This window comes from Burkholderia sp. Z1 (assembly GCF_014893795.1).
GTDB lineage: Bacteria > Pseudomonadota > Gammaproteobacteria > Burkholderiales > Burkholderiaceae > Burkholderia > Burkholderia theae.
The window spans coordinates 342132-399802 of sequence record NZ_JACFYL010000001.1 but is presented as its reverse complement, the minus strand read 5'-3'; the positions used below and the strand labels follow the sequence as shown (position 1 = coordinate 399802).

Genomic DNA, 57671 nt, shown 5'->3' with positions numbered 1-57671 from the left:
CACGTCGGCGGCCGGTTCGGCCTTCTTGAGCGCCTGCGCGACCGAGCGCAGGTTGCCCATCCCATAATCCACAATCGCAATCGAAGTTTTCATCTCAGTGCAGGCAGTAGCGCCCTCAGTCCATTGACGATGAATTCCACCGCCAGCGCCGACAGCATCAGACCCATCAGCCGCGTGGCGATGTTGATGCCCGTGCGGCCGATCCAGTTCGCGATCGGCTCGGCGAGCCGCATCGCGACGAAACACAGCAAAGCCAGGACCGCGCCGATCGCGACCAGCCCGGCCCGCTCATACCAGTGACGCGAATTCGCCGCATAGATGATCACCGTGCTGATCGAGCCGGGGCCCGTGAGCAGCGGAATCGCCAGCGGCACGACCGCGATGTTGTCCTTCAGCTCGGCCTCGTGGCGCTCCTCGGGCGTCGATCGCGTGTTGCCGATCTGCGCGTTCAGCATGTTGATCGCCATCAGCAGCATGATGATCCCGCCGCCCACTTCGAGCGACCCGACCGAAATGCCGAAGAAGTCGATGATCTGCTGCCCGAGCAGCGTCGTCACCGTCATCACGCAGAACACCGACACCGACGCGATCCGGATCGTGCGACGCCGCTCGACGTCCGTCTGCTGCGCCGTCAGGCTCAGGAAAAACGGCACCGCGCCGATCGGATTGATCAGCGCAAGCAGCGAAATGAACGATTTGAGCAGATCCATCGCAAGCCGGCGCCGTGCGCCGAAGCCGTGAGGTTGTCCTTAGCGTCCGTCCGTTCGGAAGTTCAGAGGCTGCCTTTCGTCGACGGAATCTGCCCCGCCGCACGCTCGTCCAGCTCCACCGCCGCGCGCAGCGCACGGCCGAAGGCCTTGAACACCGTCTCGAGCTGATGGTGCGCGTTGATCCCGCGCAGGTTGTCGATGTGCAGCGTGACGCCCGCGTGATTCACGAAACCGCGGAAGAATTCGATCGACAGGTCGACGTCGAAGGTGCCGATCCGCGCACGCGTGAACGGCACGTGGAATTCGAGGCCCGGCCGGCCCGAGAAATCGATCACGACGCGCGACAGCGCCTCGTCGAGCGGCACGTACGAATGGCCGTAGCGGCGGATGCCCTTGCGGTCGCCGATCGCCTTCGCGACGGCCTGCCCGAGCGTGATGCCGACATCCTCGACCGTGTGGTGGTCGTCGATATGCGTGTCGCCATGCGCTTCGACCTCGAGATCGACCAGACCGTGTCGCGCGATCTGGTCGAGCATATGGTCGAGAAACGGCACACCGGTGGCCAGCTTCTGCCGGCCGGTGCCGTCGAGATCGAGCTTCACACGGATCTGCGTTTCGCTGGTATTGCGAACGACTTCCGCCACACGCATGGCAATTCCTTGATTGAGTCTGATGTAAATGGGGATTGATCGTCGCGCGCCGCCGCGCCCTGGGCTCAACCGGGCAGCGCGAGTTTCAAAGCAGCCAGCAGGCGAGCGTTTTCGTCGGGAGAACCGACGGTCAGCCGCACGCATTCAGCCAGCAACGAATGCATTTTACTCACGTTTTTGACCAGCACCCGCTCGGTGAGCAGCGCATCGAACACGGCAGCCGCGTCCGGCACGCGCACCAGCAGGAAATTGCCGGCGCTCGGGAACACCGTCGCACCCGGCAGCGCGGCCACGGCCTGCGCGAGGCGCGTGCGTTCCGCACGCAATTCGGCCGCCTGCGCGTCGAGCACGCCGAGGTGATCGAGCAGGAAATCGGCGGTCGCCTGGGTCAGCACGTTGATGTTGTACGGCGGGCGCACCTTGTCGAATTCGGTCAGCCACGCGGGCGAACCGACGAGATAACCGAGGCGGATGCCCGCGAGGCCGAGCTTCGACACCGTGCGCATCACGACGACGTTGTCGAACTCGGCGGCGCGCGGCAGCCACGAACGCTCGGCGAACGGCTGGTATGCCTCGTCGATCACGACCAGGCTGTGCCGCGCGGCCGCGACGATTCGTTCGACGTCGGCATCGTCGTACAGCGTGCCGGTCGGGTTGTTCGGGTACGCGAGATAGACGATCGCCGGCCGGTGCTCGTCGATCGCCGCGAGCATCGCATCGACGTCGAGCGTCAGGTCGGCCTTCAGCGGCACGCCGACGAATTCGAGCTGCGCGAGCTTCGCGGACAGTTCGTACATCACGAAGCCCGGCACCGGCGCGAGCACCTTCGCGCCCGGCCGCGCGCACGCGACCGACATCATGCTGATGATTTCGTCCGACCCGTTGCCGAGCAGCACGTCGCATGCGGCCGGCACGCCCATCGCGTGGCGCAGCTTGTCGAGCAGCGCGGCCGGGCGCGGCGCCGGGTAGCGGTTCAGCGCGACCTGCGCGAGACGCTCGCCGAGCGCCGCGGCGAGCGGTTCGGGTAGCGGATACGGGTTCTCCATCGCGTCGAGCTTCACGAACCCGCTCGCGTCCGGCACCGGGTAGCTCGTCATCGCGAGCACGTCGCGGCGAATGATGTCTTGTGGCGTCGTCATGGTCTCAAGCCGGCGTGCGTCGCGCCGGCGTCAAATGGTCGGCAAGGCGGCGGCCGCCGCCCTGCACTCGTCTCCAACCCCGGGTTTCGGGGTCCGCCGGCACCGGCGCGTCGGCGCCTGCCCCGGCCCCGCGCCGCGCGCGGTCAGCCCCTCATCCGGAACTCGGCGCTCTTCGCGTGCGCCTGCAGCCCTTCGCCGTACGCGAGCTCGGACGCGATCTCGCCAAGCGTCTGCGCACCTTCGGCGCTGACCTCGATCAGGCTCGAGCGCTTGATGAAGTCGTACACGCCGAGCGGCGACGAGAAGCGCGCGGTGCGCGACGTCGGCAGCACGTGGTTCGGGCCCGCGCAGTAGTCGCCGAGGCTCTCGCTCGTGTAGCGGCCGAGGAAGATCGCGCCCGCGTGGCGGATCTGCTGGCCCCATTGCTGCGGTTCCAGCGCCGAAATTTCCAGGTGCTCGGGTGCGATGTCGTTCGCGATCCGGCACGCCTCGGCCATGTCGCGCACCTTGATCAGCGCGCCGCGGCCTTCGAGCGACGCACGAATCACGTCCCGGCGCGGCATCGACGGCAGCATCTCGTCGATCGCCTTTTCGACGCGATCGAGGAACGCGCCGTCCGGACACAGCAGAATCGATTGCGCGAGCTCGTCGTGCTCGGCTTGCGAGAACAGGTCCATCGCGACCCAGTTCGGATCGGTCGTGCCGTCGCAGATCACAAGGATTTCCGACGGACCGGCGATCATGTCGATGCCGACCGTGCCGAACACGCGGCGCTTCGCCGACGCGACGTACGCATTGCCGGGGCCGCAGATCTTGTCGACGGCCGGCACCGTCGCCGTGCCGTACGCGAGCGCAGCGACCGCCTGCGCACCGCCGATCGTGAACACGCGATCGACGCCGCCGAGCAGCGCCGCGGCGAGCACGAGGTCGTTCTTCACGCCGTCCGGCGTCGGCACGACCATCACGATCTCGCCGACGCCCGCGACGCGCGCGGGAATCGCGTTCATCAGCACCGACGACGGATACGCGGCCTTGCCGCCCGGCACGTACAGGCCGACGCGGTCGAGCGGCATGACCTTCTGGCCGAGCACCGTGCCGTCGCTTTCCGTGTACTGCCAGCTATGCGTGCCGCACTCGATCTTCTGCTTCTCGTGGTACGCGCGCACCCGCGCCGCGGCCGCTTCGAGCGCCGCGCGCGCCTTCGGCGCGAGGCCGTCGAGCGCCGTCTGCAGCGCGTCCTGCGGCAGTTCGAGCGCGGCGACGCTGCTCGCGCTCAGCCGGTCGAAGCGGTTCGTGTACTCGAGCACCGCGGCGTCGCCGCGCGACTTCACGTCGGCGAGGATCTGCGCGACCGATTGCTCGATCGCCGCGTCTTCGCTCGCCTCGAATGCGAGCAACGCGCGCAGTGCGGCGCCGAAGCCTTCGTTCGTCGAATCGAGCCTGCGAATGGTGATGGACATGGGAGTTCCGTTACGGTGATGCGCTCAACCGCCATTCTGCGACGCGCGTTCGAACGCGTCGAGAATCGGCTTGAGCGCCGCGCGCTTCAACTTCAGCGCAGCCTGGTTCACGACGAGGCGCGACGAGATCGCCATGATCTCCTCGACCTCGACCAGATTGTTCGCCTTCAGCGTGCCGCCCGAGCTGACGAGGTCGACGATCGCGTCGGCCAGCCCGACCAGCGGCGCCAGCTCCATCGAGCCGTACAGCTTGATCAGGTCGACGTGCACGCCCTTCGCGGCGAAGTGCTCGCGCGCCGTTTCGACGTACTTCGTCGCGACGCGCAGGCGCGCGCCCTGGCGCACCGCGTTCGCGTAGTCGAAGCCGGCCGACACGGCCACCGACATCCGGCAGCGCGCAATGTTCAGATCGATCGGCTGGTACAGGCCCGAGCCGCCATGCTCGACCAGCACGTCCTTGCCGGCCACGCCGAAATCGGCCGCGCCGTATTCGACATAGGTCGGCACGTCGCTCGCGCGCACGATGATCACACGCAGGTTCGGGTCGGTCGTCGGCAGGATCAGCTTGCGCGACGTTTCCGGATCCTCGGCCACCTGGATTCCCGCGGCAGCGAGCAGCGGCAGGGTTTCCTCGAAAATCCGGCCCTTCGACAGGGCGAGGGTCAGCGGCGCGGTCATGCTTGGCTCCCGGAGAGGCGGCGCACGTTCGCGCCGACGGCGGTCAGTTTGGCTTCCATGCGGTCGTAACCGCGGTCCAGGTGATAGATGCGGTCGACGAGCGTTTCGCCGTCCGCACGCAGCCCGGCGATCACGAGGCTCGCCGACGCACGCAGGTCGGTCGCCATCACGTTCGCGCCCGACAGCTTCTCGACACCCGTCACGAGCGCCGTGTTGCCGTCGATCGTGATGTTCGCGCCGAGCCGGTTCAGCTCCTGCACGTGCATGAAGCGGTTCTCGAAAATGGTTTCGACGACCTGCGCGGTGCCCGTCGAGACCGTATTGAGCGCCATGAACTGCGCCTGCATGTCGGTCGGGAACGCCGGGTATTCCGACGTGCGGATCGTCACGGCCGACGGCCGGCGGTCCATCTTCACGCGCAGCCAGCTGTCGCCTTCCTCGATCGACACGCCGGCTTCGCGCAGCTTGTCGATCACCGCGTCGAGGATGTGCGGGCGCACGCCCGTCAGCATCACGTCGCCGCCCGCCGCCGCGACCGCGCACAGGAACGTGCCGGCCTCGATGCGGTCGGGGATCACCGAATGGCGCGCGCCGTGCAGCCGCTCGACGCCCTGGATCACGAGGCGATCGGTACCGATGCCGTCGATTTTCGCGCCCATCGCGACCAGCAAGTGTGCGAGATCGCTCACTTCCGGTTCGCGCGCCGCGTTCTCGATCACGGTCTCGCCGTCCGCGAGCGTCGCGGCCATCAGCAGGTTTTCCGTCCCCGTCACCGTGATCATGTCGGTCACGATGCGCGCGCCCTTCAGGCGCTTCGCACGCGCTTCGATGAAGCCGTGCTCGATGCTGATCTCGGCGCCCATCGCCTGCAGCCCCTTGATGTGCTGGTCGACCGGACGCGCGCCGATCGCGCAGCCGCCCGGCAGCGACACCTTCGCCTCGCCGAAGCGCGCGAGCAGCGGCCCGAGCACGAGGATCGACGCGCGCATCGTCTTCACGAGTTCGTACGGCGCAACGAGGTTGTCGACACGCGACGCGTCGAGCTGCACGCGGCAACCGTCGGTCTCGCTCTTCACGCCCATCTGGTTCAGCACCTTCAGCGTGGTGCGCACGTCCTTGAGGTTCGGCACGTTGTCGAGATCGACCGGATCGGCGGTGAGCAGCCCCGCGCACAGGATCGGCAGTGCGGCGTTCTTCGCGCCCGACACGACGATCTCGCCGGACAGGCGGCGGCCGCCCTCGATCACGAGCTTGTCCATCCCATGTCCGTGCGATTCCCCGTTGGCGGCCGGGTGTGCCGTGGCGACGCTCTTGACGGCGTCGCGCTCGTTGACGGTGACTTGCACTCAGTTTTTCCGGTTATGCGTTCTGCCATTCGGCGGGCGTCAGCGTCTTCATGCTGAGCGCGTGAATTTCCTGCTTCATGCGATCGCCGAGCGCCGCGTAGACGAGCTGGTGCCGCTGGATCGGCCGCTTGCCTTCGAAGGCCGCCGACACGATCGTCGCGAAGAAATGCTGGCCGTCGCCTTCGACTTCCAGATGAGTGCAGGCGAGACCGCCGGCGATGTATTGCTTGACCTGTTCGGGAGTCGGCAACATGGTGTAAGGCTCCTGTCGGCGCGCGCCGCCCGAGGCGGCCGCAGCCAGTGATATCAATGACGCAGTTTGTAGCCGGTCGCGAGCAGCCGCATCGCGATCATCGCGAGCAGCACGAAGAAACCGGCGACGATCGCCAGGCTCGCGAACGGGTTGATGTCGGACGCGCCGAAGAACCCGAAACGGAAGCCGTCGATCATGTAGAAAAACGGATTGAGACGCGAGATCTCGCGCCACACGGGCGGCAGCGAGTGCGTCGAATAGAACACGCCGGACAGGAACGTCAGCGGCATGATCAGGAAGTTCTGGAACGCGGCGAGCTGGTCGAACTTCTCGGCCCAGATCCCCGCGATCAAGCCGAGCGTGCCGAGGATCGCCGAGCCGAGCAGCGCGAACGCGATGATGAACAGCGGCACCGCGAAGTGCATCGGGATGAACCAGATCGTCACGACGAACACGCCCGCGCCAACCGCGAGCCCACGCACGACGGACGCGAGCACGTACGCGCCGAAGATGTCGCGGTACGAAAGCGGCGGCAGCAGCATGAACACGAGGTTGCCGGTGATCTTCGACTGGATCAGCGACGACGAGCTGTTCGCGAACGCGTTCTGCAGCACGCTCATCATCACGAGGCCCGGTACGAGAAAGCTCACGTACTCGACGCCCGGATACACCTCGACGCGGCCCGACAGTGCGTGGCCGAAGATCGTCAGATACAGCAGCGCCGTCACGATCGGTGCGCATACCGTCTGGAACGACACCTTCCAGAAACGCAGCAGTTCCTTGTAGAACAGCGTTTGAAAACCGCTCATGCCAATCCCTCGATCACCTCGGCCCCGTTCATCACCTGGACGAACACATCCTCGAGGTCGGCCTTGCGGACCTCGATCTCGTCGAACGTGCAGCCCGCCGCGCGGCACTGCGCGAGGATGCGCTCGACATCGTCGTAGCTCGTGAGGCGCAGCAGGTGCTCGCCCGGCGCGCGTGCGGCCGGGTCGGTCTCCAGCCCGCGCAGTTCGGCGGGCAGCGCGCCCGTCGCCAGGCGCAGATAGAGCTGCAGCCCCGCGAAGCGGCGCAGCAGCGCGTCGGTGCGGTCGAGCGCGACCACTTCCCCGCGGCGCAGCATCGCGATGCGATCGCACAGCGACTCGGCTTCCTCGAGGTAATGGGTGGTCAGCACGATCGTGTGGCCCTCGCGGTTCAGGCGCGAGATGAATTTCCACAGCGTCTGGCGCAGTTCGACGTCGACGCCGGCGGTCGGCTCGTCGAGCACGATCACGGGCGGCCGGTGCACGAGCGCCTGCGCGACGAGCACGCGGCGCTTCATCCCGCCCGACAGCGCGCGCATGTTCGCGTCGGCCTTCTCGGTGAGGTCGAGATTGGCCATCACTTCATCGATCCAGTCGTCGTTGCGACGCAGCCCGAAATAGCCGGACTGGATCCGCAGCGTCTCGCGGACGGTGAAGAACGGGTCGAAAACGAGTTCCTGCGGCACGACGCCGAGTGCGCGGCGCGCCCCACGGAAGTCCTTGACGACGTCGTGGCCACGCACCGAGATACTGCCTTCGTCGGCCCGGGCAAGCCCGGCGAGGATGCTGATGAGCGTGGTCTTGCCTGCGCCGTTGGGGCCGAGCAGACCGAAAAACTCGCCTTCCTCGACCGACAGGCTGACGCCCTTGAGCGCCTGAAGCGATTTGTAGCGCTTCTTGACGTGACGGATTTCTATGGCTGACATGACTGTGCGCGACGCAATGGCCGCGACGCCTATTCTGTGCTTGCTGCGAAAGAAAATGGGGGCCGGACGCCGATTGGCTGCCCCGCAAAACGCTTGATTATAGGGCAAACCGGCTGGTGGAGCCGGCGCCGGAGACGCGCGGCGTGAAGCGTGCGCGCGCCGGCTGGCGCGGCAGGCTCCGGTCGGACAGGGTCAATGTCGCCCGGTGCCTTCGATGAGCGCGTCGACGCCGTAGGCGCGCGCGAGGCTGGCGAGCTTCGGGGGGAGATTGAGGATGTCGAGGGTCGCGCCGCGCGCTTTGGCGGCACGTTGCCATGCGAGCAGCACGGCAAGCGCGGACGAGTCGAACTGCGTCAGCGCCGCGCAATCGACGGCGGTCGCACCCGCGCCGATGCGCGCAAGACCGTCCGCGAGCGCGGACTTCGCGCTCGCGACGGTCAGCGAGGAGCCGGCTTCGAAACCGCTCACGACGCCTGCTTGCCGGCGGCAAGTTGCTGGTTGCGCTGCGTCAGGAACTGGATCAGGCCGTCCACGCCGCTTTGCTGGATCTTCTCGTTGAACTGCTGCTGGTACGTCTGGATCAGCCATGCGCCGAGCACGTTCAGGTCATACACCTTCCAGCCGTTCGCCGACTTGTACAGGCGGTAATCGATCTGGACCGGCTGGCCATTGTTCAACGCAACCGTCTTGACCACGACGTCGGTATCGGCCGGATCCGCACGGAACGGCGGGTACTGGATCTGCTGGTCCGGCTTCAGCTGCGCGAGCGCACCCGAATACGTGCGGATCAGCAGCAGCTTGAACTGCTCCTGAACCTGCTGCTGCTGCTCGGCCGTCGCCGTGCGCCAGTTGCGGCCCATCGCGAGCTGCGTGGTGCGGCGGAAATCGGTGTACGGCAGGATGTCCTTGTTGACGATCGTAATGATGCGATTGGTGTCGCCCTGCTTGATCGTCTGCGCCTTGACTTCGTCGAGCACCTGCTGCGTCGCCGTCTTGATCAGCGCCTGCGGGTTCGACTGGTCGACTTGCGCGTGAGCTGCGCTGCCGAACGAGAACAGCGCCGCGAATACGGGGATCAGGAACAGTTTTTTCATCATAGTGACCTGCATGAATGAGTCGATGCGAAGGTTGGAGCAGGTAGCTTACGCGCAAGTTCGCGCACGCTACCGACTGAATCGTTTCCGGCTGTAACGAATGTAAATCCGTCAGTGCAGCCGGATGCTCGGGAAGCGGAACCCGCCCGGCGACGGCGGCGCCACCTGCATCGGCGGCACGCTCGTTTCGCTGGCCGGGTTCGGCGATTCGGCCGTGCCCGAAGCCGGCGCGGCCACCGCCGTACCCGATGCGCCTGCCGGCGCCGTCGCACCGGCTGCCGCCGGTGCCGCGCCGTCATCCGGCAGATCGTACTTCGGCAGCGCGTCGTTGCTCGCCGTCGAGCCGGCTTCGCCGCGCGCATTGTCGATCAGCATCTGGCGGCGCTGCAGGTACGCGTTACGCACGAACGAATACTTGTCGAGCGCCGCGGCGTTCAGCACGTCGCCCGCGCCGAGCAGGTTCGCACGCGTGTTGATGAGGTTCACGCCGAACAGGCCATAACCCACGCCGTCCGGCTTCACATAGGTCAGCGGATTGCCGACGTAGTCGACGCCGAGGCCGGCCGTGTCGCGCAGCGTGCTCGGTCCGAGCAGCGGCAGCACGAGATACGGGCCCGACGGCATGCCGTAGCGGCCCATCGTGATCCCGAAGTCGGCCGTGTGCTTCGGCAGCTTCGCGATCGTCGCGACGTCGAACAGACCACCGACGCCGAACACCGTGTTGATCACGACGCGCATCAGGTCGCCGACGCCGTCCGCGATCCGCAACTGCACGATGTTGTTCGCCGCGATGTAGACGTCGCCGATGTTCGAGAAGAAGTTCGTCACGCTGTCCCGCACCGGCTGCGGCACCACGTACTGGTAGCCCTGCGCGACCGGCTTCAGCGCGTACGTGTCGACCGTATCGTTGAACTTGTACATCGTCCGGTTGAAGCCTTCGAGCGGATCGCCCTTGGTCGGCGTCTGCACGGTCGCGCAGCCGCTCAACGCGGCGACTGCCGCCACCGCGAGCGCGGCGTGCCTGATGCGGATCGTCTGCATGGTCATTACCCTCTTGTATTCTCTCGTGTGGTTATTGGGCTGCCGAACCGGACACAGCCGACGCAGGTACCGCCACCGGTGCCGGCGCGGCCGGCGCACCGGCTGCCGGCTTCGCACCGCCCGCATCGGCGGCCTTGCTGTACAGGAACTGACCGATCAGGTTTTCGAGCACGATCGCCGATTGCGTCATCGTGATCGTATCGCCCGCCTTCAGCATTTCGGTGTCGCCGCCCGGCTCGAGGCCGATATATTGTTCGCCGAGCAGGCCCGACGTCAGGATCTTCGCCGACGAATCCTTCGGGAACGGGTACTGGCCGTCGATATCGATCGTCACCAGCGCCTGGTACGTGTTCGTGTCGAAGCCGATCGTCTTCACGCGGCCGACCACGACACCCGCGCTCTTCACGGCCGCGCGCGGCTTCAGCCCGCCGATATTGTCGAATTTCATCTTCACCGCGTAGGTCGGCTGAAACGACAGCGAGCTCATGTTGCCGACCTTCAGCGCCAGGAACAGCACCGCAAGGAAGCCCACCACCACGAACAGGCCGACCCAGAAGTCGAGAGCAGTCTTTTTCATCGTCATCCCAAAATATGGCTTGGCTGAGGCTTAGCTGAACATCAGCGCAGTCAGCAGGAAATCGAGGCCGAGTACGGCGAGCGACGCGAACACGACCGTCTTGGTGGTCGCACGCGATACGCCTTCCGGCGTGGGCTTCGCTTCATACCCTTGAAACAGCGCAATGAAGGTCACGGCGAACCCGAACACGATGCTCTTCAGCACGCCGTTGCCGACGTCGGCCCAGACCTGGACCCCGCCCTGCATCTGCGACCAGAACGCGCCCGGATCGACGCCGATCAGTATGACGCCGACGATATAGCCGCCGAGCACGCCGACCGCGCTGAAGATCGCGGCGAGCAGCGGCATCGTGATGATCCCTGCCCACATGCGCGGCGCGATCACCGTCTTGATCGGGTCCACGGCCATCATCTCGAGCGCGGTGAGCTGCTCGCCGGCCTTCATCAGGCCGATCTCGGCCGTGAGCGACGTGCCCGCGCGGCCCGCGAACAGCAGCGCGGTGACGACCGGCCCGAGCTCGCGCACGAGCGACAGCGCGACCAGCAAGCCGAGCGCCTGCTCGGAGCCGTAGCGGTTCAGCGTGTAATACCCCTGCAGGCCGAGCACGAAGCCGACGAACAGCCCCGACACGGCAATGATCACGAACGAATAGTTGCCGAGAAAGTGGATCTGCTTCGTGACAAGCCGCGGCCGGCGCAACAGCGGGAAGAATTCCAGCACGAGGCGCACGAACAGGCGCGTGCCGTAGCCCGCGCGCCCGAGGCCGCCGATGACGTAACGTCCGATCGCGCTGATCATGCGCGCCCTCCGCCGAGCCCGAAATCCGCTGCGAGCGGCGGGCTCGTGTAATGAAATTTGAAGGGGCCGTCCGGCGCGCCGTCGATGAACTGACGCACGCTCGGATCGGTCGACGCACGCAGTTCGTCGGGCGTACCCTGCGCGAGCACGCCGCCGTTGGCCAGAAAATACACGTAGTCGGCAATCGCGAACGATTCGGGCACGTCGTGCGTGACGAGGATCGACGTCGCGCCGAGCGCCTGGTTCAGCGTGCGGATCAGGTTCGCGGTAATGCCGAGCGAAATCGGATCGAGGCCCGCGAACGGCTCGTCGTACATGATGAGCTGCGGATCGAGCGCGATCGCGCGCGCGAGCGCGATACGGCGCGCCATCCCGCCCGATACCTCGGACGGCATCAGGTCCCGCGCGCCGCGCAACCCGACCGCGTTGAGCTTCATCAGCACGAGGTCGCGGATCAGGTCTTCGGGCAGATCGGTGTGCTCGCGCAGCGCGAACGCGACGTTCTCGAACACCGACATGTCGGTGAACAACGCGCCGAACTGGAACAGCATGCCCATCTTGCGGCGCAGCGCGTACAGGCCGTCGCGCGTTTGCGCGCCGACATCGGCGCCGTCGAACAGCACCTGGCCGCGGCGCGCGCGCACGAGGCCGCCGATCAGGCGCAGCACGGTCGTCTTGCCGCAACCCGACCCGCCCATGACCGCGACCACCTGCCCGCGCCCGAAGCGCAGGTTCAGGTTGGACAGGACGAGGCGGTCGCCGTAGCCGAAGTCGACGTCGCGAAGTTCCAGCAATGTCTCGGGAGGAGTGGGGCTCACGGAGCGGACAGTCCTTTTACGCAGAACGCCGAATTATAGGGCCTGCCTTGGAATGATGTCGTGACGCCGTTCCGGGCCCTGCGGTCAATGATTGTCAAATTGTCCGGCAAAACATTGCTGCAGCGCAATAAGCGCGGCCCGATAGTCGGCCGCGCCCGTGACCGCGCTGACCACCGCGACGCTGCCGACGCCCGTCGCCAGCACGGCCGGCAGCGCGTCGAGCCCCACCCCGCCGATCGCGACGAGCGGCGCCCGCGCCCCCGCGAAGCGCGCGTAGCGGGCAATCCGCGCGAGGCCCTGCGGCGGCGCGGCGACGGCCTTGGTCGCGGTCGCGTACACGGGGCCGAGCGCGAGGTAGCTCGGGCGCTCGTGCAGCGCGCGCAACATCTCGTAATAACCATGGCTCGAAAGTCCGAGCCGCAGGCCCGCGCGGGCGATCGCGGCCAGATCGGCCGTTTCGAGATCTTCCTGGCCCAGATGAACGCCGTACGCACCTTCATCTGCAGCGATCTGCCAGTGATCGTTGATGAACACGCGCGCATCGGGATAACGACGCCCGGCCGCGACCGCGCGCGCGATTTCCCGGCGCAATGCGTCCGGCGTCGCGCCTTTCACGCGCAGTTGCACGGTCCGCACGCCGCAATCGAGCACGCGTTCGACCCATTCGGCATCCGGCACGACCGGATAGAGGCCGAGCTGCGCGGGGCACGGCGCGAACGCGGGCTCGGGCGCGGCCGGCAGCCCGGCGACGCGCGGGAACCGCGCGGCATCGACCGGCCAGGCGTCGGCGGCGCGGGTCTCGTCGCCGTCGCGCCACGCCAGCGCGAGCACCAACGCATCGACCGGCGCGAAGCCGCAATCGAGGAATGCGGCGAGCGCCGCGATCCAGTCGTCCGCCAGCGGATGCGCGGCTTCGAGCGCGTAGCGCACGCCCGCCGCGTGCAGCACCGCACCCTGCTCGTCGAATTCGATCGCGACCGCGTCCGGCGACGCGGGCCGCGAGACGGCCGAAGCACGCATCTGCGCGATGCGGTCGCCGGCCGACACGATCAGCACGTCGCCGTCGGCCGGCGCGTCGGGCACTGCCACGCAGAGCCGCCACGGCGCCGCGTCGCGCGGCCAGTCGCCGAGCCGTGCGCGAATCCGTTCGGCCGCTTCGGCCAGCTCGTCGGCCGGCGGCCAGAAGGCATCGGCAAACCGCGCGCTCATGCGCCGCCCCCGTCCTGATGCCAGAACGGCATCCCGACGACCGGCGTACTCGCATGCGCGGTCTCGCGCGCGTCCATCGGCCCGGCGAGATACGCGGCACGGCCGGCCTCGACGCCCTGTGCGAAGGCGCGCGCCATGATCTCGGGGTGCGTGGCCTGCGACACGGCGGTGTTCAACAACACGCCATCGAAGCCCCACTCCATCACCTGGCACGCGTGCGACGGCACGCCGAGCCCCGCGTCGACGATCAACGGCACGTCGGGCAGCCGCTCGCGCAGCACGCGCAAGCCGTACGGGTTCACGACACCCTTGCCCGTGCCGATCGGCGCGCCCCACGGCATCAGCGCCTCGCAGCCGACGTCGAGCAGGCGCCGGCCGATCACGAGATCCTCGGTGCAGTACGGCAGCACCTTGAAACCGTCCTTGACCAGCTGCGCGGCGGCCTCGATCAGCCCGACCGGGTCGGGCTGCAGCGTGTAGTCGTCGCCGATCAGCTCGAGCTTGATCCAGTCGGTGCCGAACACCTCGCGCGCCATGTGCGCGGTCGTCACGGCCTCGGCGACGGTCTGGCAGCCGGCCGTGTTCGGCAGCAGCGGCACCGCGTGGCGCTTGAGCAGGTCGAAGAAGCCGGCTTCGGCGGTGCCGCCCGTCATCTGGCGGCGCAGCGCGACCGTCACCATCCCCGGCCGCGACGCGGCGATCGAATCGGACAGCGACTGCAACGACGGATAGCGCGACGTGCCGAGCAGCACGCGGCTTGCGAAGGTTTCGCCGTACAGCGTCAGCGCGTCGGCGGATGTGAGGGACGTCATGTCGTTTTCCTGGAAGAGCGGGGACGAACCGGCGGCGCTCAGCCGCCCGCGACGGGGTGCACGACGTCGAGCTTGTCGCCCGCCGCGAGTGCGCGCGCCGCATGCTGCGTGCGCGCGACGAAGTTGCCGTTCAGCGCGACCGCGTACGGCGGGCGCGCGCCGTACGCGGCGAGCGCGTCGGCCACCGTCGCGCCGTCGGGCAGCGTCAGGGTCTGTTGGTTGATCTGGATATCCATGAGGCTTCGTCGGATTCGGTCGGCAGCGCGCGTCAGGCCGGCTGGCGCGCGTCGTTGCGGTGATGAAGGAGCGTCGGCCAGCGCGCGGCGTCGCGCCAGGCGGCGAACGCGTCGGCATCGCCGAACGCGCCGCCGAGCGCGGCTTCGGCGCACGCGACCGCCGCGTGCGCGACTTCCGGTGCGATCATGAAGCCGTGCCGGTACAGGCCGTTGACGGCGAGCGTCGACGCGCCGTCCCAGATCACCGCGGGGCGATGGTCGGGCAGCGTCGGCCGGCAGTGCGCATTGAGTTCGAGGATGCGCGCCTCGCCGAACGCCGGATGCACGGAGAATGCCGCGCTCAGCAGTTCGAGCGCGGAGCGCACGCTGACGGGCGACATGTCCTCGCCCTCCACCTCGGTCGCGCCGATCACATAGAGATCGTCCTGCTTCGGCGCGATGTACAGCGGATAGCGCGGATGCAGCAGCCGCACGGGCCGCGTGAGCCCGATACCGGGCGCATGCACGCGCGCGACTTCGCCCCGGATGCCGCGCAGCGCGGGCAGCGCGGGTTTCGCGCCGAGCCCGCGGCAATCGATCGTGAAATGCGCGTCGGGCAGGTGCGCGTCGTCGATCGTGACGTGCCAGTGCAGGTCGACGCCGCGCTCGACGAGACCCGCGGCGAGCGCGCGCAACGCCTGGCGATTGTCGAGCTGGCCTTCGCGCGGCAGCAGCAGCCCGCGCGCGAAACGGCCCGCGAGCGCGGGCTCGGCCGCATCGACCTGCGCGCCGGCGAGCGTCACGAAGCCGCCGTCGAACAGGTCGGCCGGCGCGTTCGCGCGCACGCGCCGCTCGAACAGCGGCGCCTCCGCGCGGTCCGCCTGATGCCAGACGACGAGTGTGCCGTGATGCTGGAAGAAGACGGGCTCGGGCAACTCCGCGAGCCACTGCGGCCAGCGCGCGAGCGACGCGGCGCCGAGCTCGGTGATCAGCAGCTCCGCGCTCGCCGCTTCCGCGAGCGGTGCGAGCATCGCGGCCGCGATCCACGCGGCCGACTGCTCGCCATCCGGGCCGCCACGCTCGTAGAGCGCGACGCGACACCCGTCGCCCGCGAGCCGCCATGCGATCAGGCGGCCGACGAGGCCACCGCCGAGCACCGCGACATCCGGCCGTGAATCGGGAACGTTCATCGCGCCCCCTCCGCGCGAGCGCGCACGACGAACGTCGACGCGCACGCGCCGTCCCGTGCGAACGCACGCGACATCGGGCCGGGAGCCATGCAAAAGACTGAAGATTGTGCGGTCATCATTCCTTCCGTAACGCGCAATGCGCGTACCCAAAAGGACGAAACCGGCAGCAAAGGCCGGCCGGGCGGGACTCGGGCGCTGACCATGTGGGATGGCGGCCAGCGCGGCCCGGCGGGATCAGAAACTTCCCTCGCCGGTATTACCCGGATCGGGTGCGAAGGGTCTTTCTCAGCCTCGCTGCATCGCCTGGAACATCCGCCGGCCGCGCACGAAGCACCCCTGTTTCGTCGTCGGCCATTAGACCATAAAAGCGGAAAGCGCCGCAAACTGTCCCCATGCGGCAAATTCGCCGTCGCGTCGCGCCGCTCTGGCACAATGCCCGCAGGCCGGCCGCGCGAGCGGCCGGTTGCCGCGTCACCGCCGGCCCTTAAGTGCCGTTTAAGACGCGCGGGCGACCATCCGTGCGCCCGCCGTCAGTCGGCGCCGCGCCCCGGCATGCCGTATCGCGGCGCGCGCCCGGCTTCGCCCGGCCCGCGCGCCGGCTACTCATCAGGAAGCACATGACCCAATCGATCGATCCCGTCCGCTCCGCCTCCGACGCGCCACAGGACGAGCGCCCGGTATCCGCGTGGAGCCTCATCAAGCCCTACTGGGTATCGTCCGAATGGAAAATCGCGTGGACGCTGCTCGTCACGATCATCGTGATCAATCTCTGCAACGTCTGGATCACCGTGCAGTTGAACAAGTGGAACGCGCAGTTCTATAACGCACTGCAGACGAAGGACGTCCACGATTTCCCGCACCTGATGATGCAGTTCTCAATGCTCGCGTTCGGCTTCATCATCCTCGCCGTGTACGGACTGTACTTGCGCCAGATGCTCGGCTTTCGCTGGCGGCAATGGCTGACCGAGCGCTTCCTCGGCGAATGGCTCGGCGACCGCGCGTTCTACCGGATTGAGCGCGACCGCCTCGCCGACAACCCCGACCAGCGCGTCGCCGACGACTTGCAGTCGTTCGCGACCACGACGCTCGCGCTGTCGCTCGATCTGCTGTCGACGGTCGTCACGCTCGCGTCGTTCATCACGATCCTCTGGACGCTCGGCGGTGCGTTGACGCTCTCGCTCGGCGCCACGCCGATCTCGATTCCCGGCTACATGGTGTGGGCGGCCGCGCTGTACGCGGTGGTCGGCTCGGTCGTGATCCAGAAGGTCGGTCATCCGCTCGTGTCGATCAACTACCAGCAGCAGCGCGTCGAGGCGGACTTTCGCTTCGGGCTGATCCGCGTGCGCGAAAATGCCGAGCAGATCGCCTTCTACGACGGCGAGGTCACCGAGAACCGCAATGCGCAGGGCATCTTCCTGCGCATCCGCGACAACTGGTGGCGCGTGATGAAATACACAAAGCGTCTGACGTTCGTGAACGCCTTCTATGGACAGATCGCGATCATCTTCCCGTTCGTCGTCGCCGCGCCGCGCTACTTCGCGGGTGCGTTCACGCTCGGCGTGCTGATGCAGATCTCGTCGGCATTCGGCACGGTCAGCGACTCCTTCTCCTGGTTCCTCAACAGCTATCGCACGCTCGTCGAATGGCGCGCCACCGTCAACCGTCTGCGCGAATTCAAGCGCGTGATGGGCACGTCGCACCTGAAGGAAAGCCTGTCGCCCGCGACCGAGCACGGCGGCATCAACCTGCACTACATCGACGGCGCGAAGCTGTCGACGTCGTCGCTCAAGCTCGCGCTGCCGAACGGCAACGCGCTCGCGAACATCGGCAGCGTCACGATCGAGCCCGGCTCGCGCTGGCTCGTGATCGGCAAGTCGGGTTCCGGCAAGAGCACGTTCATGCGTGCGCTCGCAGGCCTGTGGCCGTTCGGCGACGGCGCGATCGACGCGCCGGTCGGCGCGCGGATGATGTTCGTGCCGCAAACGAGCTATTTGCCGATCGGCACGCTGAAGGCCGCGCTCACCTATCCGGCGACGCCCGACACGTTCAGCGACGACGCCTGCCGCGACGCGCTGCGCGCATGCCGACTCGAGGATTACGTCGAGCGCCTCGACGAGACCGCGCACTGGACCCGCGTGCTGTCGCCGGGCGAACAGCAGCGCCTGGCCGGTGCGCGCGTGCTGCTGCACAAGCCCGACTTCCTGTTCCTCGACGAAGCCACCAGCGCGCTCGACGCCGACAACGAGGCACGCCTCTACCACCTGTTCGCCGAACGGCTGCCGAAGGCCGCGATCGTCAGCATCGCGCACCGCGAATCGCTGGCCGCGTTCCACGGCGGCACGATCCACGTCGAGCGCGTGAACAACAGCGACAAGGTCGCGGCGTGAGTGCACGCGCCGCGCGCATCGCACTGATCACCGGCGCAGGTTCGGGGATCGGCGCGGCGCTCGCGCGGCGGCTCGCGGCGCCCGGCATCGCGCTGGCGCTGCACGCGCGCGGCGCCGACGACGCGGCGCGAGCCCGGCTCGCCGAAGTCGCGCGCGCCTGCACGGCGGCCGGCGCGGCGTGCATCACGCTCACCGGCGATCTCGCCGCACCGGGCGTCGCGGCCACGCTCGTCGATGCAACCGCCACGCACTTCGGCGGGCTCGACCAGCTCGTCGCGAACGCCGGCTTCGCCGCGCGGCAGGCCTTTTCCGATCTTTCCGCAGACACGCTCGCGTCCGCCTTCGCGGCGATGCCCGGCGCGTTTTCCGCGCTCGCGGGCCACGCACGGCCGCTGCTCGAAGCGTCGGCCGCGCCGCGGATCGTCGCGGTCAGTTCGTTCGTCGCGCACCGCTACCGCGCCGATGCGCCGTTCGCGGCGACCGCCGCCGCAAAGGCCGCGCTCGAATCGCTCGTGCGCACCGCGGCGGTCGAATTCGCCGCGCATGGCATCACCGTCAATGCGGTCGCGCCGGGCTTCACACGCAAGGATCACGGTCCGAGCGCCGGCAACGCCGACGCGTGGGCGCAAGCCGAACAGGCGACCCCGCTCGGCCGGATCGCCGAACCCGACGACGTCGCCGCATTGATCGCGTTCCTGCTGTCGGACGCGGCGCGGCAGATTACCGGCCAGGTCGTCCACATCGACGGCGGCCTGACGCTCTGACGCGGCGTCGCCCTTCCTTCCCGCCTCCCCGTTTTCCTGCACGAACCCGCATCAGCCTTTTTTTGGCCGGCCCCATCGCGACCGTAAAATAACCGCCACGCGGCAGCGCGAGACGAGACAACAGGGGACGGCAAGCATGCAGGCATTCCAGTGGTTCAACGAATTGTCGTCGCGCGAGCGCAAGACGCTGTACGCCGGATTCGGCGGCTACGCGGTCGATGCGTTCGATTTCATGATCTATTCGTTCCTGATTCCGACGCTGATCGCGACCTGGGGCATGTCGAAGAGCGAGGCCGGGATGATCGCGACGAGTTCGCTGATCTCGTCGGCGATCGGCGGCTGGGTCGCCGGCATCCTCGCCGACCGCTACGGCCGCGTGCGCGTGCTGCAGTGGACGATCGCGACGTTCGCACTGTTCACGTGCCTGTCCGGTTTCACGCACTCGTTCTGGCAGCTGCTTGCGACGCGCACGCTGCAGGGCTTCGGCTTCGGCGGTGAATGGTCGGTCGTGACGATCATGATGGCCGAGACGATCCGCTCGCCCGAGCATCGCGCGAAGGCCGTCGGCACCGTGCAGAGCAGCTGGTCGTTCGGCTGGGCCGCGGCCGCGATCCTCTACTGGGCGTTCTTCGCGCTGCTGCCCGAGCAGGTCGCGTGGCGCGCATGCTTCTGGATCGGCATCGTGCCCGCGCTGTGGATCCTCTATATCCGCCGCAATGTCAGCGATCCGGACATCTACACGGCCACGCGCCGCGCGCGCGACGAAGGCCGCGTGTCGGGCCACTTCCTCGAGATCTTCTCGCCGCCGCACCTGCGCGCGACGCTGTTCGGCAGCGCACTGTGCACCGGGATGCTCGGCGGCTACTACGCGATCACGACCTGGCTGCCCACCTACCTCAAAACCGTCCGCCACCTGTCGGTGTTCAACACGAGCGGTTATCTCGTCGTGTTGATCGTCGGCTCGTTCGTCGGTTACGTGGTCGGCGCGATCCTGTCCGACCGGCTCGGTCGCCGCGCGTCGTTCATCCTGTTCGCGATCGGCTCGTTCTCGCTCGGCATGGCGTACACGATGCTGCCGATCACCGATACCGCGATGCTGCTGCTCGGTTTTCCGCTCGGCATCGTCGTGCAGGGCATTTTCGCGGGCGTCGGCGCATACCTGTCGGAGCTGTATCCGGGCGCGATCCGCGGCTCGGGCCAGGGCTTCTGCTACAACCTCGGCCGCGGGCTCGGCTCGTTCTTCCCGATCCTCGTCGGCTCGCTGTCGCAGTCGATGTCGCTCGTGAAAGCGATCGGCCTCGTCGCCGGTGGCGGCTACCTGCTCGTGATCGTCGCCGCACTCGTGCTGCCGGAAACGCGCGGCAAGTCGCTCGTCGACGAGCCGGCCGTCGCATCGTGAGCGCCCGCATCGTTTTGGAAACCGCATGCACGTGATCGTTCTCGGCGCCGGCGTGATCGGCGTCACCACCGCCTGGCACCTGCGCGAAGCAGGCTGCGACGTCACCGTGATCGAACGCGAGGCCGATGTCGCACAGGCGACGAGCCTCGGCAACGCGGGCGTGATCGCGCCCGGCTACGTGACGCCGTGGGCCGCCCCCGGCATGCCAGGCAAGATCCTCAAGTACCTGTTCAAGCCCGCATCGCCGCTGATCTTCCGGCCGACGCTCGATGCCGCGCAGTGGCGCTGGATCGCGCGCTGGCTGCGCGAATGCGAATTCGAGCGGTTCCGCGTGAACAAGCAGCGGATGCAGCGCATCGCGTATTACAGCCGCGCGTGCCTGCATGAGTTTCGCGAGCGTTATCCGTTCGACTATGGCGCGAGCCGCGGCTACCTGCAGCTGCTGCGCGGCGCGTTCGACGTCGAGATGGTGCAGCCCGCGCTGAAGGTGCTGCGCGACGCCGGCATCGCGTTTCGCGAACTCGACGCGGCCGGCTGCACGGCGATCGAGCCGGGCCTGCGCTGGGCGCGGCAGACGCCCGTCGGCGGCATCTACCTGCCCGACGACGAAGCCGGCGACTGCGCGCGCTTCACGCGCGAACTGCGCTCATTGTGCGAGGCGAACGGCGTGACGTTCCGCTTTCGCACCGAGATCCGCGCGCTCGACGTCGCGGGCGGCAAGGTGCGCGGCGTGCGGGTCGCATCGGTCGACGAAGGCGCCACCGCACGTGGTGACGTCCCGCTCGCGGCCGACGCGATCGTCGTCGCACTCGGCGTCGACAGCGCCGGCCTGCTGCGCCCGCACGGCATCGACGTGCCGCTGTATCCGGTGAAGGGTTACTCGGCGACGCTCGCGGTCGTCGACGACGAAAAGGCACCGCGCGCCGCGCTGATGGACGAATCGCTGAAGACGGCGATCACGCGCTTCGGCCCGACGCTGCGTGTCGCGGGCACCGCGGAACTCGGCAACCGGCACGCGGCGCTGCGGCAGCAGGCGCTCGATACGCTGATGAAGGTGCTCGACGACTGGTTTCCGCACGCGGCCGATCGCGCGTCGGCGCGCTTCTGGGTCGGCCGCCGGCCGATGACGCCCGACGGGCCGCCGCTGCTCGGCGCGAGCGGGATCGACGGGCTCTGGCTCAACGTCGGCCACGGCTCGACGGGCTGGGCGATGTCGATGGGTTCGGGGAAGGTGCTGGCGGACCTCGTCACGGGGCGCGAACCGGAGATCGACCTGTCGGGCCTGACGCTCGCGCGTTACGACCGGTAGGCTCGGCACCGGGCAACGCCGTCGACGCAATGCGCGGGCGCGATACGCGCAGCGTGCGGCCATCGCGGTGTGTCGCGAGAACCGCTCAACCCGCTGCCCAGCCTTCCGCCCAGGCGATCGGCGCCGATACGATCGGCCGATGCGATACGCCCTCGTGCGACAGCCGGCTTTCGAACAGCGTCAGCGCCTCGATGCGCAGCACGACCGGCCGCCCCGGCGCGCCGCCGTGCGCGGGCTGGCCGACCGCGTCGCGCGGCAGCCGCGCGAGCGTCACGTGCGGCCGGAACGGCCGCCGGTCGGCCGGCACGCCGAGTCCGCGCAGCAGCGTTGCCAGCCCCGCATTCAGCGCGACGCACGCGGGTTCGGCCTCGAGTTCCGCGACGATCAGCCGCGCGCGGGGCAGGCTCGGCCACCACGCGATCCGCTCGACCGGCAGCAGCGGCAGCGCATGCGCGGCCGCGAGCGCGGGCAGGTGTGCGGCCAGCGCGTCGCAACGTTCCCGTTCGATCGCGCCGATGAACGCGAGCGTCATGTGCAGTTGCGCGGGCAACGTGCGCCGCGCACCACGGGTGACCGGCAACGCGTGCAGCGCGTCGCGCGATGCCGCATCGGGCATCAGCGCGACGAACGCACGGAGCCGGTCGCCGTTCATGACTCGCTCACCGCGGCACGCGGCGCGCGCGCCGGATCGGCCGAAACGGGACGCTGCGGCAGCGGGCCGTGCTCGCCCCACACGTCGGCCGGCAGCACGCGTGCAAGTTCGGGGATCGTGTTGCGCGTGAACACCGGATCGGCGATGCCTGCCGCGCGCTGGCGGCGATAGTCGGCCCACGCAGCGTGCGCATACTTGCCGAGCGCGAGGATCGCGATCAGGTTGATGATCGCCATCAGCCCCATGCTCGTATCGGCCATCGCCCACACGAGCGGCAGTTGCCCGACGCTGCCGAACATCACCATCCCGAGCACCGCGACGCGGAACAGCGGCAGCACGCCGCGCCGCTTCGTGATGAATTCGACGTTGCCTTCCGCATACGCGTAGTTGCCGATCACCGACGAGAACGCGAGGAAGAAGATTGCAACGGCCATGTAGATGCCGCCCCAGTCGCCGACGTGGCTCGAGATCGCACGCTGCGTGAGCGCCGCGCCTTCCATGCCGGTGCCGAGTTCGTACTGGCCCGACAGCAGGATCACGAACGCGGTCGCGCTGCAGATCACGATCGTGTCGACGAACACGCCGAGCATCTGGATCAGCCCCTGCGTGACCGGGTGCCGGGTGCTCGCGGTCGCGGCCGCGTTCGGCGCGCTGCCCATCCCCGCCTCGTTCGAGAACAGCCCGCGCTTCACGCCGATCGCGATCGCCTGGCTGACCGCATAACCCGTCAGGCCACCCGCCGCCTGCTCGAGGCCGAACGCGCTCTTCACGATCAATACGATCACGCCCGGCACCAACGTGATGTGCGTCGCGACCGCGTACACCGCCAGCGCGAGATAGCCGATCGCCATCAGCGGCACGATCACCTGCGCGACCGTCGCGATCCGGCGGATGCCGCCGAAGATGATCGGTGCGCTCAGCAGCACGAGACCGAGGCCGACCGTCTCGCGGCTCAATCCGAACGACGTATGGAACGCATCGGCGATCGCGTTGGCCTGCACCGCGTTGAACACGAAGCCGAACGCGAGGATCAGCGACAGCGAGAACAGCACGCCGAAGGCGCGCGAACGCAGGCCCGTCTGGATGTAGTACGCGGGGCCGCCGCGATAGCTGCCGTCCGGGTGCGAGACCTTGAAGATCTGCGCGAGCGTCGCCTCGACGAACGCCGACGACATCCCGACCAGCGCCGTCATCCACATCCAGAAGATCGCGCCCGGCCCGCCGACCGTCAGCGCAACCGCGACGCCCGCGATGTTGCCGGTGCCGACGCGGCTCGCGAGCCCGGTCGCGAATGCCTGGAACGACGAAATGCTGCCCGGCTCGCCCTTGCTGCCGACCAGTTTCATGCTGAGGAACAACGCCTTCAGCTGGATCATCCGGAACCGCAACGTGAACCACGCACCGGCGCCGAGCAGCAGCGCGATCAGCACGTAATTCCACAACACGCCGTTGACGGCGTCGATCAGCCCATGCACGAATGCTTCCATCCGGTTTCCTTGTAAATAGGGTCAGTTACATGCAGCCACCGCGAACGCGGCCCGAGGGGCGACATGATATGACAGTTTTCAAGGATTATTACAAAACGAAAGGAATAGAGATGCCGAGAAATTGAGGACGGATGTCATCAGGTTAGACGACGCTTCGCGAAAATGCGGAGGGCCGAACAAAGGCGGACGGTGAGACACGGAGCAGCGCTGCCGACGTTACGGCATGGTGTCGAAGCAATTCACCGGCTGTCCGGCGGCGCCTCGCCAACCTTCGCTTGCGCCACCGCCCCTCCAGTCAGCGAAGCCGCCATTCGACAGGGATGTCGAAGACCAGCCCGGACAATCCGCTGGCGAGCACGACTCGCGCGAAATGTGCCCAGGACGGATCGATGGCCGCGAATTGCTCGTATTGCAGGATCTGCTTGGCGATCAATTCGAGCCGAAGGCCGGCGGCGGGCAACATGTCGGGCTTCAGCAGCGGCGGATTCAACGGGCCCAGTGCCTCGACCTGCGCGCCGATCGACATGCTGATGCGCGATGTCTCCGCGAGCGTGCTGCCGCGGCTACCCCAATGCAGCAGGGACTGGCTCCACATCATCAGATCGCCGGCGGCGCCGGGGAGCGCACGGATATCCCGCACGTCGAATCCGGCTTGCGACACGCGATCCGTTCCGTGGTCGGGATCGCGATGCTTCGGCAGCAGCATCACGCAACCGGTGGACGAGTCGACGGGCGTCAACGGCATCCACAGCGACAGCGCGCCGGCGCGCCCGTCCGGCAGCAGCGATCTCGCCCCCGCATCGCGGTGCATGCTCCAGCCGGCCTGCCCCGCCTTCGCGCTGACGTGCCATACCCAGAAATCCGGCATCAGCATGAAGGCCGTGGTACCCAGCGCCGCCGCGACGACCTTCTGCAACCGCCAGTAGGTGAGCCAGAATTCGTCGCACACGAAAGCGAACACCGGCGGAATGCCGGTCTGCGCGAGGCTCGTCACCATGTCGCGCATCGCGGCAAGCGGGAAGGTGCTGCGCACGTCGTCGGCCGGCGTGAACTGCGCGAAGCCTTCAAGGGTCATCCGCTCCCCGATCGTGTCGACGACGCGCATGTCGACGTCGATCTGCCGCTGCTGCGCGACGAATGCGTGGTCTTCGACGTGTAGGCCTGGCCCGTGCGAAAGCAGCAGCGCAACGACTTCCTCCAGCCGAACGCGGTTGCCGTCGGCCGTGAAGCACGGGCGGGTGATTTCCGGGGCGTTGTCTCGAAACATGGTGTGCAGGACGCGATCGTGGTTGACGCAGGAATCGACCGTCGATCGGGCCGGTGCCCTGCACGGTGTCCCGTTCATGTTAAGCGGCAACCTGCCGGCTTTGCACGTAAAAAAACCGGGCGTCCTGTCGGACGCCCGGTTTTCATCGAAACCCGTCGCGCTATTCAGCTCAGCGCGGCAGTTCCGTATGCCCCATCAGGTACGCATCGACCGAACGCGCGCACTGGCGGCCTTCGCGGATCGCCCACACCACAAGCGACTGGCCGCGGCGCATGTCGCCCGCCGCGAACACCTTGTCGACCGACGTGTAGTACGAGCGATCGCCTTCGGTCGCCGCACGCGCGTTGCCGCGCGCGTCCTTCGCGACGCCGAACGCGTCGAGCACCGGCGCGGCCGGCTGCGTGAAGCCCATCGCGAGCAGCACGAGATCGGCCTTCAGCTCGAACTCGGAGCCCGGCACTTCCTGCATCTTGCCGTCCTTCCACTCGACGCGCGCCGCGATCAGCTTCTCGACCTTGCCGTTCTTGCCTTCGAGACGCTTCGTCGCGACCGCCCAGTCGCGCTCGCAGCCTTCCTCGTGCGACGACGACGTGCGCAGCTTGATCGGCCAGTACGGCCACACGAGCGGCTTGTTTTCCTCTTCCGGCGGCTGCGGCAGCAGCTCGAACTGCGTGACCTGCTTCGCGCCGTGGCGGTTCGACGTGCCGACGCAGTCCGAACCCGTATCGCCGCCGCCGATCACGATCACGTGCTTGCCCTTCGCAACCAGCTGGTCGACGAGCTTGTCGCCCGCGTTCACGCGGTTCTGCTGCGGCAGGAAGTCCATCGCGAAATGGACGCCGGCGAGCTCGCGGCCCGGCACCGGCAGATCGCGCGGCGTTTCCGAACCGCCCGCGATCACGACCGCGTCGAATTCTTCCTTCAGCGTGTCCGGCGAGATGGTTTCCTTCGCGAGGCTGCCGATCGACTCGGGCAGCGGATCCTTGCCGATGAACACGCTGGTGCGGAACGTCACGCCTTCCGCTTCCATCTGGCGCATGCGGCGGTCGATCAGCCACTTCTCGAGCTTGAAGTCGGGAATCCCGTAACGCAGCAGGCCGCCAACCCGGTCGCTCTTCTCGAACACCGTCACGTCGTGGCCCGCGCGCGCGAGCTGCTGCGCGGCGGCGAGGCCCGCGGGGCCCGAACCGACGACGGCGACCTTCTTGCCCGTCTTGTGCTCGGCCGGCAGCGGCTTCACCCAGCCTTCCGCCCAGGCCTTGTCGATGATCGCGTGCTCGATCGACTTGATGCCGACCGGGTCGTCGTTGATCCCGAGCGTGCACGCGGACTCGCACGGCGCCGGGCAGATCCGGCCCGTGAATTCCGGGAAGTTGTTGGTCGAATGCAGGACTTCGATCGCCTGCTGCCAGTCCTGGCGGTAAACGAGATCGTTGAAGTCCGGGATGATGTTGTTGACCGGGCAGCCGTTGTTGCAGAACGGGATGCCGCAATCCATGCAGCGCGCGCCCTGGACCTTCGCGTCCGCGTCGGTCAGTGCCGCGACGAATTCCTTGTAGTGCTTCACGCGCGTGAGCGGTGCTTCGTACGCCTCGTGGCGGCGTTCGAACTCCAGAAAACCGGTTGCCTTGCCCATAAGGTGCTCTTCTGTTCGGTGTATCGGGTGGGGGAGCCGCGCGCGGCAGTCATGCGCGCGCGGCATTCGCTATGTCGTTCGTCGCTCAGGCGGCCAGCACTTCCTTCGCCGCCTTCTTCGCACCGATCTCGCCGAGCGCGCGCTTGTATTCGTGCGGGAACACCTTCACGAACTGGCGGCGCGCCGCGTCCCAGTTTTCCAGCAGCGACTTCGCGCGCGGCGAACCCGTGAACTGGAAATGACGCTCGACGAGCCCCTTGAGCAGCGCTTCGTCCGTCGTGTCCGCATGCCAGAGCGCGCGGTCGACCGTGCGCTCCTGCTCGGCCGCCTGCAGCACCGGCTCGAGCGCGACCATCGACTTGTTGCACTTCGCCGCGAACGTGCCTTCCGGATCGTAGATGTACGCGAGGCCGCCCGACATGCCGGCCGCGAAGTTGCGCCCCGTCTCGCCGAGCACGACGACCGTGCCGCCCGTCATGTATTCGCAGCCGTGGTCGCCCGTCCCTTCGACGACCGCCGTCGCGCCCGAGTTGCGCACGCAGAAGCGCTCGCCCGCGACGCCGCGGAAGAACGATTCGCCTTCGATCGCGCCGTACATCACCGTGTTGCCGCAGATGATGTTTTCCTCGGACTTGCCGCGGAAGTCGTTGGTCGGGCGGATGATGATCCGGCCGCCCGACAGGCCCTTGCCGACGTAGTCGTTGCCGTCGCCGACGAGGTCGAGCGTCACGCCCTTCGCGAGAAACGCGCCGAAGCTCTGGCCGGCCGTGCCCTTCAGCTGGATGTGCACCGCGTCGTCGGCCAGGCCGTCGTGGCCGTGCTTCTTCGCGATCACGCCCGACAGCATCGCGCCGACCGTCCGGTTCACGTTGCGCACCGGCTGGATGAACGACACATGCTCGCCGTTCTCGATCGCGGCCTTCGCCTTCTCGATCAGCACGTGGTCGAGCGCGCGCTCGAGGCCGTGATCCTGCACGTCGACGTGACGCGGCGCGACGTCCTCGCACTCTTCCGGCTGGTAGAACACGCGCGAGAAGTCGAGGCCCTTCGCCTTCCAGTGCTCGACGCCCTTGCGCGTGTCGAGCAGGTCGGCGCGGCCGATCAGGTCGTCGAACTTCGCGATGCCGAGCTGCGCCATGATCTCGCGCACTTCCTCGGCGACGAAGAAGAAGTAGTTCACGACGTGCTCGGGCTGGCCCTGGAACTTCGCACGCAGCACCGGATCCTGCGTCGCGACACCGACCGGGCACGTGTTCAGGTGGCACTTGCGCATCATGATGCAGCCTTCGACGACGAGCGGCGCCGTCGCGAAGCCGAATTCGTCCGCGCCGAGCAGCGCGCCGATCACGACGTCGCGGCCCGTCTTCATCTGGCCGTCGGCCTGCACGCGGATACGGCCGCGCAGGCGGTTCAGCACGAGCGTCTGCTGCGTTTCGGCCAGGCCGAGTTCCCACGGCGTGCCCGCATGCTTGACCGACGACAGCGGCGATGCGCCCGTGCCGCCGTCATGGCCGGCGATCACGACGTGATCGGCCTTCGCCTTCGCGACACCGGCCGCGACCGTGCCGACGCCCACTTCCGACACCAGCTTCACCGAGATACTCGAGCTCGGGTTCACGTTCTTCAGGTCGTGGATCAGTTGCGCCAGATCCTCGATCGAGTAGATGTCGTGGTGCGGCGGCGGCGAAATCAGGCCGACACCCGGCACCGAGTAACGCAGCTTGCCGATGTACTCGGACACCTTGTGGCCCGGCAGCTGGCCGCCTTCGCCCGGCTTCGCACCCTGCGCCATCTTGATCTGGATCTGGTCGGCCGACGCGAGGTACTCGGCGGTGACGCCGAAACGGCCCGACGCGACCTGCTTGATCTTCGAGCGCAGCGAATCGCCGTCCTTCAGCGCGATGTCGCTGACGATTTCATCGCCGATCACCGACTTCAGCGTCTCGCCGGCCTTGATCGGAATGCCGCGCAGCTCGTTGCGGTAGCGCTTCTGGTCCTCGCCGCCTTCGCCGGTGTTCGACTTGCCGCCGATCCGGTTCATCGCGATCGCGAGCGTCGCGTGCGCCTCGGTGCTGATCGAGCCGAGCGACATCGCGCCCGTCGCGAAGCGCTTGACGATGTCCTTCGCCGATTCGACGTCGTCGATCGGGATCGCCTTGGTCGGCTCGACCTTGAACTCGAACAGGCCGCGGAACGTCATGTGACGCTTGGTCTGGTCGTTGATCAGGTGCGCGTATTCCTTGTACGTCTGGTACGAGTTGCTGCGCGTCGCGTGCTGGAGCTTCGCGATCGAATCCGGCGTCCACATGTGGTCTTCGCCGCGCACGCGGTATGCGTATTCGCCGCCCGCGTCGAGCATGTCGCGCAGCACCGGGTTGTCGCCGAACGCGTCGCGGTGCAGGCGGATTGCCTCTTCCGCGACTTCGAACAGGCCGATGCCGCCGACCTTCGACGCCGTGCCCTTGAAGTACTTCTCGACGAGGTCGCTCGACAGGCCGAGCGCTTCGAAGATTTGCGCACCCGTGTACGACATGTACGTCGAGATGCCCATCTTCGACATCACCTTCTGCAGGCCCTTGCCGACCGCCTTCGTGAAGTTGTAGACGGCCTTCTCCGGCGACAGGTCGCCCGGCAGGCCTTCGGCCATCTTCGCGAGCGTTTCCATCGCGAGGTACGGGTGCACGGCTTCCGCGCCGTAGCCCGCGAGCAGCGCGAAGTGATGCGTTTCACGCGCGGAGCCCGTCTCGACGACGAGGCCCGTGCTCGTGCGCAGCCCTTGCTGGACGAGGTGCGTGTGGATCGCCGACGTGGCGAGCAGCGCCGGAATCGCGACGTGCTCGGCATCCGTCTTGCGGTCCGACACGATCAGCATGTTGTAGCCCGACTTCACCGCGTCGACGGCTTCCGCGCACAGCGACGCGAGGCGCGCCTCGATGCCTTCCTTGCCCCATGCAACCGGGTAGCAGATGTTCAGTTCGTATGCGCTGAACTTGCCGCCCGTGTACTGGTCGATCGCGCGGATCTTCGCGATGTCCTTGAAGTCGAGCACCGGCTGCGACACTTCGAGACGCATCGGCGGGTTGATGTTGTTCGTGTCGAGCAGGTTCGGCTTCGGGCCGATGAACGACACGAGCGACATGACCATGTTCTCGCGGATCGGGTCGATCGGCGGGTTCGTGACCTGCGCGAACAGCTGCTTGAAGTAGTGATAGAGCGTCTTGTTCTTGTTCGACATCACCGCGAGCGGCGAGTCGTTGCCCATCGAACCGACGGCCTCTTCGCCCTGCTGCGCCATCGGCGCCATCAGGAACTTCAGGTCTTCCTGCGTGTAGCCGAACGCCTGCTGGCGGTCGAGCAGCGCGGCGCCCTGCGTGCGGCCGGCCGCGACTTCCTCGGCCTTCGGCTCGATCTCGTCGAGCTTGATGCGCACGGCGTCGATCCAGCTCTTGTACGGCTTCGCGTTCGCGAGGTTGTCCTTCAGTTCCTTGTCGTCGATGATGCGGCCGTGTTCCATGTCGATCAGGAACATCTTGCCCGGCTGCAGGCGCCACTTCTTGACGATCTTCGATTCGGGGATCGGCAGCGTGCCGGCTTCCGACGCCATGATGACGAGGTCGTCGTCCGTGACGATGTAGCGCGCCGGACGCAGGCCGTTACGGTCGAGCGTCGCGCCGATCTGGCGACCGTCGGTGAACGCGATCGCGGCCGGGCCGTCCCACGGCTCCATCATCGCGGCGTGGTATTCGTAGAACGCGCGGCGGTTCTCGTCCATCAGCGTGTGCTGTTCCCACGCTTCCGGGATCATCATCATCACCGCGTGCACGAGCGGGTAGCCGGCCATCACCAGCAGTTCGAGACAGTTGTCGAACGATGCGGTGTCCGACTGGCCCGGGTAGATCAGCGGCCAGAGCTTCGGCAGGTCGTCGGCGAGCACGTGCGACGCGATCGCGCCGGTGCGTGCGTTCAGCCAGTTCACGTTGCCCTTCACGGTGTTGATCTCGCCGTTGTGCGCGATCATCCGGTACGGGTGGGCCAGTTCCCACGCCGGGAACGTGTTGGTCGAGAAGCGCTGGTGCACGAGCGCGAGCGCCGACACGACACGCGCGTCCTGCAGGTCGCGGTAATACACGCCGACCTGGCCCGCCAGCAGCAGCCCCTTGTAGACGACCGTGCGCGCCGACATCGACGGCACGAAGTATTCCTTGCCGTGCTTGAGCTTCAGCGCCTGGATGCGGTGGCTCGCCGTCTTGCGGATCACGTACAGCTTCCGCTCGAGCGCGTCCGTCACCATGATGTCCTTGCCGCGGCCGATGAAGATCTGGCGGATCAGCGGCTCGCTCGCCTTCACGGTCGGCGAAATCGGCATCGCATGGTCGACCGGCACGTCGCGCCAGCCGAGCACGACCTGGCCTTCGGCCTTCACCGTGCGCTCGAGCTCCTGCTCGCACGCGAGACGCGATGCGTTTTCCTTCGGCAGGAAGATCATCCCGACCCCATATTCGCCGGCCGGCGGCAGCATCACGCCCTGCTTCGCCATTTCCTCGCGATAGAACGCGTCCGGAATCTGGATCAGGATGCCCGCGCCGTCGCCCATCAGCGGATCGGCACCGACCGCGCCGCGGTGGTCGAGGTTCTCGAGGATCTTCAGACCCTGCTGGATGATCTCGTGGCTCTTCTTGCCCTTGATGTGAGCGACAAAGCCGACGCCGCAGGCGTCGTGTTCGTTTTGCGGGTCGTACAGACCTTGTGCGGCGGGCACCGCGGCGAGCGGCTGCTGGTGGTCGTTCATGGGGACACCGTCGTAAAGGGGGCCTGGAGGGCCGTTGAACCATTTTTTGTTGCCGTCATCCCGCTCCCGACGGGAGACGGCGCGGCCGTCAGTGGCTGGGCATGCTTCTCCCGGGCCACCGGAATTCGGAATATACGCGACGAATCAAAGGAATAGCAACAAAAACCGCTTGATCGAACCCCAATTAAATAGATGCTTCGATCTGGTGCCATTTTATTGGGGCCGTATCGTTTTGGTGCAAAAAGAAGCGGCGCACGCAGCGCCGCCTCCTCGACCGCCGTTCCCGCGTTACTGCTGGATCGGCGGCGTGCTCTCACGCACCTTTCTGGGGCGTCCGCGCGGCAGCGGCGACACGCGCCGGTTCGCGGTACGCGCCGCCCACTCGCGGTAATTCTCGCCGCCGAGCACCCAGCCCTTGAGCGTCGCCTGCTGCAGCTGGTCGGCCTGCCGCTCGTCGAGCGGCTGCTCGCACAGCTCCTTGTACGCACGCTGACGGTCGAACGGCGTGTTGCCGAGCGCCCAGTAGAGCGGATGGTCGGTGATCAGGCTGTCGACGGTGAGCCCGACGTGATGCCGGTAGCTCGACCACCGATACGCTTCGGGCGTCGCGACGAGCTGCGCGCGCACCGGGCTCATCTCGACCACGCGGCTCGCGAGCAGGAAATAGCGCTCGCCTTCGATCACCGTCGCGCGATAGCGGCCTTCCCACAGGGTGCCGCGCCGCGAATAGCGCCGGTTGAAATGCGCGACGTAACGACGGCCCACGGCCTGCATTGCCTTCGGCAGGCTTGCCTCGTCGCTCGGTGTCACGAGGAGTTGCACCTGGCGCGGCAGCAGCACGTAGGCATGCACCGACAGGTGATGATCGCGTGCGGCGGCCTTCAGGCAATCGATGAAGAGTTCGTAGTCCTGGTCGTCGACGAACGCGGGTTGCTGATCCAGGCCGCGCAGAATCACGTGCTGCGGCTGGTCGGGAACGTAGAGTCGTGCTAACCGTGCCATGCTGAATGTCCGTTTGAACGCGTTAGGAAATACCCGTAGGTCCGAAATTGCGCACCTGCGTAGAATGCCTGTCCCTGCGGCGCGCGAAAGCGTACGGTCGTACGAATCCTAGGGAGAAAACTCTAACTTACGAGCTTGTTTGGTTTTAAACGCAGTCGTCATAATGAGCACGCCTTTGATCGGAGGAGACACAATGAAACGAAAACTGGCCATTACGGGGGCCGCAGCGCTCGCATTCACGTTCGCGGGCGGTACGGCACATGCACAATCCGCAGGTGATTTCTACGTCAGCACCGGCTGGCTGCACCTCGCACCGCAAGACAGCAGCGACCCGCTGTTCCTGTACGGCGTAGGCGGCACGCCCATCAACCAGTCGGTTCCCAACACCGGTGCCGGCATCAGCGATGCCGACACGCTCGCGCTGGCGACCGGCTACTTCGTGACCGACCACATCGCCACCGAGTTCATCGCCGGCATCCCGCCGAAGTTCGACATCACAGGCAAGGGCCAGTTCTCAAGTTTCGGTACGCTCGGCCGCGCGTACCAGTGGAGCCCCGCGCTCCTCCTGAAGTACTACTTCAACGACGCCAACGCGAAGTTCCGTCCGTATGTCGGCGTCGGCGCGACGTATATCTGGTTCACCGGCGCAAAGATCACGAACAGCTCGTTCGAGAACGGCGTGCTCGGCGGCCCGACCAGCGCGCAGACCAGCAACCAGTGGGCGCCCGTGTTCAACGCCGGCTTCACGTACAACTTCACGAAGCACTGGTTTGCCGGCTTCTCGATGTCGTACATCCCGGTCAGCGTGACGGCGACCTTCACGACGGCCAAGCGGACCCAGGTCGGTACGCTGACGGAAACGTCGAAGGCTCACATCTCGCTGAACCCGATCGTGACGTACCTGAACGTCGGTTACCGCTTCTAAGCGTAGTCGAATATTTGGGGAATGGTTAATCCTGCTGCAATTTGTAGCGGATTTTTCGTGACGTAACGTCTCCACGATGCAAAACGCCCCGGCAGATTCCCGTCGGGGCGTCGTTTTTTTGTCTCAGGGTCTTCCCGCACCAGCCATCGCGCGGGACCCGGCGCTACGCGATGTCGTCGAGCGCGCCGGGGCCGATCAGGTCGATCCGGTCGGTGCAGACCGCGTCGACACCCCAGCGGGCGAGTTCGCGCGCCCGTTCGAGGTCGTTGACCGTGTACACCAGGATGCGCAGCCCGGCCGCCTTGATCGCCCGCACGAGCGGTTCGTCGAGCCGTTTGTGGTCTGCGTGCAACGAAACGCAGCCGAGCGCACCGACGACCTGTGCATGCCAGTCGTCCGGCACGGCCTCGTAAAGCATCCCGCGCGGCAGCGTCGGCACGGTCGAACGCGCCTGTTGCAGCGCATCGAACGAGAACGACGACAGCAGCGGCGGGACGTCGGCATCGCGCCAGTACGCGGCCGCATCGGCCGCCACGCGCTGCCCGGTCTCGCGCTCGCGCCCCGGGCACGGCTTGATCTCGACATTCGCGGCCAGCCCGTGTGCGATGCAGCGCGCCGCCGCCGCCTCGAGCGTCGGCATCCGCTCGCCCGCGAAGCGTGCGTCGAGCCACGCGCCCGCGTCGAGCGCACCCAGCGCCGCATAGCGCATGTCCGCCGCCGCCCCGTGGCCGTTCGACGTCCGGTCGACCGTGTCGTCGTGCAGCAGGAACGTCACGTCGTCGGCCGACAGCTTCGCGTCGAACTCGACCATCCGGTGACCGCGTCGCGCGCCCTCGTCGAGCGCGGCGAGCGTGTTCTCCGGCGCGAGCGTGCCGCCGCCGCGATGGGCGACGACGCGTGGGTAGGGCCAGTCGGTACGGGAAGTCATCGTCGGTCTCTCGCCAGGTGCAGCAGGTTCAGTCGGCACGCTTGCCGGTCTCGGGATCGAAGAAATGCAGCCGGTGCGCGGGCAGTGCGGCCGCCAGCGCCGTGCCGCGCGCCGGACGGTCGGCGTGCGGCAGGCGCACCGCGACGTCATGATTGCCCCAGCGGCCGTGCACGAGATTGTCCGCGCCCAGCAGCTCGCACGAATCGACGGGCAGTGTCGCCTGCGCGACGCCCGGCTGCGGCGTCATGTGTTCCGGACGCACGCCGAGCACCCAGTCGCGCCCGGTGGCGATCGCCGCGCCGATGCCGGGCGCGCCGGCGACCGGCAGCGCCGGGCCGCCGCCCGCGACCGTGAAGGTCGCGCCGTCGTCCGACAGCCGGCCGTGCATCAGGTTCATCGCCGGCGAGCCGATGAAGCCCGCGACGAACACCGTCGCCGGCTTCTCGTACACGTCGACCGGCGCGCCGATCTGCTCCGCGTAACCGCGGTTCATCACGATCACGCGCTGCGCGAGCGTCATCGCCTCGATCTGGTCGTGCGTCACGTAGACGCTCGTCGTCGCGAGCCGCGCATGCAGCCGCTGAATCTCGAGCCGCATCTGCACGCGCAGCTTCGCGTCCAGATTCGACAGCGGCTCGTCGAACAGGAACACCGACGGCTCGCGCACGATCGCACGCCCCATCGCGACGCGCTGCCGCTGGCCGCCCGACAGCTCGCGCGGCCGCCGCGCGAGCAGCGGCTCGAGTTCGAGGATCTTCGCCGCCGCGGCCACCCGCGAATCGATCGTCGCGCGCTCGATGCCACGGATCTTCAGCCCGTAGCCCATGTTCTGCGCGACCGTCATGTGCGGATACAGCGCATAGTTCTGGAACACCATCGCGATGTCGCGATCCTTCGGCTCCAGCGTGTTGACGACGCGCTCGCCGATCGCGATCTCGCCGTCCGTCACCGTCTCGAGGCCCGCGATCATCCGCAGCAGCGTCGACTTGCCGCAGCCCGACGGGCCGACCAGCACGATGAATTCGCCGTCGGCGATCTCCACGTCGATGCCATGCAGCACGTGCTGCTTGCCGTCGTAGGATTTCCTGACGCCCTTCAAGCTCAGCGCAGCCATACTTGGTCTTTCTCCCGGTTGCCGTCCGTCATTTATTTCTCGGAATCGACGAGGCCGCGCACGAACCAGCGCTGCATCGCCAGCACGACGACGAGCGGCGGAACCATCGCCAGCAGCGTCGCCGCCATCACGTACTGCCATTCGGTCGCGGCGTCGCCGCTCGCGATCATCGTCTTGATGCCCACCACCGCCGTCGACAGCGACGCCTCCGTCGTGATCAGGATCGGCCACAGATACTGGTTCCAGCCGTAGATGAACGTGATCACGAACAGCGCCGCGATGCTCGTCTTCGACAGCGGCAGCACGACGTCCCAGAAGAAGCGCAGCGGCCCCGCACCGTCGATGCGTGCGGCATCCATCAGCTCGTCCGGCAGCGTCATGAAGAACTGGCGGAACAGGAACGTCGCGGTCGCCGATGCGATCAGCGGCAGCGTGAGCCCCGCGTACGTGTTCGTCAGGTGCAGCGTCGACACGACCTGCACGGTCGGGAAGATCCGCACCTCGACCGGCAGCATCAGCGTGATGAAGATCAGCCAGAACGCCGTGTTGCGGAACGGGAAGCGGAAATAGACGATCGCGTACGCGGACAGGATCGACATCGCGATCTTCCCGACCGCGATGCCGAGCGCCATTGCGAAGCTGTTGACGAGCAGGCGGCCGAACGGCGCCGTCGTGCCGCCGCTGCCGTGCCCCCAGATGTATGCGATGTTCTCGAACAGGTGCGTACTCGGCACCAGCGACAGCGGCACCGTGAACACTTCCTGCGCGTTCATCGTCGCCGCGCAGAACGCGACGTAGACGGGGAACACGATCAGCACGACGCCCGCGATCAGCACCGCGTGGCAGAACAGGTCGAAACCCTTGCGATTTTCGATCATGCGTATTGCACCCTGCGTTCGACGAAGCGGAACTGGATCACCGTGAGCCCGACGACGATGATCATCAGCACGACCGACTGCGCGCCCGAACTGCCGATGTCGAGCCCCTGGAAGCCCTCCGCGAAGATCTTGTAGATCAGCGTCTTCGTGCTCTGCGCCGGGCCGCCCCCGGTGGCCGCGTCGATCACCGGGAACGTGTCGAAGAACGCGTAGACGAGGTTCACGACCAGCAGGAAGAAACTCGTCGGCGACAGCAACGGCAGCACGATGTTGAAGAAGCGCCGCACCGGCCCGGCACCGTCGATCGCCGCCGCCTCGATCAGCGAGCGCGGGATCGCCTGCAGGCCCGCGTAGAAGAACAGGAAGTTGTAGCTCACCTGCTTCCACACCGATGCGAGCACGATGAGGAACATCGCCTGTCCGCCGTTCAGCGCGTGGTTCCACACGATGCCGCCCTTCGCGAGCGCATACGTGATGAGCCCGATGCTCGGGTTGAACAGGAACGCCCACAACACCGCCGCGATCGTCGGTGCGACGGCGTACGGCCAGATCAGCAGCGTGCGATACACGCGCGCGCCGCGGATCACGCGGTCGGCACACGCGGCGAGCACCAGCGACACGACGAGCCCGCTCACCGTGACGAGCGAGCTGAACACCAGGGTCGTGCGAAACGAATCGAGATACAGCGGATCGGCGAACAGGTGCGTGAAGTTCGCGAGGCCGACGAATTCGCTCGACGTGCCGAACGCGTCCTGCATCTGCGTCGACTGCCACAGCGCGACGCCGGCCGGCCACAGGAAGAACACGGCGGTGATCGCGAGCTGCGGCGCGATCAGCAGGTACGGCACCAGGCTCGTACCGAAGCGGGAACGGGATTGCATCGCGGATATCCGGTCAGGCGAAACGGAAAGGAAACCGCGCCGCCGGGCGGCACGCGCGCAAGCGCGGCACGACCGGCGGCACGAAGCGATGCGTGCTCAGCCGCCCGACTTCTCGAAGCGGCGCAGCAGCTCGTCGCCGCGGGAGGCCGCCGAATCGAGCGCGTCCTTCGGCGATTTCTTCTCCGCCCAGACCTGCTCGAACTCCTCGTCGACGACCGTGCGAATCTGCGGCATGTTGCCCAGGCGCAGCCCCTTCGTGTACGGCAGCGGCGGCTTGTTCAGCATCTGCTTGATCGCGGTTTCGGCGCTCGGGTTCTTCGCGTAGAAGCCCTGCTGGCGCGTGAGGTCGTACGCGGCCGTCGTGACGGGCAGGTAGCCCGTGTCCTGATGCCACTTCGCGGCAACGGCCGGCGAGGCCAGGTAGGCGAGGAATTTCGCGACGCCCTTGTAGGTCGCCGGATCCTTGCCGGCCAGCACCCACAGGCTCGCGCCGCCGATGATCGCGTTCTGCGGCGCACCCTTCACGTTCGCGTCGTACGGCATCATCCCCGTGCCGTAGCTGAACTTCGCGAATTTCTGCACGTTCGCGAGTGCGCCCGACGACGTCGTCATGATCCCGCAGTCGCCGCTGTAGAACTTCGCCGACGCTTCATCCTTGCGGCCCGCATACGTAAACGTGCCGTCCTTGGCCATCTGCTGCAGGAACGCGACGTGCGCGATCTGCTGCGGCTTGTTGAATTCGAGCACGGCGTCGGTGCCGTCGAAGCCGTTGTTGCGGCTCGCGAACGGCAGCCCGTGCCATGCGCTGTAGTTCTCGAGCTGGATCCAGCCCTGCCAGCCGGTCGTGAAGCCGCACGCCATCCCCGACTTGCGCAGCTTCTCGGCATCGGCCTTCACGTCGGCCCACGTCTTCGGCGGCTGGTTCGGATCGAGGCCGGCCTTCTTGAACGCATCCTTGTTGTAGTACAGCACCGGCGTCGAGCTGTTGAACGGCATCGACACGAGATGGCCCGTCTTCGCGTCGCTGTAGTAGCTCGAGATGGTCGGCACGAACGCCTTTTCGTCGAGCGGCACGCCGGCCTGCTTGAACACGTCGTAGACAGGCACGACGGCCTTCTTCGCCTGCATCATCGTGGCGGTGCCGACTTCATACACCTGGAGGATCGCCGGCGCGTTGCCGCTGCGATAGGCGGCGATGCCGGCCGCGAGCGCCTGGTCGTAGGTGCCCTTGAAGACCGGCACGATCTTGTAGTCGCTCTGCGACGCGTTGAACTGCTCGGCGATCGCGTTGACCCGCTCGCCGAGCGCGGCCTCCATCGCATGCCAGAACTGGATCTCCGTCGCGGCGAGCGCCATATGCTGCACACCGAACATCAGCGCGCCGCCAAGCGCGATCGAACGAACCACGGTCCCCGCAGGCTTCTTCTTCATCGACCTCTCTCCTATGAAAACGTTACCAACAGCGTGTGCAACATTCCCGTCGCCATTGAACCGGCGAAGTCTAGTGATCGTTTGTGACAGTCAGTTGTCGTTGATGACGAACAGGCGCTGATATTCCTTCAGCGCGAAGCGGTCGGTCATGCCGGCGATGTAGTGTGCAACAAGGCGCGGCTGCTGCGCCTGGTCTTCCGACTGGTACGGCGGCGGCAGCAGGCGCGGATCTTCGATGAACGCGTCGAACAGCCCCGTGACGACGCGCTGCGCCTTGCTCGCCATGCGCATCACCTTGTAGTGGCGATACAGGTTCTTGAAGAGAAAGCGCTTGAGGGCGGCCGCCTGTGCGGCAACCGTCTCGCTATGCGACACGAGCGGCGGCGCGGCGCGCACGTCGTCGAGCGACGCGGGCGCGACGCGCGCGAGATTGCGCGTCGTCTCGTCGATCAGGTCGACGATCAGCGTGTTGATGATGCGGCGCACCGTCTCGTGCACGAGCCGGCGGCCTTCGAGGTGCGGGAATTCGGCGAGCGCCGCTTCGTAGTGGCGCTGCCACAGCTCGACTTCCGCGAGCTGCTCGATCGTGATCAGGCCGGAGCGCAGGCCGTCGTCGACGTCGTGGTTGTTGTAGGCGATCTCGTCCGCGATGTTCGCGAGCTGCGCTTCGAGCGACGGCTGGCGGCCCTGCAGGAAGCGCTCGCCGAGCGCGCCGAGCTTGCGCGCATTCTCGCGCGAGCAGTGCTTCAGGATGCCTTCACGCGTCTCGAAGCACAGGTTCAGCCCGTTGAACGCGCCGTAGTGCTCCTCGAGCTCGTCGACGACCGCAAGGCTCTGCAGGTTGTGCTCGAAGCCGCCATGCTCGCGCATGCATGCGTTCAGCGCGTCCTGCCCGGCATGGCCGAACGGCGTATGGCCGAGATCGTGCGCGAGCGAGATCGCCTCGACGAGATCCTCGTTCAGGCGCAGGTTGCGCGCGACCGAGCGCGCGATCTGCGCGACTTCGAGGCTGTGCGTGAGGCGTGTGCGGAACAGGTCGCCTTCGTGATTGACGAAAACCTGCGTCTTGTATTCGAGCCGGCGAAACGCGGTCGAATGGACGATGCGGTCACGGTCGCGCTGGAACTCGGTGCGCGCCGCCGGCGGCGTTTCGGGATGGCGGCGGCCGCGCGACTGCGACGCGTGGGCGGCATACGGAGCGAGATGGGCTTCCAGCGCCGCCAGCGTCGGCGGCTCGGCCACCGGCGCAGCGGGTGCGCGGTTGGCTTCGGGCAGTGTGCTGCTGGATGTCTCGCTCACGTCTCCTCCATGTCAGGGGCGCCGGGCATCCGGGCCGCCGTTAGCGCGTCGTCTGCGCCAGTGTTGCGAACACAGCCTCGTCCGGCGCCTGCGTGATCAGCGTATCGCCGAATCGCTTCAGCAGGATGAATTTGATCGCGCCGGCCTCGGCCTTCTTGTCGACACGCATCAGGTCCATGTAGCGCGTGTCGCCGAGCGCAGGCGCCTGGGTCGGCAGATGCGCGGCCGCGATCACCGCGTCGAGGCGCTGCCGCGACGCTTCGTCGAGCAGGCCGAGCCGCACCGACAGGTCGCCCGCCATCACCATCCCGCAGCCGACCGCCTCGCCGTGCAGCCACTCGCCGTAGCCGAGCCCGGCCTCGATCGCATGGCCAAACGTGTGGCCGAAGTTCAGGATCGCGCGCAGGCCGCCTTCGCGCTCGTCGGCCGCGACCACGCTCGCCTTGATCTCGCACGAACGCTTCACGGCATGCGCGAGTGCAGCCGGCTCGCGACGGTTCAGCGCGCCGACGTTCGCCTCGATCCAGTCGAAGAATTCCGCATCGGCGATCGCGCCGGTCTTGATGACTTCGGCGACGCCGGCCGCCAGTTCGCGATCGGGCAGCGTCGTCAGCGCGCCGATGTCCGCGATCACGGCCTGCGGCTGGTAGAACGCGCCGATCATGTTCTTGCCGAGCGGGTGGTTGATGCCCGTCTTGCCGCCGACCGACGAATCGACCTGCGACAGCAGCGTCGTCGGCACCTGGATGAACGGCACGCCGCGCATGTAGCATGCGGCGGCAAAGCCCGTCATGTCGCCGACCACGCCGCCGCCGAGCGCGACGAGCGTCGTCTTGCGGTCCGCGTGCTCGGTCAGCAGGCCGTCGAAGATCAGGTTCAGCGTTTCCCAGTTCTTGTAGGCCTCGCCGTCCGGCAGCACGACCGTCGACACGCGCTTGCCGAGCGGCGCGAGCGCCGCGCGCAGCGCATCGCCGTAGAGCGGATCGACCGTCGTGTTCGTGACGATCGTGACGGACGAACCCTTGATGTGAGGTGCGAACAGCTCGGCGCGGCCGATCAGGCCGGCGCCAATGTGAATCGGATAGGCGCGGTCGCCCAGATCGACGTTGACAGTAATCATGCTTGTAGCGGCTTGGCGATGACGCCCGCCAGTTCGAGTTGCATCAGCACCATGTTGACGAGACCGTTGACCGACGGACGGCCGGTCTCGATGACGAAATCCGCGCATTCGCGGTACAGCGGGTCGCGCACTTCGTACAGCGCTTCGAGACGCCCCTTCGGATCTTCGGTCTGCAGCAGCGGGCGGTTCTTGTCCTTGCGCGTGCGCAGCCACAGATCGTGCGGATTGGCACGCAGGTAGACGACGATGCCGTTGTTTTTCAGGCAGTCGCGATTTTCCTGGCGCAGCACCGCGCCGCCGCCCGTCGCGAGCACGATGTTCTCGCGCTGCGTGAGATCGGTGATCACCTGCGTTTCGCGATCGCGAAACCCGGCCTCGCCTTCCAGTTCGAAGATCACCGGAATGCGCGCGCCCGTGCGGGCCTCGATTTCGTGGTCGGAGTCGAAAAACGTCCTGTCGAGACGACGCGCGACCGCGCGGCCCACGGTGGTCTTACCCGCTCCCATAAGGCCGACGAAAAATACGTTTGCATGTGGGTCCCGCGCTTGCAACGGCTTCCTCTGCTTCAATCTTGCTGGTGTGTGGCGCAGCTTACTGGCAAAGCGGCTGCCTTGTCGAGCCTGCGCCGGCGGCTTCCGGCCCCGTTTTCTCTGCATCTGCGCCGCCCGCGCCGCGCGCTTCGCAGCGCGCATCGACGACGGTCGGCGTGATGAAGACGACCAGTTCATTGCGCTGGTCGCGCTGCGCGCGGTGCCGGAAAAGCGCGCCCAGAAACGGTATTTTGCCCAAGAGCGGCACGCGCGTCACATCGTTCCGGTTCAGTTGTTCATAGATCCCGCCGATCGCGACCGTTCCGCCGTCCTCGACCTCGACGCGGGTCTGCACATGCTTCGTATGGATCGCCGGGCCGGCCGCCGTCGGCTCGCCGACGCTGTCCTTCGTCACGTCCAGGTCGAGCACCACACGCCCGTCCGGCGTGATCTGCGGCTCGACCTCGAGCTTGAGCGTCGCGCGGCGGAACTGCACGCCGCTCATGCCGTTGCCGACCTTGGCCTGATACGGCAGCTCCGCCCCCTGTTCGACGATCGCCTTGACGCGATCGGCGGTCACCACGCGCGGACGCGAAACGATCTGGCCCCGCCCCTGCGCCTCGAGCGCGCTCAGTTCGACGTCGAGTACGCGGCTGAGCGGCGCGGCAAACAGCGTGAAGCCGGCGGTCGCCGCGTCGAAGCCACCGAGCGGCCGCGCGGCAAGGTCGAGCGCATTGCGCGCGTCCGTCGTGAACGTGGCGCCGTCGCCCGACGACGGCCGCACCTGCGCACGCAGCGCGACGCGTGCGCCGAGATTGCGCGAGAAACCCTGCTCCCCCTCGACGATGCGGGCCTCGATCCGGACCTGCCGCGACGGCCGGTCGATCGCATCGATCAGGCCCTCGATCTGCGCGATACGCGGGGCAAGGTCGGTGACGAACAGCAGGTTCGTGCGCGGATCGGCTGCCGCGGCGCCGCGTTTCGACAGCAGGCGCTGGCCGGTTGCGCCGGCCAGCAGCCGTTGCACGTCCTGCGCGCGCGAGTAGCGCAGCGCGAATGTACGGCTCGCGAGCGGCTCCAGATCGGCGGCCCGCGCGTGCATCTCGAAGCGCTCGCGTTCGCGCGCGGCCAGTTCCGCCGCCGGCGTGACCCATATCACGTTGCCGCGCCGCGACATCGCGAGCCCGTGCGTGTCGAGCAGCGTGTCGAACGCATCGCGCCAGCGGACATTGTTCAGACGTAACGTCACGGTGCCGCGCACCTGCTCGCCGACGACGATATTGAGCCCCGTGAACCGCGCGAACGCGTCGAACGCGGCGGCGAGCCCGGCGCCCTGCAGATTCAGCGAGATCCGCCGCGCGTCGTCCGCATCGCCCGGTTGCCGTGCCGCGGCGTCGCTCATCCGGGCCGGCGGCGCCAACGGGATCGGCGGCCCTTCAAGCCCGGGGGCCGTTGCGACGGCTTCGGCTTCCGCCTGAACCGCCGCGCGAGCCGCCTGATCGAACGGCGGCGAGCCGACCTCCGCCGATAAGTCATTGCCCACGCTGCCGGCCACGCCTGACGGCGGCGGCAGGCCCGGCACCCGTGTATCCATCGACACGGCGGGCCAGGCGGCCGGCAACGGCGGCAACGACGCGCCTGCACCGGCCGCCGTCAACCCCGCCCAGACGACGAGTGTCCAATATCCATATCTCGTCATGGCCGACCTCCATCGCCCATGACGAGCCGATGCGCCCCGTCGGCCGTCGCGAGCGTTACGGCCGCGGGGTCGACACGCACCACGCGCGCGGCTCCGAGTGCTTCCCCGGGCGCCACGGCCGTGAACGCACCGTCGCCATCGTCGAACAACGCGAGACCGGCACGCGCGTCGCGAATCGTGCCGGCCAGGCGGGCCGCCCGACTCTCCGCGTCAGACGGACCAGCCCCGCCAAAGGGATCGGTGTCGAGCGCGGCGGCCTGAACCAGCACCGTGCCACCTGCGGCCGTTACCGCCGGCAGCGCCAGAAACACGTCGATCGACATTTCCACTCGCGCCGACTGCATGCCACGTTCAACGCGCAGCGCCGACGGCACCGCCAGTACCGGGAAGCGCGCCAGCCCGCCGATCGTGTGCAACAACGCGCCAAAGCCGCCATCCGCGACGACACGCACCGTGCGCCGGCCGTCCGGCGCCGCACCATCGACACGCTGCGGCTCGATCGATACGCCATTCAACCCGCTCGATGCGGCGAGATCGGCCAGTTCAAGCATCAGCGCGGCCCATTCCGGCGCACGCGACAAGCGATCGTCGCGCGCTGGCGCCGGATGTGCGTCGCGCCGTTGCGCAGCGGCGGCGAGGACGCGCTGCGCGTCGACCGCGCGCACCTGCGCCGCCGCCAGCAACGCGCGACTGTGCGCGAGTCCGCCCCAGTCGCCGGCATTCGCCAGATGAATACCGCCTGCCAGTACGGCGACAAACGCGAGCGCACAGCCTGCGACGTGCGCAGCCGCCGGCGACACGCGCCCCATGCCGCTCAGCCACGCGTCGCTGCGCAACGCGCCCCGATGCGTGAGCGCCGTCATGCGCTACCTCCTGGCGGTTGCCGCGGCGGCATCGCGTCGTGCCAGCGCAGTTGGACCGAGAACCGGAACGGCATCCCGGCCGCTGCGACCGGAGCCTCCGAAGCCGGCTTCAGCGCCTCTATGTCGATCCGCCAGTCACGCTGCTCGCGTGCCATCGCCGAGAGCCACCGCGCGGCCGCCCGGTAACTCGTGGCGCGCGCATCGAGCACGGCACCGGTCGCTGTGGTGCGCAGCGCGTCGAGCCGGACGGTGCCGTCACGCACTTGCGCCAGCGTAACCAGCAGCCCTGCGACGCGCCGGTAAGGCTCGGCCAGCGCGGCTGCCTGCACTTCGCGCTGCGCGATGACAACGGCTGCATTGGCGGCGCGCGTCGCGGCGCCCACCTGCGGCTGCAACTGCCGCAGCCGCGCCTCCACGCTCGCGCGCTCGGCGTCCGCCCGCCACCGCGACACGGTGGCGACGCCTGTCCACAAGCCGACGCCGAATACGCCGAGCAGGATCGCCATACCGCACTGCACGGCCCGGCGACGCCTCAACGCCCGTGCCAGCCGCTCGCGGTACGGCAGCAGGTTGAAGCCGCCGAGCCCCGCGCGGCCGTCCGGACCCGCCCCAAACACGTTTATCGGAATACGCCCGGCCATCATTCCCACACTCCGCGCAACGCCAGCCCGAACGCGACGGCGAACGCCGGGCCACCCGGCATGCCGGCGGACGGGCACGGCAGCCCGTCCCAACCCGTGCAGTCGAACGGCACCGCCACCACACCGAGCACGTCGCCGATCTCGGCGACGGACGTACCGAAGCGGGCGATGCACCGCTCGTCCCCGGCCACGAGGACGCAGCGCGCGGCCCCGAGCGCACGCTGGCGCAATGCATCGGCGAACGCCCCCGGCACGGCGCCGGACAGCGTGAGCACCGGTGCGGCCACCGGGCCGTCGATGCGCCAGCCGTGCACGCCCGAGTCGCAGAACCAGAGCGCGGCGTAGCCGCCATGTACGTCGAGCTCGAACTGCGCGGCATAGCGCAACGCGCGCAGCACGGCGGCCGACTCGCCGTCGACCGCCGTCAGATCGACACCGGCCTGGGCCGCCACGTCGATCCGCCGTTCGAGCAGCGCGAGCGGAGCCACCGCAACCGCGATCTCGCCGGATCGCGCCCCGCCGTCCTGTCGCCAGTCGAACGCGAGGCTGTCCGGCGCCAGCCCGGAGATTCGCTCGGCCGCCTGCCGTGCGGCGTCCGCGATGTCGTCACGCCCGGCCAGGTCCAGCGTCGCGGTACGCATCTCGTCGTCGTGCAGCGCCATCACGCCGCGCGCGTCGCAACGCACGCCCGCCGCCGACAGCCGCGACACGGCCGCCGCCAGCGCACGCGCGACCGCGGCCCAGCGCGCGTCGTCCGGCCCGCCCGCCAGCCCGACCGGCTCCCGCTCGAGCCCCTCGATGCACACCTCCGCGACACGGGCGCGCCGGCTCAGCACGACCACCCTCACCTCGTCCGCGCCGACGTCGATTCCCGTCGACCAGTGCCTGCCCTGCGCAAAGCGCGCCCCCCATCGTCCCGCCATCCCGGCCTCCCGCGATCGACGCGGCCCACGCCGCATTTCCGAGGCCTGATTCTGCAAAACGCTGCGTGCTGCCGACAGTCGGCCGAACGGCCAGCAATGGCTCGCGGCGGCCGCGCGAGGGCTATGCTGGTGGTATGCCAACCCGCGATGTTCCGGCGGGCGGCCCCCGCGTCAGGACCGGTCTTACCGGGCAGCTATAATCGCGGGACTGTTTTCCGGTATGCCTATGCAATCCACGACTCCTACGTCCCCGCCTCCTGCCCCGGAGCCGAAAAAGCGGCCCTGGTGGCAAAAAGTCATGCTCGGCTTCGCCGCGATGTGCGTGGCCCTCGTCGTGGCCGGCGGCCTCGTGCTCGGCTACGCGCTCGTCGTTGCCTGGCCGAACATGCCGTCGCTCGATGCGCTGACCGACTATCGCCCGAAGGTGCCGTTGCGCATCTATACGTCCGATCACGTGCTGATCGGCGAATTCGGCGAGGAGCGCCGCGACGTCGTCCATTTCAAGGACGTGCCCGATTCGCTCAAGAAGGCGATCCTCGCGATCGAGGACGCGCGCTTCTACGATCACGGCGGCGTCGACCTCACCGGCATCATCCGCGCCGGCTTCGTCGCGCTGACGAACGGTCACGCGTCGCAGGGCGCGAGCACGATCACGATGCAGGTCGCGCGCAACTTCTTCCTGTCGAGCGAGAAGACCTACACGCGCAAGATCTACGAGATGCTGCTCGCGTACCGGATCGAGCGCGCGCTGACGAAGGATCAGATTCTCGAGGTCTACATGAATCAGATCTATCTCGGCCAGCGCGCATACGGCTTCGCGAGCGCCGCGCGGGTCTATTTCGGCAAGGACCTGAAGGACATCACGCTCGCGGAAGCGGCGATGCTCGCGGGGCTGCCGAAGGCGCCGTCCGCGTACAACCCGGTCGTCAATCCGAAGCGCGCGAAGGTGCGCCAGGAATACATCCTGCAGCGGATGCTCGAGCTGAACTTCATCACGCGCGAGCAGTACGACGAAGCCGTCGCGCAACCGCTCGTCGTCAAGGGCCCGGGGCGCGATTTCAGCGTGCACGCCGAATACGTCGCGGAAATGGTCCGGCAGATGATGTACGCGCAGTACCGCGAGGAAACCTACACGCGCGGCTTCAACGTCGTGACGACGATCGATTCCGCGGACCAGCAGGTCGCGTACACCGCGCTGCGCAAGGGCATCATGGATTACGAGCGCCGGCACGGTTATCGCGGGCCGGAAGGCTTCATCGAGCTGCCGGCCGGTGCCGACGACCGCGAACAGGCGATCGACGACGCGCTGCTCGAGCACCCCGACAACGGCGAACTGATTGCCGCGGTCGTCACGGCCGCGAACCCGCGCCAGATCACGGTCGCGTTCATCGACGGCAGCAATGCGACGATCGAAGGCGACAACCTGCGCTTCGCGTCGGGCGCGCTGTCGACCAGCGCGCAGCCGAACCGCCGCATCCGCCCCGGTGCGATCGTCCGCGTCGTGAAGAACGATGCCGGCAAATGGTCGATCACGCAGTTGCCGCAGGTCGAAGGCGCGTTCCTGTCGATCATTCCGCAGGACGGCGCGATCCGCTCGCTCGTCGGCGGCTTCGACTACAACAAGAACAAGTTCAACCACGTCACGCAGGCCTGGCGGCAGCCGGGTTCGTCGTTCAAGCCGTTCATCTACTCGGCGTCTCTCGACAAGGGCCTCGGGCCGGCAACCGTGATCAACGACGGCCCGCTGTATTTCAGCGCCGCCGAAACGGGCGGCCAGCCGTGGGAACCGAAGAACTACGGCGGCGGCTTCGAAGGCCCGATGTCGATGCGCACTGCGCTGCAGCGCTCGCGCAACCTCGTGTCGATCCGGATCCTGAACCACATCGGCACCAAGTACGCGCAGCAGTACATCACGCGCTTCGGCTTCGACGCCGATCGCCATCCGGCCTACCTGCCGATGGCGCTCGGCGCGGGCCAGGTCACGCCGCTGCAGATGGCCGGCGCGTACTCGGTATTCGCGAACGGCGGCTACCGCGTCAATCCGTACCTGATCGCCGAAGTCACCGATCCGAACGGCGCGATCGTCGCGCGCGCACAGCCGCTCGTCGCCGAGCAGAACGCGCCGCGCGCGATCGACGCACGCAACGCCTACGTGATGAACAGCCTGCTGCAGAGCGTCGCGCAGCGCGGCACGGGCGCACGGACCAACGTGCTGAAACGCACCGACCTCGCGGGCAAGACCGGTACGACGAACGACTCGCACGACGCATGGTTCGCCGGCTACCAGCACACGCTCGCCGCGATCGCATGGATCGGCTACGACAATCCGCGCAGCCTCGGCGATCGCGAAACCGGCGGCGGCCTGTCGCTCCCGGTCTGGATCGACTACATGGGCGCCGCGCTGAAGGGTGTGCCCGAGTTCAAGCCCACGGTGCCGGACGGCGTCGAATCGCTCGGCAGCGAGCTGTACTTCACCGACTTCACGCCGGGCCACGGCTTCGTGTCGACGGTCGGTGTGCCGCAGGCGCCGGTCGCGCAGAACGTCGACGAAGCCGTGCCGCACGTCGACGAACAGGAAAAGCAGGACATCATGAACCTGTTCCGCGGCCACTGACACGCGGCCCGGACATCAAAAAAGCGCCCCGCGGGGCGCTTTTTCTTTGGGTACGACGTTTCGGGGCCCGGCGCCCCGGCCGTCACGCGCTGAACGTGATCGGCAGGCCGGCCTGCTGGGTCGCGTATTCGGTGAGCGCCGAGTAGAACTCGGTGCCCGTACGCGTATCGCGCCATTCGCCGTCGACGAAACGGTAGTGGAATCCGCCCGCCTTCGCGGCGATCCACACTTCCTTCATCGGCGGCTGCAGGTTGACGATGATCTTCGAGCCATTCTCGAACGTCAGCGTCAGGACGCTGCCGTTGCGCTCCAGATCGATGTCGTGGTCACCGTCGTTCGCGGTGTCGACGGTACGCTCGACGGCCGTCAGCACGGCCTCGGCACGGGTCAGGTATTCAGTATCGGACATGCTAAACTCTATCGGTTCAATTGTTCAGGGACGATCATGCGAGTCGTTTTCCGGATGAGCGCGATTGTAGCGGCTTTGGCGATTCTTGCCGGCTGCGGTCAAAGCGGCGCGCTCTATCTGCCCACCGTGCCTCCGCTGCCGAAGCCGATCCAGCAGCAGGACACGCCGCCGTCGGACGTGACGCCTACCGATGACAACGCGTCGTCCGACAGTGTGCCCGATTCGTCCGGTACGCCGCTCATGCTGTCGCCCGAGCTGTCGAGCGGTACGTCGAAAATGCCCGCACCGGCGTCGAGCCCGGCCGTCACGCAGTAACCGCGCGACGCCGCCCGTGCGGCTCGCGAAACAAGGCGATGGCCTCCCGGTCATCGCCTTTCGTTTTTTCAGGCCGCGCCGTTACGCACGCACGCGCCGCCATCCCCATGCGATCAGCCGCCAGCCCAGCAGCGCAGCGACGATCGCGGCGTAAAGCCTAGGCTGCGCGAGATTGTGCTTGCCGGCCCTCATCCACCAGAAGTGCAGCACGCCGAACAGCGCGATCGCGTAGATCGCGCGGTGCAGCGTCGCCCAGTGGCGGCCGAGCCGGCGCACCATCGCGCGCGGCGACGTCGCGGCAAGCGGAATCAGCAGCACGAACGCCGCGAAGCCGACCGTGATGAACGGGCGCTTGCCGACGTCCTTCAGGATCGCGACGACATCGAACCACTTGTCGAACCACAGATAGGTCGTGAAGTGCAGCGTCGCGTAAAAGAACGCGAACAGCCCGATCATCCGGCGAAAGCGCAGCAGCGTGGCGGCCCCCGTCATGCGCCGCAGCGGCGTGACGGCCAGCGTGATGCACAGCATCACGAGCGTCCACAGGCCGGTCGAACGCGTGATGAATTCGATCGGGTTCGCACCGAGCCGGTCGGTCAGCCCGAACAGCACGAGACGCACGAGCGGATAGAGGCCGGCCGCGAAAACCAGCACCTTGGCCGGCACGAGCCAGCGCGGCGCGGCGGCACGGATCGCACCGGCCCGCGCCGCCCGTTCGGCCGGTCGGGCGCCGGCCGCACGGGCGGGCGTCAGCGTCGAAGGAGGCATGTCGTTTCTCACCATCGCGCTCAGAAATTCTTTTTCAGGTCCATGCCCTGATACATCGACGCGACCAGATCGCCGTAGCCGTTGAACATCAGCGTCTTGCGCTTCGGCGTGAAGAAGCCGTCCTCGCCGATGCGCCGCTCGGTCGCCTGGCTCCAGCGCGGATGATCGACGTTCGGATTCACATTCGAATAAAAGCCGTACTCGTTCGACGCGTACGTGTTCCAGCTTGTCTTCGGCTGCTTGTCGACGAACCGGATCTTCACGAGCGATTTCGCGCTCTTGAAACCGTACTTCCACGGCACGACGATCCGCACCGGCGCGCCGTTCTGGTTCGGCAGCACCTGCCCGTAGACGCCCATCGTCAGCAGCGTCAGCGGATTCATCGCCTCGTCCATCCGCAGCCCTTCCGAGTACGGCCAGTCGAGCACGGGGGTCGAAAGGCCCGGCATCTGCGACGAATCGGCCAGCGTGATGAACTGCACGTATTTCGCGTTGCCGGTCGGCTGCACGCGCTTGATCAGCTCGGATAGCGGCACACCGATCCACGGAATCACCATCGACCATCCCTCGACGCAGCGCAGCCGGTACACGCGCTCCTCGAGCGGTGCGAGCTTCAGCAGTTCGTCGAGATCGAACACCTTCGGGTGCTGCACCTCGCCCTCGACGCTCACGCGCCACGGGCGTGGCCGAAGCGTGCCGGCGTTCTGCGCCGGATCGCTCTTGTCCGTGCCGAATTCGTAGAAGTTGTTGTAGGACGTGATGTCCTTGAACGGCGTCACCTTGTCCGCCGCGACGAACTTCGGATTCGTTTTTGCCGCGAGCTTCGCCGCCCGTGCGTCGGGCGACGCATACGCGGCGAATGCCGGGCCGCTGCCGCCGAGCAGCCCGCCCGCCGCCGCGAGGCCGGCCGCCTGCAAGATACGCCGCCGGTTCTCGAACACCGCGCGCGGCGTGATCTCGCTGGGCGCGATATCACCGCCGGTCAGTACGTTCCGCAAAGGACGTTTGATCCACATCGTGCAGCTCCTCCTGCATGCGCCGCGCGCACGCTTCATCAGCGTTCGACCCGACCCACCGTGCGCCGTTCGACGCCCGGGTCGCCCGCCCGTTACAAAAGAAAACCGCCGGGCACGCAGTGCACCGGCGGTCTTATAGTCGGACGAGCGGCGAAAATCTTACAGCTTGCCGTAGCTGTGCAGCCCGGACAGGAACATGTTGACGCCGAGGAACGCGAACGTCGTCACGAGCAGGCCGGTGAGCGCCCACCACGCGGCAACCGCGCCGCGCAGGCCCTTCATCAGCCGCATGTGCAGCCACGCCGCGTAGTTGAGCCACACGATCAGCGCCCAGGTTTCCTTCGGGTCCCAGCTCCAGTAACCGCCCCATGCCTCGGCCGCCCACAGCGCGCCGAGAATCGTCGCGATCGTGAAGAACGCGAAACCGACCGCGATCGACTTGTACATCACGTCGTCGAGCACCTCGAGGGTCGGCAGGCGATCGGCGAGCACGCCGCGCTCCTTCATCAGGTACGCGACCGACACCATCGCCGACAGCGCGAAGCTGCCGTAGCCGATGAAGTTCGCCGGCACGTGGATCTTCATCCACCAGCTTTGCAGCGCAGGCACGAGCGGCTGGATCTGCTGCGCATCGCGTGCGACCGAATACCACATCAGGAAGCCGACCGCGGCGCTGATGACCAGCAGCACGAACGCGCCGAGCGCGCGCGTGCCGTAGTGGCCTTCGTAATACAGATAGAGCAGCGCGGTGATCAGGCTGAACAGCACGAACACTTCATACAGGTTCGATACGGGGATATGCCCGACGTCCGCACCGATCAGGTAGGACTCGTACCAGCGCACCATCAGCCCCGTGAAGCCCATCAGCACGGCAACCCACGTGAGCTTCTGGCCGATCGCGGCGCCCGTTTGCGAGCGCGCGAGCAAGCCGATCCAGTAGAAGATCGTCGCGAGCACGAACAGCGCGCTCATCCACAGGATCGCCGACTGGCTCGACAGGAAGTACTTGAGGAAGAACGCCGAATCGGCGCGCGCGAGATCGCCCTGGTAGATCTGGATCGACAGCAGCGACATCACGGCGATCGACGCCATCACCAGCCGCGCGGGCTTCCAGCGCCAGCCGAGCGTGATGAGCGCCGGCACGGCGCCGATCATCACCGCCTTGTCGTAGTAGTCCATGTGCGCGTTGTAGTGCGCGAGCGCATAGCCCGCGCCCACCACGAGCGCCAGTGCGAACAGCCAGTCGAACAGCGACAGGCGCGCGAGGAACGGACGGTCGTCGAACAGCGGCGACGAAATCGGCGCCTGGGCCGACGCCGTATGGGAAGAGGAAACTTGCGTGAGATCCATGATGTTACCGGGTGGAATTCTCGGAATCGGAACCGCCGCCGGCAGGCGGGCGGGCCGTCGATGCCGCACCGGCGGGCGCGGCGTCGCGAGGTGCGGAGCGCAAGGCGGCGCCGGCCGCGTCGCGCGTCTGCACGAATTCTTTCTCGAAATCGAAGGTCTTGCGGGCCGTGGACATCGCCATCACCACACCGACGCCCGAGCCGGCATCCTTGAGCCAGAACCAGAGGCGCCGCTCGCGCACGTAGAACATCGAGAAGATGCCGGCGACCAGCAGCAGGCTGCCAAGATACACCAGATTCTTTCCGGGTGCGCGCGTCAACTGAAATACCGAAGCTTGCACCTGCTTGAATGAGTCAAGCTGTAAATAGACCGGCGATCCATACAGAAAGCTGTCGGATAGCGCATTGATCGCGTTCTGCACGAAGCGGACCGTATCGGTGCCCTGCTGGGCAACCGGCTCGCCGGCACGCTCGCGCGCGATCTGCCAGACCTCCCACATCGACCCTTCGAGCATCCGCAGCAGCAGGCTCGCGGCCTTCTCCTGCTCGGCCTTCGGCACCGAGCGGTCGATGAACGTCGCCACCGCCTGGAAGCCGCCGACCGGCTGGCCGTCGGCACCGCGGCCGACGCTGTCGTCGCTTGCCGCAAAAAGGGTCAGCACCTTCGACGCGCTGTCCTGCAGGCGGCCGCGCAACGATGCGTCGGTGCCCGGCAGCGAACGCTGCGCGAACCGCGCGGCGGCTTCGGCGCGCACGGCCGGATCCTCGAGCGCGGCGCGCAGGCGCATCCATTCGCCGATCGAATCCTGGCTGTCGGCCGGAATCCGCATGTAGCGGAACGGGTCGTTCGGGCTCGCGCGCACGCCGGCGAGGAACACGCGCTCGCCGTTCATGTCGACGGGCAGCATGTAGTTGTTGAATTCGCGCGCCTGGCCGTCCTTGCCGCGGATCTTGTACTGCACTGACGGGCCGATGTTGTGGAGCTGCGTCGGCTTCGATGTCTTCGCGCCGGAGCCGAGCCGTTCGTCGAACGCCTCCTTCAGCGACTCCGTCTTCGCGACGCCGCGTACGTCCGGCTTGCCGTTCGCGTCGGCCATGTTCTCGACGTTGATCGCGCGGAAATCGGAGAATTCGATCGTGTCGCCGTCGGCACCCGGCATCTGCAGCGGCGCCGAACTGCCGATCGTGCCTTGCACCGGGAAGGTCTTCGGATTGCCGCCCGTCATCGGATAGGCCGTCATCTGCATCTGCGAGCCGCCGTCCTGGAAGCTCGACTGGTAGATCGACACACCCTTGTACGTAAACGGCTTGTTGACCTCGACGCGCGCGGGGATCCTCTGGCCGGTCTCGCGATCGATCACGACGATGTCGCTCGCGAACAGCTTCGGCATGCCCGTCGTGTAGTAGTCGACGATGAACTTGTTGAGCTGGATCGAGAACGGCAGGTCCTGGATCAGCGAGCCGCTCGGCTGGTTCAGGATCGCGGTCGACACGAACTGGCCTTCGGGCACCCACGCATAACCGCGGAACGTCGGGTTCGACGCGGACAGGCGATGGTCGGGCGAGATCTCGCTGATCGTCGCGCTCGTGTTGACCGGACTCTTGCCGAACATCCACATCTGGAATTTGATCGGCAGGTTGCTGTCGAGCAGGCCGCCGATACAGATCACGACGATCGCCAAGTGCGCGGAAATATAGCCCCACTTGGTCATCGCGCCGCGCTTCGCGGAGATCAGCGTCGCGCCGTCGGTCTCACGCACGACGTGCTTGTAGCCGGCCTTGGTGACGAACGCGGCGAGCGTCGCCGCCACGGTCGCGCGCGTCCCGGAAGCCGTGTATTCGGCCTTGTGGTGGAACGCGCGCAGGCTGCCTTCGCGGACCTTGTCCTTCCAGCTCTTCGCATCGGCGAGCATCTTCGGCGCGTTGCGGATCACGCACAGCGAGATCGACGTGACGAGGAAGATCAGGATCAGCATGAACCACCACGCGCTGTACACGTTGTACAGGCCGAGCGAGCGGAAGATATCCGCCCAGAACGGCCCGAACTGGTTCACGTAGTTCGGATACGGATCGTCCTGGGTCAGGACCGTGCCGATGATGCTCGCGATCGACAGCACCACCAGCAGCGCAATCGCGAAACGCATCGAGCTCAATAGCTCGATCGCGCGCTTCGATGCACCCTGGCCCGACTTCGACTGCAACCCCGACGTGGTAACGCTCATTCAAACTCCGACTGACAACAAAAAAGGGCAAGGCGACCGCTACGGTGCGGCGCCCCACCCTTTTCTTGTTCTGACTCCGGCCGCCCTTCGGGCGCCCGGTCATTCGATTCGCGGCTGACCGATCAACGCAGGCCCGCGATGTAATCCGCGACGGCCTTGATCTCGATGTCCGACAGACGCGTCGCGATCTGATGCATCGCCTCGTTGTTGTTACGCGCGCCGGCACCCTGCTGGAACGCGGTCAACTGCGCGACCGTGTAATCGGCCCATTGCCCCGACAGACGCGGATACTGGACCGGGATTCCCTGCCCTGTCGGCCCGTGGCAGCTCGCACAGGCGGGCACGCCCTTCTCCGCGAGGCCGCCGCGGTAGATCTTCTGGCCGATCGGCACGGTCGCCGCATCGCGCGCGGTGCCGAGCTTCGTGGTCTGCGACCCGTAGTACGCGGCGACGTTGCGCATGTCGTCCGCACTCAACGCACTCGCGAACCCGACCATCACCGCGTTCGTACGCACCGGCCCCTTCGCGCCCGGCTGCGTCTTGAAGTCGTTCAACTGCTTGACCAGATATTCGGGATGCTGGCCGGCAAGCTTCGGGAAACTGCCCGACGCGCTATTGCCGTCGGCGCCGTGACACGACGCGCAGACTTGCCCGGCAATCGCCTTGCCACGGTCGAGATCCGGTTTGGCCGCATCCGCCGCGTTTGCCTCTGCTACGAAACCTACGAACCCTGCTGCAACCTGAAGCACCATCAGAGACTTGCACAGTCGATTCATTCGCACACCCTGTTTCGTCTTGTGGGAATTTGAGGTTCTGCAAAAAACGACGGCGTTCAGTCTACCGCAGAAGCCGCATAAAAGCGCGAGGCAGGCGCCCGGTGGCCTTCGGTAAAACCGCCGTATTGTACAATATCGTGTTGAAAGCCCCTGCGCCTATCGGGGCTACCCCGCCTCCACCAAGCGGCTCGCGCCGCCCGTCCTTCCGGTTCCCATGGCCTTTCTGCTCCATCAAGCCCGCTTCTACACGACCGTCAACCATCTGCGCGACCTGCCGCCGACGGTGCAGCCGGAAATCGCGTTCGCGGGCCGCTCGAATGCCGGCAAGTCGACGGCGATCAACGTGCTGTGCAACCAGAAGCGGCTGGCCTTCGCGTCGAAGACGCCCGGCCGCACGCAGCATATCAACTACTTCTCCGTCGGCCCGGCCGACGAGCCCGTCGCGAACATCGTCGACCTGCCCGGCTACGGCTACGCGGAAGTGCCAGGCGCCGCAAAGGCGCACTGGGAAATGCTGCTGTCGTCCTATCTCGCGACCCGCTCGCAGCTCTGCGGCCTGATCCTGATGATGGATTCGCGCCGTCCGCTGACCGACCTCGATCGCCGCATGATCGAGTGGTTCACGCCGACCGGCAAGCCGATCCACACGCTGCTGACGAAGTGCGACAAATTGACGCGGCAGGAAAGCATCAATGCGCTACGGACCACGCAAAAGGGGCTCGATGCGTATCGCGACCAGGGCGTCCAGGGCAAGCTGACGGTCCAGCTGTTCTCCGCATTGAAGCGCACGGGGCTCGACGAGGCACATGAGTTGATCGAGAGCTGGGTGCGGCCGTCCGTCGCCGACGAAGAAATCGCGCCTGTAGCACAATGATCGGGCAACGCGCGGCCGGGATCGGCGGCGCGCACCTGACGGCGCCTGCGGATTCGGCCGGCTCATAAAAAAACCCGCCGTTTAACGGCGGGTCAAACAGCCTAATCGAAAAACGACAGGCACCCGCTCAGGGAGGAGAAGCGGGGAGCAACACGCAACGCGTGCCGCTCGATCGCTATCATATACCAACGCTCTCAAAAATCACCTAAGGGTTCCGTAAGGTCCTTACTGCCCTGATTTCTGCCCAATCGCCATGAGCTTCCATCCGCTTCATCGTCCGCGCCGGATGCGCCGCGACGACTTCTCCCGCCGCCTGATGCGCGAAAACCGCCTGACCACCGACGACCTGATCTATCCGGTGTTCGTCGTCGAAGGCACCAACGAACGGCAGCCGGTGCCGTCGATGCCCGGCGTCGAACGCGTGTCCGTCGATCTGCTGATGCATGTCGCCGAGCAATGCGTCGAACTCGGCGTGCCCGTGCTGTCGCTGTTCCCCGCCATCGAGCCGTCGCTGAAAACGCCTGACGGCCGCGAGGCAGCCAATCCGGAAGGCCTGATCCCGCGCGCGGTACGCGAGCTGAAGAAGCGCTTCCCGGAGCTCGGCGTGCTGACCGACGTCGCGCTCGATCCGTACACGAGCCATGGCCAGGACGGCGTGCTCGACGAGAACGGCTACGTGATCAACGACGACACGATCGAGATCCTGGTCGATCAGGCGCGTGCGCAGGCTGAAGCCGGCGTCGACATCGTCGCGCCGTCCGACATGATGGACGGCCGCATCGGTGCGGTTCGCGAAATGCTGGAAAGCGACGGCCACATCCATACGCGGATCATGGCGTATTCGGCCAAGTTCGCGTCGGCGTTCTATGGCCCGTTCCGCGACGCGGTCGGCTCGGCGTCCAACCTGGGCAAGGGCAACAAGATGACCTACCAGATGGATCCGGCGAACAGCGACGAAGCGCTGCGCGAAGTGCGCCTCGACATCGACGAAGGTGCCGACATGGTGATGGTCAAGCCCGGCATGCCGTACCTCGACATCGTGCGCCGCGTGAAGGACGAGTTCCGCTTCCCGACCTACGTGTACCAGGTGAGCGGCGAATACGCGATGCTGAAGGCCGCCGCGATGAACGGCTGGCTCGACCACGACAAGGTCGTGCTCGAATCGCTGCTCGCGTTCAAGCGGGCGGGTGCCGACGGCGTGCTCACGTACTTCGCGCTCGACGCCGCGCGTCTGCTGAAAGCGCAACGCTGATCGCGCACCGGCAGGCGGAAAGAAAAACGGCGGGACACCTCGGTGTTCCGCCGTTTTTTTGTTGGTCGCCGATCGAGGCCGCCTGTCGGCGTCGAGTCGTCAGCTCATGCTGCAGGAGCGCCCCGTATCGCCGCCGGCACGTGCCCGGCGGGCATCGTCATACCGTCGGGACAGCAGCCCGATCGAGACTGCGCAGGAACGTCTCGGCCGCCTGATAGCCGACCACGCGCCCGATCTCGTTGCCGTTGCGATCGAAGAAGATGATCCCCGGCGGGCCGAACAGGTTGAAGCGCTTGAGCAGCGCCTGGTCGTCCGGGTTGTTCGCGGTGACGTCCGCGCGCACGAGATGAAGCTTCGCCAGCCGCGCCTGCACGCGCGCGTCAGTAAACGTCAGATGCTCCATCTCCTTGCAGCTCACGCACCAGTCCGC

Annotated in this window: 54 protein-coding genes and 1 riboswitch (2 of these 55 cut by a window edge); of the genes, 9 read left to right on the top strand and 45 right to left on the bottom strand. The window is 67.1% G+C overall.

The window, feature by feature from the left end; genetic code table 11:
- The 20 genes from hisH to H3H55_RS01760 form a co-directional block, all read right to left on the bottom strand.
- On the bottom strand, positions 1–93 hold the start of the coding sequence (gene hisH, locus H3H55_RS01855) for an imidazole glycerol phosphate synthase subunit HisH (protein WP_129513555.1). 549 nt of this gene lie to the left of the window's left edge; only the first 93 of its 642 coding nucleotides appear in the window; the start codon lies at positions 91–93; the stop codon falls past the left edge of the window.
- On the bottom strand, positions 90–710 hold the full coding sequence (locus H3H55_RS01850) for a MarC family protein (RefSeq protein ID WP_129513554.1): 621 nt from the start codon (positions 708–710) through the stop codon (positions 90–92). Before H3H55_RS01850 ends, hisH begins: the two co-directional genes overlap by 4 nt.
- Before the next feature lie 62 nt (positions 711–772).
- On the bottom strand, positions 773–1360 hold the full coding sequence (gene hisB, locus H3H55_RS01845; protein WP_011546606.1) for an imidazoleglycerol-phosphate dehydratase HisB: 588 nt from the start codon (positions 1358–1360) through the stop codon (positions 773–775).
- Positions 1361–1425: 65 nt separating this feature from the next.
- Entirely contained in the window at positions 1426–2499 is a 1074-nt protein-coding gene (hisC, locus tag H3H55_RS01840; RefSeq protein WP_048251407.1) for a histidinol-phosphate transaminase, read from the bottom strand.
- Positions 2500–2642: 143 nt separating this feature from the next.
- Positions 2643–3959, bottom strand: a complete 1317-nt coding sequence (gene hisD, locus H3H55_RS01835; RefSeq protein ID WP_129513552.1) for a histidinol dehydrogenase — start codon at positions 3957–3959, stop codon at positions 2643–2645.
- A 24-nt stretch (positions 3960–3983) separates the two neighbouring features.
- Positions 3984–4637, bottom strand: a complete 654-nt coding sequence (gene hisG / locus H3H55_RS01830; protein ID WP_048251409.1) for an ATP phosphoribosyltransferase — start codon at positions 4635–4637, stop codon at positions 3984–3986.
- Complete coding sequence (gene murA, locus H3H55_RS01825) at positions 4634–5983, bottom strand: UDP-N-acetylglucosamine 1-carboxyvinyltransferase (protein WP_193097511.1); 1350 nt, start codon at positions 5981–5983, stop codon at positions 4634–4636. The genes hisG and murA overlap by 4 nt, the downstream gene beginning before the upstream one ends.
- A 13-nt stretch (positions 5984–5996) precedes the next feature.
- Positions 5997–6236 carry a BolA family protein gene (locus H3H55_RS01820; protein ID WP_006477131.1) on the bottom strand — a complete coding sequence of 80 codons (240 nt, stop codon included), beginning with the start codon at positions 6234–6236 and terminating at the stop codon, positions 5997–5999.
- A 53-nt stretch (positions 6237–6289) separates the two neighbouring features.
- On the bottom strand, positions 6290–7045 hold the full coding sequence (locus H3H55_RS01815; RefSeq protein ID WP_193097510.1) for an ABC transporter permease: 756 nt from the start codon (positions 7043–7045) through the stop codon (positions 6290–6292).
- A complete protein-coding gene (locus tag H3H55_RS01810; protein WP_034189820.1) occupies positions 7042–7968 on the bottom strand; it encodes an ABC transporter ATP-binding protein in 927 nt (308 codons plus the stop codon). Before H3H55_RS01810 ends, H3H55_RS01815 begins: the two co-directional genes overlap by 4 nt.
- A 192-nt stretch (positions 7969–8160) precedes the next feature.
- Positions 8161–8436 (bottom strand): lipid asymmetry maintenance protein MlaB, encoded by a 276-nt coding sequence (locus H3H55_RS01805; protein WP_027788544.1) that lies wholly within the window; start codon positions 8434–8436, stop codon positions 8161–8163.
- Positions 8433–9062, bottom strand: a complete 630-nt coding sequence (locus H3H55_RS01800) for a phospholipid-binding protein MlaC (protein ID WP_129513550.1) — start codon at positions 9060–9062, stop codon at positions 8433–8435. The genes H3H55_RS01805 and H3H55_RS01800 overlap by 4 nt, the downstream gene beginning before the upstream one ends.
- 111 nt (positions 9063–9173) lie before the next feature.
- Positions 9174–10103: a VacJ family lipoprotein gene (locus H3H55_RS01795; protein WP_193099431.1), complete on the bottom strand. Its 930-nt coding sequence runs from the start codon at positions 10101–10103 to the stop codon at positions 9174–9176.
- Between the two features lie 31 nt (positions 10104–10134).
- On the bottom strand, positions 10135–10686 hold the full coding sequence (gene mlaD / locus H3H55_RS01790; RefSeq protein ID WP_129513548.1) for an outer membrane lipid asymmetry maintenance protein MlaD: 552 nt from the start codon (positions 10684–10686) through the stop codon (positions 10135–10137).
- Positions 10687–10710: 24 nt separating this feature from the next.
- Positions 10711–11478, bottom strand: coding sequence for a lipid asymmetry maintenance ABC transporter permease subunit MlaE (mlaE, locus tag H3H55_RS01785; RefSeq protein WP_048251413.1), 768 nt, complete (start codon positions 11476–11478; stop codon positions 10711–10713).
- Positions 11475–12296 (bottom strand): ABC transporter ATP-binding protein, encoded by an 822-nt coding sequence (locus tag H3H55_RS01780; protein ID WP_027783343.1) that lies wholly within the window; start codon positions 12294–12296, stop codon positions 11475–11477. The genes mlaE and H3H55_RS01780 overlap by 4 nt, the downstream gene beginning before the upstream one ends.
- A gap of 84 nt (positions 12297–12380) precedes the next feature.
- Positions 12381–13505, bottom strand: coding sequence for a thiamine phosphate synthase (gene thiE, locus H3H55_RS01775; RefSeq protein ID WP_193097509.1), 1125 nt, complete (start codon positions 13503–13505; stop codon positions 12381–12383).
- Positions 13502–14317 (bottom strand): thiazole synthase, encoded by an 816-nt coding sequence (locus H3H55_RS01770; protein ID WP_034183640.1) that lies wholly within the window; start codon positions 14315–14317, stop codon positions 13502–13504. Before H3H55_RS01770 ends, thiE begins: the two co-directional genes overlap by 4 nt.
- A gap of 38 nt (positions 14318–14355) precedes the next feature.
- Positions 14356–14553, bottom strand: a complete 198-nt coding sequence (gene thiS / locus H3H55_RS01765; protein WP_027783340.1) for a sulfur carrier protein ThiS — start codon at positions 14551–14553, stop codon at positions 14356–14358.
- A 32-nt stretch (positions 14554–14585) separates the two neighbouring features.
- Positions 14586–15722 (bottom strand): FAD-dependent oxidoreductase, encoded by a 1137-nt coding sequence (locus tag H3H55_RS01760; protein ID WP_193097508.1) that lies wholly within the window; start codon positions 15720–15722, stop codon positions 14586–14588.
- 225 nt (positions 15723–15947) lie between these two features.
- A riboswitch (TPP riboswitch) is annotated at positions 15948–16070 on the bottom strand.
- A gap of 269 nt (positions 16071–16339) precedes the next feature.
- Here H3H55_RS01760 and H3H55_RS01755 point away from each other — a divergent pair.
- From H3H55_RS01755 to H3H55_RS01740, 4 genes are all read left to right on the top strand, one after another.
- Positions 16340–18109: an ABC transporter ATP-binding protein/permease gene (locus H3H55_RS01755; protein ID WP_193097507.1), complete on the top strand. Its 1770-nt coding sequence runs from the start codon at positions 16340–16342 to the stop codon at positions 18107–18109.
- Positions 18106–18873, top strand: coding sequence for an SDR family NAD(P)-dependent oxidoreductase (locus H3H55_RS01750; protein ID WP_193097506.1), 768 nt, complete (start codon positions 18106–18108; stop codon positions 18871–18873). The genes H3H55_RS01755 and H3H55_RS01750 overlap by 4 nt, the downstream gene beginning before the upstream one ends.
- 136 nt (positions 18874–19009) lie before the next feature.
- The gene (locus tag H3H55_RS01745; RefSeq protein WP_129513542.1) at positions 19010–20272 is read left to right on the top strand and encodes an MFS transporter; all 1263 of its coding nucleotides are present in this window, start codon (positions 19010–19012) and stop codon (positions 20270–20272) included.
- Positions 20273–20297: 25 nt separating this feature from the next.
- Positions 20298–21581 (top strand): D-amino acid dehydrogenase, encoded by a 1284-nt coding sequence (locus H3H55_RS01740; RefSeq protein ID WP_193097505.1) that lies wholly within the window; start codon positions 20298–20300, stop codon positions 21579–21581.
- 85 nt (positions 21582–21666) lie between these two features.
- Here the strand turns inward: H3H55_RS01740 and thpR are convergent, their stop codons facing one another.
- The 6 genes from thpR to H3H55_RS01710 all read right to left on the bottom strand — a co-directional run bounded on the left by thpR (position 21667) and on the right by H3H55_RS01710 (position 32414).
- The gene (gene thpR / locus H3H55_RS01735; protein ID WP_193097504.1) at positions 21667–22233 is read right to left on the bottom strand and encodes an RNA 2',3'-cyclic phosphodiesterase; all 567 of its coding nucleotides are present in this window, start codon (positions 22231–22233) and stop codon (positions 21667–21669) included.
- On the bottom strand, positions 22230–23720 hold the full coding sequence (locus tag H3H55_RS01730; protein ID WP_193097503.1) for an alanine/glycine:cation symporter family protein: 1491 nt from the start codon (positions 23718–23720) through the stop codon (positions 22230–22232). Before H3H55_RS01730 ends, thpR begins: the two co-directional genes overlap by 4 nt.
- Positions 23721–24015: 295 nt before the next feature.
- On the bottom strand, positions 24016–24987 hold the full coding sequence (locus H3H55_RS01725) for a phytanoyl-CoA dioxygenase family protein (protein ID WP_193097502.1): 972 nt from the start codon (positions 24985–24987) through the stop codon (positions 24016–24018).
- 169 nt (positions 24988–25156) lie between these two features.
- Positions 25157–26623: a glutamate synthase subunit beta gene (locus H3H55_RS01720; RefSeq protein ID WP_048251422.1), complete on the bottom strand. Its 1467-nt coding sequence runs from the start codon at positions 26621–26623 to the stop codon at positions 25157–25159.
- An 85-nt stretch (positions 26624–26708) separates the two neighbouring features.
- Positions 26709–31412, bottom strand: a complete 4704-nt coding sequence (locus tag H3H55_RS01715; RefSeq protein ID WP_048251423.1) for a glutamate synthase-related protein — start codon at positions 31410–31412, stop codon at positions 26709–26711.
- Positions 31413–31700: 288 nt separating this feature from the next.
- The gene (locus H3H55_RS01710) at positions 31701–32414 is read right to left on the bottom strand and encodes a transposase (protein ID WP_193097501.1); all 714 of its coding nucleotides are present in this window, start codon (positions 32412–32414) and stop codon (positions 31701–31703) included.
- 193 nt (positions 32415–32607) lie between these two features.
- Between H3H55_RS01710 and H3H55_RS01705 the strand changes: the two genes are divergently transcribed.
- Positions 32608–33339: an OmpW/AlkL family protein gene (locus H3H55_RS01705; RefSeq protein ID WP_193097500.1), complete on the top strand. Its 732-nt coding sequence runs from the start codon at positions 32608–32610 to the stop codon at positions 33337–33339.
- Positions 33340–33502: 163 nt separating this feature from the next.
- On the opposite strand, the gene ugpQ is transcribed toward H3H55_RS01705, so the two are convergent.
- The 12 genes from ugpQ to H3H55_RS01645 form a co-directional block, all read right to left on the bottom strand.
- Positions 33503–34267: a glycerophosphodiester phosphodiesterase gene (ugpQ, locus tag H3H55_RS01700; protein ID WP_193097499.1), complete on the bottom strand. Its 765-nt coding sequence runs from the start codon at positions 34265–34267 to the stop codon at positions 33503–33505.
- Between the two features lie 28 nt (positions 34268–34295).
- A complete protein-coding gene (locus H3H55_RS01695; protein WP_193097498.1) occupies positions 34296–35381 on the bottom strand; it encodes a sn-glycerol-3-phosphate import ATP-binding protein UgpC in 1086 nt (361 codons plus the stop codon).
- 32 nt (positions 35382–35413) lie between these two features.
- Positions 35414–36259, bottom strand: a complete 846-nt coding sequence (ugpE, locus tag H3H55_RS01690; RefSeq protein ID WP_129513535.1) for a sn-glycerol-3-phosphate ABC transporter permease UgpE — start codon at positions 36257–36259, stop codon at positions 35414–35416.
- Entirely contained in the window at positions 36256–37140 is an 885-nt protein-coding gene (ugpA, locus tag H3H55_RS01685) for a sn-glycerol-3-phosphate ABC transporter permease UgpA (protein ID WP_193097497.1), read from the bottom strand. The genes ugpE and ugpA overlap by 4 nt, the downstream gene beginning before the upstream one ends.
- Positions 37141–37236: 96 nt before the next feature.
- Positions 37237–38571, bottom strand: a complete 1335-nt coding sequence (ugpB, locus tag H3H55_RS01680; RefSeq protein ID WP_129513534.1) for a sn-glycerol-3-phosphate ABC transporter substrate-binding protein UgpB — start codon at positions 38569–38571, stop codon at positions 37237–37239.
- Between the two features lie 90 nt (positions 38572–38661).
- On the bottom strand, positions 38662–39870 hold the full coding sequence (locus H3H55_RS01675; protein WP_193097496.1) for a deoxyguanosinetriphosphate triphosphohydrolase: 1209 nt from the start codon (positions 39868–39870) through the stop codon (positions 38662–38664).
- A gap of 40 nt (positions 39871–39910) precedes the next feature.
- Entirely contained in the window at positions 39911–40990 is a 1080-nt protein-coding gene (aroB, locus tag H3H55_RS01670) for a 3-dehydroquinate synthase (protein WP_193097495.1), read from the bottom strand.
- Entirely contained in the window at positions 40987–41541 is a 555-nt protein-coding gene (gene aroK / locus H3H55_RS01665; RefSeq protein WP_129514727.1) for a shikimate kinase AroK, read from the bottom strand. The genes aroB and aroK overlap by 4 nt, the downstream gene beginning before the upstream one ends.
- Positions 41542–41581: 40 nt before the next feature.
- Positions 41582–43219 carry a type IV pilus secretin PilQ gene (locus H3H55_RS01660; protein WP_193097494.1) on the bottom strand — a complete coding sequence of 546 codons (1638 nt, stop codon included), beginning with the start codon at positions 43217–43219 and terminating at the stop codon, positions 41582–41584.
- Entirely contained in the window at positions 43216–44082 is an 867-nt protein-coding gene (locus tag H3H55_RS01655) for a pilus assembly protein (protein ID WP_193097493.1), read from the bottom strand. The genes H3H55_RS01660 and H3H55_RS01655 overlap by 4 nt, the downstream gene beginning before the upstream one ends.
- The gene (locus H3H55_RS01650) at positions 44079–44723 is read right to left on the bottom strand and encodes a fimbrial protein (protein WP_193099430.1); all 645 of its coding nucleotides are present in this window, start codon (positions 44721–44723) and stop codon (positions 44079–44081) included. Before H3H55_RS01650 ends, H3H55_RS01655 begins: the two co-directional genes overlap by 4 nt.
- The gene (locus H3H55_RS01645; RefSeq protein WP_193097492.1) at positions 44723–45646 is read right to left on the bottom strand and encodes a competence protein ComA; all 924 of its coding nucleotides are present in this window, start codon (positions 45644–45646) and stop codon (positions 44723–44725) included. Before H3H55_RS01645 ends, H3H55_RS01650 begins: the two co-directional genes overlap by 1 nt.
- 220 nt (positions 45647–45866) lie before the next feature.
- Between H3H55_RS01645 and H3H55_RS01640 the strand changes: the two genes are divergently transcribed.
- Positions 45867–48260: a penicillin-binding protein 1A gene (locus H3H55_RS01640; RefSeq protein ID WP_193097491.1), complete on the top strand. Its 2394-nt coding sequence runs from the start codon at positions 45867–45869 to the stop codon at positions 48258–48260.
- An 82-nt stretch (positions 48261–48342) separates the two neighbouring features.
- Here H3H55_RS01640 and cyaY read toward each other — a convergent pair whose 3' ends face one another.
- Positions 48343–48669, bottom strand: a complete 327-nt coding sequence (gene cyaY, locus H3H55_RS01635; RefSeq protein WP_193097490.1) for an iron donor protein CyaY — start codon at positions 48667–48669, stop codon at positions 48343–48345.
- A 36-nt stretch (positions 48670–48705) separates the two neighbouring features.
- On the opposite strand from cyaY, the gene lptM reads away from it, so the two are divergent.
- On the top strand, positions 48706–48984 hold the full coding sequence (lptM, locus tag H3H55_RS01630; protein ID WP_129513526.1) for an LPS translocon maturation chaperone LptM: 279 nt from the start codon (positions 48706–48708) through the stop codon (positions 48982–48984).
- An 81-nt stretch (positions 48985–49065) separates the two neighbouring features.
- On the opposite strand, the gene msrQ is transcribed toward lptM, so the two are convergent.
- The 5 genes from msrQ to H3H55_RS01605 form a co-directional block, all read right to left on the bottom strand.
- Positions 49066–49752: a protein-methionine-sulfoxide reductase heme-binding subunit MsrQ gene (msrQ, locus tag H3H55_RS01625; RefSeq protein WP_193097489.1), complete on the bottom strand. Its 687-nt coding sequence runs from the start codon at positions 49750–49752 to the stop codon at positions 49066–49068.
- A gap of 20 nt (positions 49753–49772) precedes the next feature.
- Complete coding sequence (gene msrP / locus H3H55_RS01620; protein ID WP_193097488.1) at positions 49773–50768, bottom strand: protein-methionine-sulfoxide reductase catalytic subunit MsrP; 996 nt, start codon at positions 50766–50768, stop codon at positions 49773–49775.
- Between the two features lie 159 nt (positions 50769–50927).
- Positions 50928–52118 carry a c-type cytochrome biogenesis protein CcsB gene (gene ccsB / locus H3H55_RS01615; protein WP_193097487.1) on the bottom strand — a complete coding sequence of 397 codons (1191 nt, stop codon included), beginning with the start codon at positions 52116–52118 and terminating at the stop codon, positions 50928–50930.
- Positions 52119–52122: 4 nt separating this feature from the next.
- Positions 52123–54339 (bottom strand): cytochrome c biogenesis protein ResB, encoded by a 2217-nt coding sequence (locus tag H3H55_RS01610; RefSeq protein WP_193097486.1) that lies wholly within the window; start codon positions 54337–54339, stop codon positions 52123–52125.
- A 122-nt stretch (positions 54340–54461) separates the two neighbouring features.
- Positions 54462–55115 carry a c-type cytochrome gene (locus H3H55_RS01605; protein WP_129513521.1) on the bottom strand — a complete coding sequence of 218 codons (654 nt, stop codon included), beginning with the start codon at positions 55113–55115 and terminating at the stop codon, positions 54462–54464.
- A 214-nt stretch (positions 55116–55329) separates the two neighbouring features.
- Between H3H55_RS01605 and yihA the strand changes: the two genes are divergently transcribed.
- Complete coding sequence (gene yihA / locus H3H55_RS01600) at positions 55330–55989, top strand: ribosome biogenesis GTP-binding protein YihA/YsxC (RefSeq protein ID WP_193097485.1); 660 nt, start codon at positions 55330–55332, stop codon at positions 55987–55989.
- 253 nt (positions 55990–56242) lie between these two features.
- Positions 56243–57241, top strand: coding sequence for a porphobilinogen synthase (gene hemB / locus H3H55_RS01595; protein ID WP_034209736.1), 999 nt, complete (start codon positions 56243–56245; stop codon positions 57239–57241).
- 157 nt (positions 57242–57398) lie between these two features.
- Here hemB and dsbD read toward each other — a convergent pair whose 3' ends face one another.
- Positions 57399–57671, bottom strand: partial view of a protein-disulfide reductase DsbD gene (dsbD, locus tag H3H55_RS01590; protein WP_193097484.1) — the 3' end only. The gene runs 1572 nt beyond the window's last position; the window shows 273 of its 1845 coding nt (coding positions 1573–1845); its start codon lies off the right edge, out of view; the stop codon is at positions 57399–57401.

Coding starts and splice junctions, on each gene's coding strand:
- H3H55_RS01850 (WP_129513554.1), bottom strand. CDS start 710: ATGGATCTGCTCAAATCGTTCATTTCGCTGCTTGCGCTGATCAATCCG.
- hisB (WP_011546606.1), bottom strand. CDS start 1,360: ATGCGTGTGGCGGAAGTCGTTCGCAATACCAGCGAAACGCAGATCCGT.
- hisC (WP_048251407.1), bottom strand. CDS start 2,499: ATGACGACGCCACAAGACATCATTCGCCGCGACGTGCTCGCGATGACG.
- hisD (WP_129513552.1), bottom strand. CDS start 3,959: ATGTCCATCACCATTCGCAGGCTCGATTCGACGAACGAAGGCTTCGGC.
- hisG (WP_048251409.1), bottom strand. CDS start 4,637: ATGACCGCGCCGCTGACCCTCGCCCTGTCGAAGGGCCGGATTTTCGAG.
- H3H55_RS01820 (WP_006477131.1), bottom strand. CDS start 6,236: ATGTTGCCGACTCCCGAACAGGTCAAGCAATACATCGCCGGCGGTCTC.
- H3H55_RS01815 (WP_193097510.1), bottom strand. CDS start 7,045: ATGAGCGGTTTTCAAACGCTGTTCTACAAGGAACTGCTGCGTTTCTGG.
- H3H55_RS01810 (WP_034189820.1), bottom strand. CDS start 7,968: ATGTCAGCCATAGAAATCCGTCACGTCAAGAAGCGCTACAAATCGCTT.
- H3H55_RS01800 (WP_129513550.1), bottom strand. CDS start 9,062: ATGAAAAAACTGTTCCTGATCCCCGTATTCGCGGCGCTGTTCTCGTTC.
- H3H55_RS01795 (WP_193099431.1), bottom strand. CDS start 10,103: ATGCAGACGATCCGCATCAGGCACGCCGCGCTCGCGGTGGCGGCAGTC.
- mlaD (WP_129513548.1), bottom strand. CDS start 10,686: ATGACGATGAAAAAGACTGCTCTCGACTTCTGGGTCGGCCTGTTCGTG.
- mlaE (WP_048251413.1), bottom strand. CDS start 11,478: ATGATCAGCGCGATCGGACGTTACGTCATCGGCGGCCTCGGGCGCGCG.
- thiE (WP_193097509.1), bottom strand. CDS start 13,505: ATGAGCGCGCGGTTTGCCGATGCCTTCTGGCCGCCGGCCGACGAGCTG.
- H3H55_RS01770 (WP_034183640.1), bottom strand. CDS start 14,317: ATGACGTCCCTCACATCCGCCGACGCGCTGACGCTGTACGGCGAAACC.
- thiS (WP_027783340.1), bottom strand. CDS start 14,553: ATGGATATCCAGATCAACCAACAGACCCTGACGCTGCCCGACGGCGCG.
- H3H55_RS01760 (WP_193097508.1), bottom strand. CDS start 15,722: ATGAACGTTCCCGATTCACGGCCGGATGTCGCGGTGCTCGGCGGTGGC.
- H3H55_RS01755 (WP_193097507.1), top strand. CDS start 16,340: ATGACCCAATCGATCGATCCCGTCCGCTCCGCCTCCGACGCGCCACAG.
- H3H55_RS01745 (WP_129513542.1), top strand. CDS start 19,010: ATGCAGGCATTCCAGTGGTTCAACGAATTGTCGTCGCGCGAGCGCAAG.
- H3H55_RS01740 (WP_193097505.1), top strand. CDS start 20,298: ATGCACGTGATCGTTCTCGGCGCCGGCGTGATCGGCGTCACCACCGCC.
- thpR (WP_193097504.1), bottom strand. CDS start 22,233: ATGAACGGCGACCGGCTCCGTGCGTTCGTCGCGCTGATGCCCGATGCG.
- H3H55_RS01730 (WP_193097503.1), bottom strand. CDS start 23,720: ATGGAAGCATTCGTGCATGGGCTGATCGACGCCGTCAACGGCGTGTTG.
- H3H55_RS01725 (WP_193097502.1), bottom strand. CDS start 24,987: ATGTTTCGAGACAACGCCCCGGAAATCACCCGCCCGTGCTTCACGGCC.
- H3H55_RS01720 (WP_048251422.1), bottom strand. CDS start 26,623: ATGGGCAAGGCAACCGGTTTTCTGGAGTTCGAACGCCGCCACGAGGCG.
- H3H55_RS01715 (WP_048251423.1), bottom strand. CDS start 31,412: ATGAACGACCACCAGCAGCCGCTCGCCGCGGTGCCCGCCGCACAAGGT.
- H3H55_RS01710 (WP_193097501.1), bottom strand. CDS start 32,414: ATGGCACGGTTAGCACGACTCTACGTTCCCGACCAGCCGCAGCACGTG.
- H3H55_RS01705 (WP_193097500.1), top strand. CDS start 32,608: ATGAAACGAAAACTGGCCATTACGGGGGCCGCAGCGCTCGCATTCACG.
- ugpQ (WP_193097499.1), bottom strand. CDS start 34,267: ATGACTTCCCGTACCGACTGGCCCTACCCACGCGTCGTCGCCCATCGC.
- H3H55_RS01695 (WP_193097498.1), bottom strand. CDS start 35,381: ATGGCTGCGCTGAGCTTGAAGGGCGTCAGGAAATCCTACGACGGCAAG.
- ugpE (WP_129513535.1), bottom strand. CDS start 36,259: ATGATCGAAAATCGCAAGGGTTTCGACCTGTTCTGCCACGCGGTGCTG.
- ugpA (WP_193097497.1), bottom strand. CDS start 37,140: ATGCAATCCCGTTCCCGCTTCGGTACGAGCCTGGTGCCGTACCTGCTG.
- ugpB (WP_129513534.1), bottom strand. CDS start 38,571: ATGAAGAAGAAGCCTGCGGGGACCGTGGTTCGTTCGATCGCGCTTGGC.
- aroB (WP_193097495.1), bottom strand. CDS start 40,990: ATGATTACTGTCAACGTCGATCTGGGCGACCGCGCCTATCCGATTCAC.
- H3H55_RS01660 (WP_193097494.1), bottom strand. CDS start 43,219: ATGACGAGATATGGATATTGGACACTCGTCGTCTGGGCGGGGTTGACG.
- H3H55_RS01655 (WP_193097493.1), bottom strand. CDS start 44,082: ATGACGGCGCTCACGCATCGGGGCGCGTTGCGCAGCGACGCGTGGCTG.
- H3H55_RS01650 (WP_193099430.1), bottom strand. CDS start 44,723: ATGGCCGGGCGTATTCCGATAAACGTGTTTGGGGCGGGTCCGGACGGC.
- H3H55_RS01645 (WP_193097492.1), bottom strand. CDS start 45,646: ATGGCGGGACGATGGGGGGCGCGCTTTGCGCAGGGCAGGCACTGGTCG.
- H3H55_RS01640 (WP_193097491.1), top strand. CDS start 45,867: ATGCCTATGCAATCCACGACTCCTACGTCCCCGCCTCCTGCCCCGGAG.
- cyaY (WP_193097490.1), bottom strand. CDS start 48,669: ATGTCCGATACTGAATACCTGACCCGTGCCGAGGCCGTGCTGACGGCC.
- lptM (WP_129513526.1), top strand. CDS start 48,706: ATGCGAGTCGTTTTCCGGATGAGCGCGATTGTAGCGGCTTTGGCGATT.
- msrQ (WP_193097489.1), bottom strand. CDS start 49,752: ATGCCTCCTTCGACGCTGACGCCCGCCCGTGCGGCCGGCGCCCGACCG.
- msrP (WP_193097488.1), bottom strand. CDS start 50,768: ATGTGGATCAAACGTCCTTTGCGGAACGTACTGACCGGCGGTGATATC.
- ccsB (WP_193097487.1), bottom strand. CDS start 52,118: ATGGATCTCACGCAAGTTTCCTCTTCCCATACGGCGTCGGCCCAGGCG.
- H3H55_RS01610 (WP_193097486.1), bottom strand. CDS start 54,339: ATGAGCGTTACCACGTCGGGGTTGCAGTCGAAGTCGGGCCAGGGTGCA.
- H3H55_RS01605 (WP_129513521.1), bottom strand. CDS start 55,115: ATGAATCGACTGTGCAAGTCTCTGATGGTGCTTCAGGTTGCAGCAGGG.
- yihA (WP_193097485.1), top strand. CDS start 55,330: ATGGCCTTTCTGCTCCATCAAGCCCGCTTCTACACGACCGTCAACCAT.
- hemB (WP_034209736.1), top strand. CDS start 56,243: ATGAGCTTCCATCCGCTTCATCGTCCGCGCCGGATGCGCCGCGACGAC.